Source organism: Streptomyces sp. NPDC053474, assembly GCF_044544845.1.
In the GTDB taxonomy this organism is placed as follows: domain Bacteria; phylum Actinomycetota; class Actinomycetes; order Streptomycetales; family Streptomycetaceae; genus Streptomyces.
Genome location: NZ_JBITXV010000020.1, coordinates 1 through 56660 on the forward strand (window position 1 = coordinate 1; position 56660 = coordinate 56660).

The window sequence follows — 56660 nt, forward strand, 5'->3', positions numbered from 1 at the left end:
TTCCTCGCGCCCCCGCCCCCCCCCCCCCCCCCCCCCACACCAACATCCACCCCCACGTCCTTTACTTTTTCCATCTGTGGCCCGGGGGGGGGGGGGGGGCCGCCGCCCCCCCCCCCCCCCCCCCCCCCCCCCCCCCAACTCCCGTTTAAGCCATCAGGGTTGTTCCCACACTCACCGTTTCGAGTGGTTTCCGGCGCGGGCCGGTGGTGCGCCGTAGGGCTCCTACCGGCGCTTACGTGCGCCGGTGCACCTCTCGGGGGGACTCGTCGCGCTTGCTCGTAGTTGTCGCGTAATGCGAGAAATGGGCGGCGCAGGCGTGACGAGGGGAGCACCAGGTGGGCGGGACGACGCTGGCGATGAGCGCGGAGCACGACGAACGGGCGGCCACCGGGGCCCCGGCGGCCGACGCGGCCGAGGAACCCCCACCCCCGGAGGGCCGGGGGCCGACGCCGCGGGAGTTGAGCCCCGGCCGGGTGCGCATGGTGTTCTTCGCCCTCATGCTGGCCCTGCTGCTCGCCGCCCTGGAACAGATGATCGTGGCCACCGCGCTGCCGAAGATCGTCGGCGAACTGCACGGCCTGGACCGGATGTCGTGGGCGATCACCGCGTATCTGCTCACCTCCACCGTGGGCCTGCCCATCTACGGCAAGCTCGGCGACCTCTTCGGGCGCAAGGGCGTCTTCCAGTTCGCGATCGTCGTCTTCGTGCTCGGCTCCGCGCTCGCGGGCTGGTCGCGGACCATGGACCAGCTCATCGCCTTCCGCGCCCTCCAGGGCGTCGGCGCGGGCGGCCTGATGATCGGCGTCCAGGCGATCATGGCGGACATCGTGCCCCCACGCGCGCGGGGCCGCTACATGGGCGTGATCGGGGCCGCGTTCGGCCTCGCGTCCGTAGCCGGTCCGCTGCTCGGCGGGTTCTTCACCGACCACGTCTCCTGGCGCTGGTGCTTCTACTTCAACGTGCCGTTCGGCCTGGTCACCCTGGCCGTCGTCACGCTCGTACTCAAGCTGCCCAAGCCCGCAGCCCGGGGGCGCCTCGACGTGCTCGGCGCGCTGCTGCTCACGGCGGCCTCCACCTGCCTGGTGCTCCTGACGAGTTGGGGCGGCACCGAGTACGCGTGGGGCTCGCGCGTCATCCTGGGGCTCGCGGCCGGTGCGGTCGTGGCGAGCGTGCTCTTCCTGGTCGTCGAACGGTACGCGGCAGAACCGATCATCCCGCTGAGCCTGTTCCGTGATTCCGTCTTCAACATCACGGGTCTAGTAGGGCTCGTCGTGGGAATCGCCCTCTTCGGAGCGGCCAGTTACCTGCCCACGTACCTTCAGATGGTCGACGGCGCGAGCGCCACGGAATCCGGCCTCCTCATGCTGCCGATGATGGGCGGCCTCGTCGGCGCCTCGGTCGTCGCGGGCCAGCTCATCAGCCACACCGGGCACTACCGGATCTACCCCATCCTCGGCGGCGCCCTGTCGGTGATCGGCATGTATCTGCTCTCGCGCCTGGAGGCCGACACGCCCCGGCTGCACTACAGCGTCTGGATGGCCGTCCTCGGGGCCGGTGTCGGCCTCGTCATGCCCGTCCTGGTGCTCGCCGTGCAGAACGCCGTGCCGCCCGCCGACCTCGGCACGGCCACCAGCGCCAACAACTACTTCCGGCAGATCGGCGGCAGCGTCGGCGCCGCCGTGTTCGGCACGCTCTTCGCGAACCGGCTCACCGACGCGCTGGCCGCCCGGCTGCCCGACACCGCCGGCCTGCCGGATCCCGAATCGATCACCCCGCAGGTCGTCCACGTGATGCCCGCCCACCTGCGCGAGGGCTACATCCAGGCGTACGCCGACGCGATGCCCCGGATCTTCCTCTACCTGGTGCCGGTGCTCGTCCTCGGCCTGCTGTTCGCCTTCTTCCTCAAGGAGACACCCCTGTTGTCCAGTGCCGCGTCCACCCACGCCTCCCTCGCCGAGCCTCCGGTCATCCCCGAGGCCCGCTCCCCGTACGTCGCCGGTGTGCCCGTCTGCGGCACCGTGCAGCACCCCGACGGCACCGTCGTGCCCCGCGCCGCCCTGACGCTCATCGACGTCGCGGGCCAGCAGATCGGCCGGGGCGCGAGCGGCGACGACGGGCGGTACGCGCTCGCCACCCCCGGGGCCGGATCGTTCGTGCTGATCGCGGCGGCGGGCGGACACCAGCCGCAGGCCGTCACCGTCACCGTCGGCGAGCGCCCCGTAGAGCTCGACGTCGTGCTCGGCGGCGCCGGGCGGCTCGCCGGGACCGTGCGCACCGCCGACGGCACGCCCGTACGGGACGCCGCCGTGACCCTCACCGACGTCCGCGGCGACGTCGTCGCCACGGCCCGCAGCGGACGCGAGGGCGGCTACGTGATCACGGAGCTGGTGGCCGGTGAGTACACCCTCGCCGCGAGCGCCCCCGCGTTCCGCCCCGCGGCCCTGCCCGTCAGCGTGCAGGCCTCCCGGGAGACCCGCCAGGACATCGAGCTCGCCGGCGGCGCCGTGCTGCGCGGCACCGTGCGGGCCACCGGCGGGCGGCCCGTCGAGGATGCGCGCGTGACGCTCCTGGACGCCGCGGGCAACGTCGTCGACACGCTCACCACGGGCGTGGACGGCACGTTCCGCTTCGTCGACCTGTCGTCCGGCGAGTACACGGTGATCGCGGCGGGCTACCCGCCGGTCGCCACGGTCCTCCAGGTCGCCGGTGGCGGCCGGACGGAGCGCGACCTGCAACTGGGCCACGAGGACTGACCGGACCGCCCGGGCCCGGTGGACCCACCGGGAACGGGCGGTCCCGCGGACCGAAAGGACCGGACAGTATTGCTCCCCACGCGGCCAATTCGCGCAAGGCGGCGCGTGGCAACCCGTCCCGGCCGTACGGTGGTTGAGGGGCGGTGCAGATCTTGCCGTGCCGTGGGAAGGAGCCTTGGCCATGGAGCGTGGGACCCCGGACGACGGGCCCGTGGCGCACAGCGTCGCGTCCGGCCGCATCCCCTTGGCCGTTGTCGTCATCGACGGCGACGGCCTCGTCTCCCACTGGAGCGCCGGCGCGCGCCGTCTGTTCGGCTACGCCAGGGACGACGCGGTGGGCCATCCGGCGGGCGACCTGCTGCCCGTCTCCGGCGCGCTGCCGCCGCAGGACGGGACGCGCTACGGCACGTACGACGCCCTGGGGCCCGATCTGGGCAACTCCCTGGACGGGCACATCTCCTACCCGGCCGCGGGCCGGGCCCGGCTGACGCCGTCGGCGAGCGGCGGCGGGCACGGCGAGCGCGTCGACGTGCTGTGGTGGGCCTATCCGCTGGTCGGCCCCGGCCCGGAGCGGATGCTCGTGCTCGCCGCGGACGCGACCCGCCTGGCCCGGGGCGACGACGTGGACTCCGCCCATGTGGAGCGCATAGCCCCGGGGTTCGCGCTGCACACCGACTTCCCCGGGGCGGACGACCTCGCGGGGCGGCTCCCGGACATCCTGCCCAGCATGAGCGTGGCCGAGAGCGCCCGCATCGTGTCGCAGATCCTGGAACTGGGCTATCCGGTCCTTGAGTTCAGCCAGCACGACCGGGTGCCCGTCACACCAGACTGGGGCGTGCCGCGCCGGGCCGAGCGCCAGGCGCGCAGGCAGCGTGCGGCCGAGGCGGCCGCCGCCGGGCTCGCACCGGGCCCGCAGAGCGCCGAGGACGCCGACGACCTGGAGTACGCGGCGGTCCGCGAGCACCTGGAGTTCCTGAACGAGGTGAGCGCCCGCATCGGCTCCTCGCTCGACCTGGCCCGCACCATCCAGGAGGTCAGCAAGGCGGTCGTCCCGCGCTTCACCGACGTCGCGGGCACGTATCTGCGCGAGCAGGTCGTCGCGGGCGAGGGCTTCCCCGAAGGCGTACCGGACGAGACCACGCTGTGGCACCGCGTCGCCGTGGAGCACACCGACGAACCGGGCCGCTGGGACGACGTCGTCCCGGTGGGCGAGTCCATGCCGTTCCCCTCGCACACGCCGTTCTTCCAGTGCATGACGTCGGGCGAACCGGTCCTCGTGCCGCGCATCACCGAGGAGATGGGCAACGCCATCGCCTCGCAGTTCGAGAAGCGCGACATCCGCCCGCTCATCAACCACCGCTCGATGCTGGTCGTGCCCCTGAAGGCACGCAATGTGGTACTCGGCTTCATGATCCTGCTGCGCCACCGGGAGCGTCCCGTCTTCAACGACATGGACCGCGTGACCGGAGCCGAACTGGCGGCCCGCGCGGGCCTCGTACTGGACAACGCGCGCATGTATACGTACCAGGAGTCGGTCGCCGACACCCTCCAGGACAGCATGCTGCCGCACATAGAGTCCCGGATGTCCGGCTGCGACATCGCCACCCGCTATCTGCCGGGCACCCTGCTCGGCCGGGTCGGCGGCGACTGGTTCGACTCCGTGAAGCTGCCCGGCGCGAGAACGGCGCTCGTCGTCGGCGACGTCATGGGGCACGGCCTGAACTCGGCGGCCATGATGGGCCAGCTGCGCACCGCCGTGCAGACCATGGCCGCCCTCGACCTGCCGCCCGCCCAGCTCCTGCGGAACCTCGACGACCTGGCACAGCGGCTCGGCGAGCACTACCTGGCGACGTGCCTGTACGCGGTGTACGACCCCATCGCGGGCGATCTGCACCTGGCGAACGCGGGCCACATCCCGCCCGTCCTGGTCCGCGCCCGCTCCGGCCGCAGCGAGCTCCTCGACCTGCCGACCGGGGCGCCCATAGGGGTCGGCGGTGTGCCCTTCGAGTCCGTCCGGGTCCGGGTCGCGCCCGGCGACCGGCTGCTGATGTGCACCGACGGGCTCGTCGAGGTGCGCGGCGAGGACATCGGCGTCGGCCTCGCCACGCTCGTCGAGTCCGCGGCCCACCCCGCGGCGTCCATGGACGCGGCCTGCGACACGATCATCCGCGCGCTCAACACCCGGGGCGGGCGCAAGGACGACGTGGCCTTGCTGATGGCCCGGCTGAACGGCGTCGCCTCCGAGGACGTCGGACACTGGCGGCTCGCGGCGGACCCCTCCGAGGTCAGCAGGGCCCGCGAGCTCGTGCGCCGCCAACTGCGCGCCTGGGGCCTCGACGACCTGGAGGACACCGCGACCCTGCTGGTCAGCGAGCTCGTCACCAACTCCGTACGGCACACGCGCGCGGGCCGCGTCGGGCTGCGCCTGGTCCGCTCCGGCCGGATCCTGTGCGAGGTCGAGGACGAGGACCCGACGCTGCCGACGCTCCTGAACGCCGGGCCGGGCGACGAGTTCGGGCGCGGCCTGCGCATCGTGACGCGGCTCGCCAAGGAGTGGGGCACGAGCAGCGGCAGCAAGGGCAAGACGGTGTGGTTCGAACTGGAGTCGCCGCGCCGGTAGCTCCCTCCGGGGCGCGAGCCGCCTGCCGTGCCCCGTCACTCGCGCCGGTACGCGGGCACACGCCCGGGGAACACGTATCGAAAGCGCCGTGAAGGTGCGCGCGTGTGGCTTGTCGAGCGCCCCCCTGAGCGGTAGACCGATCTTGTCGCCGCATTCGGCGGCACCGGTCACACCGGTCACACCCTGGGGAGCTGGGCATGAGCGTCACGAGTCGGTACCGGGAGGCGTGGGAGGGCTTCTGGAGCGAGGCACCCGAGGACGAGGGTGCCGTCTTCTGGGACGCGGAACCGGCCCTGACCGTGGGCCTCCACCTGGCCCTGTTCGAGCCGCACGTGGCCGCGCCAGGACTGCCGTTCGTCGACGTCGGCTGCGGCAACGGCACCCAGACCCGCTTCCTCGCCGACCGCTTCCCGCGCGTCCTCGGCCTCGACCTGTCGGCCGCCGCGATCGCACACGCCCGGCGCGCGGACCCCGCGGGACAGGCCGAGTACCGCCAGCTCGACGCGGCGGAGAAGAGCACGGCCGAGCAACTGCACGCGGAACTCGGCGACGTGAACGTGTACGTGCGCGGCGTCCTTCACCAGTGCGAGCCCGCCGACCGCGGGCCCCTGGTCGAGTCCCTCGCGACACTCATCGGCGAGCGCGGCCGTGCCTTCCTCGTCGAACTGGCCGAGGCCGCGGGGCCGGTGCTGGCCGGCCTGGCCCGGAGCGCGGACGGCCCGCCGCCCAAGCTGGCGCCGATCTTCGCCCATGGGCTCACCCCCGCGGAGGTCGCCGACGCGGAACTCCTCGACCACGTCCACGCGGCGGGCCTGACCATCCTCGCCAGCGGGGAAATCCCCCTGACCACGACCGAGTTCACCGCCGACGGCACCCGCATCGAGCTGCCATCCACCTGGCTGGTGGTGGGCCGTGGCGACTTGTCCACAGGCGCCAGTGGTCTGAACCAGTGAGACTTATCCACAGGCCTGGCACGGGGTCGGCGCGACCGCGTACGGTTTCGAGGCATGAAGATCCTCATCAGCGCCGACATGGAGGGCGCCACAGGTGTGACCTGGCCGGCTGACGTGCTGCCGGGTACGCCGCAGTGGGAGCGGTGCCGGTCGATGTTCACCTCGGACGTGAACGCGGCGGTGCTCGGCTTCTTCGACGGTGGCGCCGACGAGGTGCTCGTCAACGAGGCGCACTGGACCATGCGCAACCTCCTGCTCGAAGAGCTGGACGAGCGCGTCCAGATGCTCACCGGCCGCCACAAGGCGCTCTCCATGGTCGAGGGCGTCCAGCACGGCGGCGACCAGGCCGTCGACGGCATCGCCTTCATCGGCTATCACGCGGGCGCCGGCATGGAGGGCGTCCTCGCGCACACCTATCTCGCCAACCAGATCACGGGCGTGTGGATCAACGGCGTCCGCGCCAGCGAGGGCCTGCTGAACGCGCACGTGGTGGCCGAGTTCGGCGTCCCCGTGGTCCTCGTCACCGGCGACGACCTGGCCTGCGAGGACGCGCTCGGGTATGCGCCCGGCGCGCTGAAGGTCGCCGTCAAGGACCACGTGTCGCGGTACGCGGCGGTGTGCCGCACCCCCGCCCGCACCGCCGCCGACATCCGCGCCGCCGCGAAGGAGGCCGCGGCGCTCGCCGTGCGGCACGAGCCGGTGGCGGGCGGCCCGTTCACCGTGGAGGTCGAGTTCGACGCCGAGCACCTGTCGATGGCCGCGACGGTGGTTCCCGGGGTCCGGCGCGTGGCGGAGCGGAAGGTCGCGTACACGAGCGAGACCATGTACGAAGGCATTCGCACGTTCAAGGCGGTCACCACGATCGCCTCCGCCGCGGTGGAGGAGCAGTATGGCTGAGCAGGTGGACGCATCGGCACTGGACGAGGTCGTCCGGTTCACCTCCGATCTCATCCGCATCGACACCACCAACAGCGGTGACGGCGAGTGCCGCGAGCGCCCCGCCGCCGAGTACGCCGCGGCGCTGCTGGCCGAGACCGGTCTGGAGCCCACGCTCCTGGAGCGCACCCCCGGCCGGACGAACGTGGTCGTCCGCGTCGAGGGCACGGACCCGGGCGCCGACGCCCTGCTGGTCCACGGCCATCTCGACGTCGTGCCCGCCGAGGCCGCCGACTGGAGCGTGCCCCCGTTCTCCGGCGAGATCCGCGACGGCGTCGTATGGGGCCGTGGCGCCATCGACATGAAGAACATGGACGCGATGATCCTGGCCGTGGTGCGCGGCTGGGCGCGCGCCGGAGTGCGCCCCCGGCGCGACATCGTGATCGCGTTCACCGCCGACGAGGAGGCCAGCGCCCGCGACGGCTCCGGGTTCCTCGCCGACGAGCACCCCGGGCTCTTCGAGGGCTGCACCGAGGGGATCAGCGAGTCCGGCGCGTTCACCTTCCACGACGGCCGGGGCAACCAGCTGTATCCGATCGCCGCGGGGGAGCGCGGGACCGGCTGGCTCAAGCTCACCGCGCGCGGCACCGCGGGCCACGGCTCCAAGGTCAACAAGGAGAACGCGGTCAGCAGGCTCGCCGCCGCCATCCACCGCATCGGGGAGTACCGCTGGCCGGTGCGGCTGACCCCCACCGTGCGGGCGGCCCTGGTGGAGCTGGCCGGGATCTACGGCCTGGAGGCCGACCCGGACGCCCCCGGCTTCGACGTCGACGGCTTCATGGAGAAGCTCGGCCCGACCGCGGCCCTGGTCGAGCCCACGGTCCGCAACAGCGCCAACCCCACGATGCTCCGCTCCGGTTACAAGGTGAACGTGGTCCCCGGCGAGGCCACCGCCTATGTGGACGGCAGATTCGTGCCCGGCGGCGAGGAAGAGTTCCGCACCACCCTTGACCGGCTCACGGGACCGGACGTCGACTGGGAGTTCCATCACCGGGAGGTGGCGTTGCAGGCGCCGGTGGACACGCCCACGTTCGCCAAGCTGCGCGCGGCCGTGGCCGAGTTCGCCCCCGAGGGCCGCGTGATGCCGTACTGCATGTCGGGCGGCACGGACGCCAAGCAGTTCTCGCGGCTCGGCATCCGGGGCTACGGCTTCTCGCCCCTGCGGACACCGGAAGGCTTCGACTACCAGGCGCTCTTCCACGGAGTGGACGAACGGGTGCCGGTCGAGGCACTGCACTTCGGCACGCGGGTACTGGACCGGTATCTGCGGACGGCCTGACCGGCCGCCGGGCCGCTGAGGGGCCGATGGGGCAACGGACCAGGTGACGGACCAATGGGGGAACGGACTATGGGGGAGATGATCGACATGGCGCAGACCAAGCCGTACGGCTCGTGGCTGTCCCCGATCGACGCCGGGCTGGCCGCCGCGCACGACGGCCGCCCCGCTTTCGCGGGCTTCGTCGGCGGCGAGGCGTGGTGGACGGAGCCGCGCCCGCTGGAGGGCGGTCGGCGCGCGCTGCTGCGCCGCCGCCCCGACGGCCACGAGGAGTCGGTGCTGCCCGCCCCGTGGAACGTCCGCAGCCGGGTCATGGAGTACGGCGGCCTGCCCTGGGCCGGCGCCGAGCGCCCCGGAGACCCGCGCGGCCCGCTCATCGTGTTCGCGCACTTCGCCGACCAGCGCCTGTACGCCTACGAGCCGGACGCCCCCGGCGCGGAACCGAGACCCCTGACCCCGGTGTCGGACGTGGGCGGCGGGCTGCGCTGGGCGGACCCGCGGATCCACCTCGACCGGGGTGAGGTGTGGTGCGTCCTGGAGGAGTTCACCGGCGAGGGGCAGACCGACGTGCGGCGCGTGCTCGCCGCCGTGCCCCTCGACGGCTCGGCCGCGGGGGACCGGGCCGCGGTGCGGGAGCTGTCCGACGGACGCCACCGGTTCGTCACCGGGCCGCGCCTGGCACCGGACGGCGCGCACGTCGCCTGGCTCGCCTGGGACCACCCCCGGATGCCCTGGGACGGCACGGAGCTGATGGTCGCCGAGGTCGGCGCGGACGGCACCTTCGCCGCCGCGCGCCGGTTCGCGGGCGGACCGCGGGAGTCGATCGCGCAGGCCGAGTGGGCGCCGGACGGACGGCTGCTGTTCGCGAGCGACCGCTCGGGCTGGTGGAATCTGTACCGCGCCCCGCTCGACGGCGCCCCCGTCGCGCTGTGCCCGCGCGAGGAGGAGTTCGGCGGACCGCTGTGGCAGCTCGGCCTCAGCTGGTTCGCGCCGCTGGACAGCGGCCTGATCGCGGTCGTGCACGGCACGGGCGCGACCGCCCTCGGCGTGCTCGACCCGGAGACTGGCGAGGTCGTCGACGCGGCCGGGCCCTGGACGGAGTGGTCGGCCTCCGTCGCCGTCAGCGGCACCCGCGTCATCGGCGTCGCCGCGAGCCCGCGCAGCGCGTACGAGGTGGTGGAGCTGGACAACCGCACCGGCCGCGCCCGTGTCATCGGCGCGCCGCACGACGACCCGGTGGACCCCACGTACTACCCCGAGCCGCAGATCCGCACCTTCCTCGGGCCCGACGGCCGGGAGATCCACGCGCACGTGTACCCGCCGCACCACCCGGGCCATCTCGCGCCCGACGACGAACTGCCGCCGTACGTGGTGTGGGCGCACGGGGGGCCCACCTCGCGCGCGCCGCTCGTCCTCGACCTGGTGATCGCGTACTTCACCTCGCGCGGCTTCGGCGTCGCCGAGGTCAACTACGGCGGTTCCACGGGCTACGGCCGGGAGTACCGCGACCGCCTGCGCGAGCAGTGGGGCGTCGTCGACGTCGAGGACTGCGCCGCCGTCGCGCTCGCGCTCGCCGAGGAGGGCACCGCCGACCGGGCGCGCCTCGCGATCCGCGGCGGCAGCGCGGGCGGCTGGACCACGGCGAGCTCCCTGACGACGACGGACGTGTACGCCTGCGGCACGATCATCTACCCCGTCCTCGACCTCACCTCCTGGAACGACGGGGAGACCCACGACTTCGAGTCGCGCTATCTGGACACGCTCATCGGCCCGCCCGACGAGGTGCCCGGCCGGTACGAGGAGCGCTCGCCCACGCGCCACGCCGACCGGATCACCGCGCCGTTCCTGCTGCTCCAGGGCCTGGACGACGTGATCTGTCCGCCCGCGCAGTGCGAGCGGTTCCTGGCGCGGATGGAGGGCCGCGGAGTGCCGCACGCGTACCTCGCCTTCGAGGGCGAGGGGCACGGCTTCCGGCGGGCCGAGACCATGGTCCGGGCCCTGGAGGCCGAGCTGTCGCTGTACGCCCAGGTGTTCCGGATCGACCCGGCGGGCGGCCTGCCGACGCTGGAGCTGTCCAAGTGAGCGCGGCGGTCCGGCCGTTGACGCGACCCGCGCGGCTCGCCCCCGGCGCCCGGGTCGCGGTCGTCGCGCCCAGCGGGCCCGTCCCCGAGGACCTGCTCGCGGCGGGCCTGGACGTCCTGCGCGGCTGGGACCTGGACCCCGTGGCGGCCCCCCACGCCCGGGACACGCACCCGCGGTTCGACTACCTCGCGGGCACGGACGAGGACCGCGCGCGGGACCTCCAGAGCGCCTGGTGCGATCCGTCGGTGGCGGCGGTGCTCTGCGCGCGCGGCGGGTACGGGGCGGCGCGGATGGTCGACCTCCTCGACTGGGACGCGATGCGGGCGGCGGGGCCCAAGGTGTTCCTCGGGTTCAGCGACATCACCACGCTGCACGAGGCGTTCGCGAGCCGCCTGGGGCTCGTGACGCTGCACGGCCCGATGGTGGCGGACGCCGACTTCCTGAAGAGCGCGCGGGCGCAGGAGCACCTGCGGGCCACGCTCTTCGACCCGGAGTCCGTGCGGGAGATCGCCTCCGCGGGCCGACCGCTGCTGGGCGGGCGGGCCCGGGGGGTGACGCTCGGCGGGTGTCTGTCGCTGCTCGCGGCGGACGTGGGCGCGGCGGGGGCCCGGACCGGAGCGCGCGGCGGGCTGCTCTTCCTCGAGGACACCGGCGAGGAGGCGTACCACATCGACCGCTATCTGACGCAGCTGACGCGGGCGGGCTGGCTCGACGGCGTGGCCGGGGTGGCGCTCGGGTCGTGGGCGGAGTGCGAGCCCTATGAGCGGCTGCGGCCGCTGCTCGCCGAGCGGCTCGAGGGGCTGGGGGTGCCGGTCGTGGAGGAGTTCGGGTTCGGGCACTGTGACGGGGCGCTGACGGTGCCGTTCGGGATACCGGCGCACCTGGACGCGGACGCGGGGACGCTGACGTTGGACATACCCGCGCTCGCATAGGGCCTGTCCGGTGGGTCGGCGTGGAGCAAGGAGCGGCGCCCGACATGTGCGCTCGCAAGGCGCCGGGATGCCCTCGTAGCCAAGCTACTAGGGGATCTCGGCAACGCGGCGAGCAAGGGCGCCTCCCCTGCGCGAACGCAGCCGAGAGCGTGGGGAAGTGCCAGGCGTCGCGACGCCGCGCCGACCCATCGGACAAGCCCCAGGGCGCGTGTGCTGTCGCGTGTGGCGTACGGCCCGTCCGCTGAAACTCCGTCAAGAACCCAGTGCCATGGGCGTTGCCTCCCCCCCCGCATGACGCGTGCCTCAGCAGGAGCGCGGACCGGTGTCTGCCGGGCGGTGGTCGCCACGCTCACACCGTGGAGGCCCTCTTGTTCCGCCTGTTCCCTCAGTTCCGCCCTGCCGCATCGCCGTCCCGCACGGCCCCGCCGCGTTCCGGCGTCGCACCCGCCGGGGGCGGTGACCGGGCGCGAGCCAGGGCGCCGCTCGCGCTGGTCGCCGCCGCCGCGCTCGCCGCGCCCCTGCTCGCCGCCGCCCCCGCGCCCGCGTCCGGCGCGGGGGAGCGGGGCGGCCGGTTCACCGTCACACCGCTCACCTTCACGGTGCGGGCGGGGGAGCGGCACTGCACCGTCGACGCCGATCTGTACCGCCCGCGCGGGGCGGACCGGGCGCACCCCGCGCCCGCCGTGCTCGCCACCCACGGCTTCGGCGGCAGCAAGGCCGACGGCGCCACGGCCGCCATCGGCAAGGCCATGGCCGAGCGCGGATACGTCGGCCTCGTCTACTCCGGGCTCGGCTTCGGCAAGTCCGGCTGTCTGATCTCGCTCGACGACCCCGGGATCGACGGCCGGGCCGCCTCGGGGCTCCTGGACTTCCTCGCCGGTGAGCGGGCCGCCGACGACGGCACCAGGGCCGACTACGTCGTCGCGGACGCCCCGGGCGACCCGCGCGTCGGCATGGTCGGCGCGTCGTACGGCGGCGCGATCCAGCTCGCCACGGCGGCCGACGACCACCGCGTGGACGCCCTCGTCCCGCTCATCACCTGGCACGACCTCGGCTACTCCCTCAATCCGAACAACGCCGTCGAGCGGACGGCCGCGGGCCGCGAGGTGCCCGGCACCGCCAAGTGGCAGTGGATGAACGGCTTCTACCTCAGGGGTGAGGGCCAGCCCCTCGTCGCGCCGAACCTCGACCCGTCCCGGATCAACTCCCTGGACTGCCTGCACTTCGTCACCCGGGCCTGCGAGCTCATCCGCACGCTCAACTCCGGCCGCTACCCGGAAGGCAGGACGCGGCGGCTCCTGGCGTACGCCCGCAGCGTGTCACCGGCGTCGTATCTGCACCGGGTCGAGGCGCCGACGCTGCTCGTGCAGGGCCAGGCCGACACGCTGTTCAACCTGAACGAGGCGGAGTCGACGTACCGCGCGCTCAAGGAGCGCGGCACCCCGGCGAAGATGATCTGGCAGTCCTGGGGGCACAGCGGCGGCACGAGCGGCCCCGCCCCGGGCGAGCTCGACCTGGCCAAGGGCGACCTGGAGTCGACGTACGTGGGCCGTCGCGTCCTGGCGTGGTTCGACCGCCACCTGCGCCACGACGAGAGCGCCGACACCGGGCCCGACTTCGCCTACTACCGCGACTGGATCAAGGACCCCAGCCGTACCTACGCGACCGCGTCGCACGTGCCCGCGCCCGGGCGGGAGCTGTACCTCTCCGGCGACGGCAGGCTCGTCGGCGACCGCGCGCGGGTGAGCCCGGGCAGCCGGACGTACCGCAACCGGCCGCTGCCCACGAGCCACTCGGAGAGCCCGGCCGCCGGGATGGCCGGCCTGCCCGACCCGGCGCCGTACGACACCAAGGGCACCCATCTCGGCTGGACCACCGCGCCCCTGCGGCGCTCCCTCGACGTGGTGGGGGCGCCGGAGGCGACGCTGAGGGTGGACTCGCCCCGCGCCGAGCGGACGCAGGGCTCCGCCGACGCCGCCGACAAGCTGGTGCTGTTCGCGAAGCTGTACGACGTGGCGCCGGACGGCGGCCAGACGCTGGTGCACCGCCTGGTGGCGCCGGTGCGGGTGCCGGACGTGCGGGAGGCGTTCACGGTTCGCCTGCCGGGCATCGTGCACCGGTACGAGCGGGGGCACCGGCTGCGGTTCGTGATCGCCGCCAGCGACGGGGCGTACGGCGGGAACCGCGGGGTGAAGCCGGTGACGGTGACCAGCACGCCCGGCGACACGGGGGTGCTGCGGCTGCCCGTGGTGTAGCGGGCGTCACCTGTTCGGCCCACGGACCCACCCGGCCGCGTCACCCGCCGTGCGCCGTGCGCCGCCGCTGCCCATCCTGACGGGACGGGCAGCGGCCGGCGCTGCGACGGATCACGGAAGGGTCCCGCCATGAGCAGTTCCACGGGCGGCTCCAGGAGTCCCTCGAAGGGCGGCGTGGCCGGGCTGATGACGCCCGGCAGGATCACCGTCGCCGTCATCGCCCTGCTCACCCTCGTCTTCATCTTCGAGAACACCCGCAGCACCAAGATCCGGCTGCTGATCCCCGAAGTGACCATGCCGCTGTGGATGGCGCTGTTCGGCACGGCGGTGATCGGCGCCGTGTGCGGGGCCTACTTCGTCCGCCGCCGCAAGTGAGCCGGGTGTCCCGGTAACGTGGGGCGGATGCGCCAGCCGAACCCCCGCCACCTCGCCGAAGGCCCCCGCACGGGCATACGCCACTTCACCCCCGCGGACGGGGCCGAGTTCACGGCACGGGCGCGGGAGAGCCAGGAGCTGCACCGGCCCTGGCTGTTCCCGCCCACCACCGAGGAGACCTACGTGGCGTACGCGCGCACGCTCATCGAGGACCCGGCCAGGGCCGGGTTCCTCGTCTGCGAGCGGGAGTCGGGCGCGATCGCCGGGTTCATCAACATCAACAACATCGTCCAGGGCGGCTTCCGCTGCGGGGCGCTCGGCTACGGCGTGTTCGCGCACGCCGCCGGGCGCGGCCTGATGCGGGAGGCGCTCGGGCTCGTCGTGGACCGCGCGTTCGGCGAGCTGCGCCTGCACCGCCTGGAGATCAACGTACAGCCGGGCAACGCCGCCTCGATCGCGCTCGCCCGCCGTCTGGGCTTCCGCCTGGAGGGCTTCTCGCCGGACTTCCTGTTCATCGACGGGGCGTGGCGCGACCACCAGCGGTGGGCCCTGACCACCGAGATGCGGGCCGCGGCGCGCGGCGGCCGCGCGGCCGCCGCCGGGCCCCGCGAGGCGTGACGGCGGCCACGGACGCGGCCATTGAAGGCGGTGGCCCGCGTCCCGGAGGATGGACCGCATGCGGAACATCGTGGTCATCGACGCCCCCTCCAACCTGGGCCTGCGCCCGCCCGCGCCGGGCACCGTGCCCGGCTGCTACAAACTCGCCGGGGCGCTGCGCGAGCGCGGCATCCTGCGGCGGCTCGACGCCGTCGAGGGCGGCGTCGTCATACCGCCGCGCTACGACCGGGGCGACTGGCGGGAGGGCGACGGCGTGTTCAACGCGGCGGCCATCGCCGCGTACACGCCCCGGCTCGCCGATCGCATCGAGCACCACGTGCGCGCCGGTGACCTGCCCGTCGTCCTCGGCGGCGACTGCTCCATCCAGCTCGGCGCCTCGCTCGCGCTGCGCCGCGTCGGGCGCTACGGCCTCGCGGCGATCGACGCCTCCGCGGACTTCCGGCACCCGGGCAACTCCGACCGGATCGGCGCTGCGGGCGGCGAGGAGCTGGCGCTCGGCACCGGGCGCGGCCAGGAGGACCTGACCGACCTGGAAGGCCTGCGGCCCTATCTGCGGGACGAGGACGTACGGCTCTTCGGCCTGCGGGACTACGACGAGGACCGCGCGGAGCTGGGCGCGCTGAAGATCCCCACGGTGACCGTCGGCGAACTGCGGCAGTGGGGCGCCGCCGACGTGGCCCGCTCGGCCGTCGTCGCCCTGGAGCACGAGGCCCTGGACGGCTTCTGGGTGCACCTGGACGCCGACGTGCTCGACCCGTCCGTGATGCCCGCCGTCGACAGCCCCGACGAGGACGGCCTGCACCCGGACGAACTCCTCGCGCTGCTGCGCCCCTTGGTCCGCTCGCCGCGCTGCGCCGGGCTCAACGTCACCATCTACGACCCGGACCTGGACCCCGAGGGCACGGCGGGCGACGTGCTCACCGACGTCGTGGTGGCGGCCTTCACGGCGGCGTGATCGCTCTCGGCGTCATCGGAACCGGACCGGGCCCCTGGTGGGGGCGGCGTTCAGCGTGTTCCATGGTCAACGACCCGATGACCTGAGGAGACCGCCGTGGCGACGACCGTGCGACGCGACGTAACGACCCTGCCCGCGGCCGAGTTGGGGCCGGACAACCCGCTGCCGCCGCTGCGGCTGCCGCGCCGGCCGCACCGGGTCGACGACCGCGCGCGGCAGGGCCTGCCGCGCGACATGGCACGGCAACTCGCCTACGAGCCGCTGCGCTCGGTCCTTCCCACGCCGCTGCGCGACGGCTACGGCCGACGGCGCGCGCCCGCCTCCTTCGACGTCCTCGTCCTGGAGAACGAGCGGCTGCGCGCCACCGTCCTGCCCGGCCTCGGCGGCCGCGTGCACTCGCTCGTGCACAAGCCGACCGAGCGGGAACTGCTGTACCGGAACCCGGTGTTCCAGCCCGCGTGCTTCGCGCTGAACGGCGCCTGGTACGCGGGCGGCATCGAGTGGAACGTCGGCGCCACCGGGCACACCACGCTGTCCTGCGCGCCGCTGCACGCCGCCGTCGTGACCGCGCCCGACGGCGGTCCGATGCTGCGCCTGTGGGAGTGGGAGCGGCTGCGCGACGTGCCCTTCCAGGTGGACCTGTGGCTGCCGGAGGACTCCGACTTCCTGCACGTGGGCGTGCGGATCCGCAATCCGCACGAGAAGCCCGTGCCCGTCTACTGGTGGTCCAACACCGCCGTGCCCGAGGAGCGCCGGGTGCTCGCGCCCGCCGACGAGGCCTGGCGCTACGACTACACGCGCGCCCTCGCCCGGGTGCCGGTGCCCGAGCCCCACGGACCGTACGCCGCCGACTACTTCTACGACGTGCCGGACGGCGCGCGCCGCTGGATCGCGGCGCTCGACGCCGACGGGCACGGCCTCGTGCAGACGTCCACGGCCGCGCTGCGCGGGCGCAAGCTGTTCCGGTGGGGCGCGGGCAGCGGCGGGCGGCGCTGGCAGGAGTGGCTGACGGGCCCGGAAGGCGGCGCGTACGCGGAGATTCAGGCGGGGCTCGCGCGCACGCAGCTGGAGCACGTGCGGCTCGACGCGGAGAGCGAGGTCGCGTGGCTGGAGTCGTACGGTCCGCTGTCGCTCCCCGCGGCCGTGGCGCACGGGGACGACTGGGCGGCGGCCCGCGCGGCGGCCGAGGAGCGGCTCGCGGAGGCGCTGCCGCCGTCGGCGGTGGACGCGGCGTACGAGCGGTGGCGGCCGTACGCCGACGAGGAGCCGGGACAGACCCTCGCCGTCGGGTCCGGCTGGGGCGCGCTCGAAGTGCTGCGGGGCGAGTTCAAGCTGCCGGGCACGCCGTTCGCGGAGGCCACGCTCGGGCCTGAGCAGGAGCCGTGGCTCGAACTCCTGCGGTCCGGGGCGGTGCCGGAGCCGTCCGGGGCCGGGGCGCCCGGGCCCACGCTCGTCGCCCGGCACTGGCGGGACATGCTGGAGACGGCGCCCGCGCGGCCGCACGCCGAGTACCACCTCGGGGTCGCGCAGTGGCACGCCGGGGACCGGGCGCAGGCGGTGCGCAGCTGGGAGCGCGGCCTTGAGCGCGCCGCGGCCGCCGCGCGCTGGCCGCTGCTGCGGTGCCTGGCGGTGGCCGACCTGGAGGCGGGGCACGGGGAGCGGGCCGCGGACCGCTACGCGGAGGCCTTCGCCGGGCTCGCGGAGTCAGAGGCCCGGTCCGAGGCCTTGGGCGCGCTCGGCCGCGAGGCGATCGAGGCGCTCCTCGCCGTGGGGCGGGCGGAGGCCGCGCGCGGCGTCTGGGACCGGCTGAGCCCCGCCGTGCGGGGGCTCGGGCGCTTCCGGCTCCTGGAGGTCAGGCTGCTGCTCGCGGAGGGCGACCCGGCGGGGGCGCGGGCGGTGCTCGACGAGGAGTTCGAGGTGGCGGACCTGCGGGAGGGGGACGAGGGGTTGGGGGAGCTGTGGGCGACGGTGGCACCGGGGGTGCCGGTGCCACCGTGCTACGACTTCCGCATGACGCCCGCCGCAGAGCCTGGCGAAGCCTGAGGTGCCCGGTGCGGGGCGGCTGCGGGCTGTGCCCACCCGTCCCGCGCCCGGGGAGGATGGCCCACGGCCGCCCGACGGACTACGCGTTGCGGTCGACGTACTCGAAGACCGTGCCGTCCGGGTGCATCGCGATCAGGTTGCGGCCCGCGGGGGTGGGGACGGGGCCCGCGACGATGCGGGCGCCGGAGGCGGTGAGGGTGGCGTGGGCCTCGTCGACGTCCTTCACGGCGATCGTCGCCGTGACCTTGCGGAGAATCTCCAGCTCGTGCTCGGGCCCGCTCATCAGCAGGAAGCACCCGACCGACGCGACGGACACGCCGCCGCGTTCGAACCGCATCGCTGTGCTGCCCGTAAGGCGCTCGTAGAAGGAGACGGACGCCTCCAGGTCGTTCACACAGACACGCAGCACGGTACCCAGGATTTCCATACGAACGAGCCTAGTTGGCCCGGCGGGGGCAGGAGATCCATTCGGCCGACCTCGCGCGGGCACCCGGGGTACCCCGGGGCGGGGGCCGTTACGCGCCGCGGCCGCGGGGTACCCGGCGGCCATGACTGCATCCGACCATCCACAGCAACCTTTCGGCCGTTCTTCGACGAGCGCCCCGGGCCAGCGGGCCACGGGCCTCGCGTCCCCGGAGACGGCGCTGAGCGACGCGCTGTCGCAGGTCGTCCACGAGGCGGTACGTGCTTCCCTGCGGGAGGCGCTCCGCACGGAACTGCGGAGCGAACTCGCCGACGCGGCGCGGAAGCAGCGCCGCAGGGCCTCCCTGTACGCGGCGGCCGCAGTCGCCGCGCTGTACGCGGGCGCGGCCGCCGCGCTCACCCTCGGCCTGGCCGTCGCCGTCGGACTGCCCGGCTGGGCGGCGGGCCTGATCGTCACCGTGCTGCTCGCGGTCGTGGCCGTGGTCCTGCGCAACGCGGCGCGGCCCGGCCGCTCCCGGTCCGGCACGGGCACACCGGCCCGTACGGCCACGGAAGCCCCCGCGGCCGCCGTGCCCCCGACCCCTCGCGGGGCCCCGGGCACCGCCGACTTCCCCGCGGTCCCGTCGAGCCCGCCGCAGGCCACAGCGCGTCCCGACGCCCCCGAGTCGCCGAGCGTCAGCCCGAGTCCGCGGTCGCGGTGAGGCACGGCGAGCGGTCGCGGTGCGGCACGGCGACGGCGCGCGTACCGGGTGGGCGGCTCGGCCGCCGCCTCGCGAGGACCGCCTACGACGCGTCCTCGCCCACCGTCCCCGGCAGCCAGCCCGTCGCCCCTAGGACCGCCTGAGCCACCTCGCCCACCGTGCGGCCGTCCGTCGCCACCCGGTGGGTGCCGACGGGGACGTGCGCCTCCAAGTGCCGTGCCATGTGCGCGCTGCGGCGCAGCTGGCGGGCCAGTTCCGAGCCCTGCTCCCGTGCCGTCAGGCGCCGCGCGGCCGTCTCGTCCGTCGCCGTGAGCAGGACGCGGGTGAGCCGCGGGGACCCGAGGGCCTCGGTGAAGATCCACTCCTCGCTGCCGAGCACGGACGCCGTGTTCGTGTAGACGAGCCGACGGCAGCCCAGGGCCGCGTAGTTGGCCCACAGCGCCGCCAGGTTGCGGGTGGTCAGCCGCGCGAGGTCCGGGTCGTCCGGCGGCGCGGGGTGCACCGTGTCCAGGACGTCGCCCTCGATCAGGGCGTGACCGACGTCGGCGGCCCGCAGCCGCGCCGCCACCTCCAAGCCCACGGACGACTTGCCCGCCCCGGAGCGGCCGCCGATGAGCAGGACCTCCAGCGGTGCCTCCCGCCTCGACGGTCCTTCCTGTCCCGACTGTGCTTGCCTCAGCGCATCCATGACCGCGAGCGTCGCAACGCCGCCCGGCCGACGCCACCGGATATCCCGTTTCACCGCGGCGGCCACGGGCACCTGGGAGGTCCGTGCGGGAGCACACGCAACGGCGCCCGCACCGGTAGCCCAGAGGCATCCGTGCGGAAGGCACCGTACGGATGCCGTACCGCACTCCACCGGAGGCGCTACGTGAGCAGTGAATCCCACCGCCAGCACGTCGTGGTCGTCGGTGCCGGCTTCGCCGGGTTCCAGGCCGCGCGGACCCTCGCGCGCCTCGCCCGGCACCGGGTCGACATCACCCTGCTCAACCCCACCGACTACTTCCTCTATCTGCCCCTGCTGCCCCAGGTGGCCGCGGGCGTCCTCGAACCGCGCCGCGTCACCGTGTCGCTCTCGGGCGCCCTCAAGCACGTCCGGCTGGTCCTCGGCGAGGCCGACGGCATCGACCTGGAGCGCCGGGCCGTGGGCTACACCGGACCGGAGGGCGAGCGCGGCGAGCTGACCTACGACCGGCTCGTCCTGGCCGTCGGCAGCGTCAACAAGCTGCTGCCCGTCCCCGGCGTCGCCGAGCACGCGCACGGCTTCCGGGGCCTGCCGGAGGCGCTGTACCTGCGCGACCACGTGACCCGGCAGATCGAGCTCGCCGCCGCCGCGCCCGACGCCGCGACGTGCCGGGCGCGCTGCACCTTCGTCGTCGTCGGCGCGGGCTACACCGGCGTCGAGGTCGCCGCGCACGGGCAGCTGTTCACCCGGTCCCTGGTGCGCGGTCAGCCGCTGCGCGCCGGGATCGAACCCCGCTGGCTGCTCCTGGACATCGCGCCGCGCGTCCTGCCGGAGCTGGACCGGCGGCTCTCCACGACCGCCGACCGCGTCCTGCGCGGGCGCGGCGTGGAGGTCCGCACGGGCACCTCCGTGAAGGAGGCCACCCACCGGGGCGTGCTCCTCGACGACGGCGACACCATCGACACGCGCACCCTCGTGTGGTGCGTGGGCGTGCGCCCCGACCCGCTCGTCGCCGGGATCGGCACGCCGCTGGAGCGCGGGCGGCTCGTCGTGGACCCGTTCCTGACCGTGCCGGGCCGCCCCGAGGTGTTCGCCTGCGGCGACGCGGCGGCCGTGCCCGACCTCGCCGAGCCGGGGCGGTTCACGGCCATGACCGCCCAGCACGCCTGGCGGCAGGGCAAGACCGCGGGCCGCAACGTGGCCGCCTCGCTCGGCATCGGCCGCCGCGCCCCCTACCGCCACCACGACCTCGGCTTCACCGTCGACCTCGGCGGCGTCAAGGGCGCCGCCAACCCGCTCGGCGTCCCGCTGTCCGGGCCGCTCGCCGGGGCCGTCACCCGCGGCTACCACCTGGCCGCGATGCCCGGCAACCGCGTGCGCGTCGCCGCCGACTGGCTCCTCGACGCGGTGCTGCCCCGCCAGGGCGTGCAGCTCGGCCTCGTCCGGTCGTGGTCGGTGCCGCTCGACACGTCGTCGCCGGAGCTGGCCCGGGTGCCCGGCGGGCCCGGCGGGCGCACCCCCGACCGGGAGACCGAGCCCGAGTCCAAGCCCGAGGAGTGAGCGAACCATGACCGAGACCACCCCGCGCGTCGACCACGGGCCGGACCACCTCCGCGAGCTCGCGCGGCAGTTGCGCGTCGACTCCGTGCGCGCCGCGGCCGCCGCCGGATCCGGGCACCCCACCTCGTCCCTGTCCGCGGCCGACCTGATGGCGGTGCTCCTCGCCCACCACCTCCAGTACGACTTCGAGCGCCCCGACCACCCCGGCAACGACCGGTTCATCCTCTCCAAGGGGCACGCCTCGCCGCTCCTGTACGCCGCGTACAAGGCGGCGGGCGCGCTCGGCGACGAGGAACTGCTCACCTTCCGCACCCAGGGCAGCCGCCTCGAAGGCCACCCGACGCCCCGCCGCCTGCCGTGGGTCGAGGTCGCCACCGGCTCGCTGGGGCAGGGGCTCGCCGTCGGCGTCGGCATGGCCCTGTCCGGCAAGCGGCTCGACCGCGTCCCCTACCGGGTCTGGGTGCTGTGCGGCGACAGCGAACTGGCCGAGGGCTCCGTGTGGGAGGCCGCGGAGCACGCCGCGTACGAGCACCTGGACAACCTCACCGCGCTCGTCGACGTGAACCGGCTCGGCCAGCGCGGGCCCACCCGGCACGCCTGGGACCTCGACGCGTACGCGCGCCGCTGGAAGGCCTTCGGCTGGCACGTCGTCGCGATCGACGGGCACGACATCGAGGCGGTCGACCGGGCCCTGCACGAGGCGCGCTCCACCTCGGGCCAGCCCACCGTCGTCCTCGCCCGCACCGTCAAGGGCAAGGGCGTCGCGTCCGCGGAGGACCGCGAGGGCCTGCACGGCAAGCCGCTGCCCGACGCCGAGGCCGCGGTCGCGGAGCTCGGCGGCCCCGGGCAGCTGCGCGTCGACGTCCGGCGCCCCCCGGCGGCCCGCGTGCCGCGCGCCACCCGCAGCGGCCACCTGGAGCTGCCCCGGTACGAGCAGGGGGACGAGGTCGCGACCCGGGACGCCTTCGGCCGGGCGCTCACGGCGCTCGGCACGGCACGCGGCGACGTCGTCGCCCTCGACGGCGAGGTCGGCGACTCCACCCGCGCGGAAGACTTCGCCAAGGAGCACCCCGAGCGGTACTTCGAGTGCTACATCGCCGAGCAGCAGCTCGTCGCCGCCGCCGTGGGCCTCGCCCGGCGCGGCTGGGTGCCGTACGCGTCCACGTTCGCGGCGTTCCTGACCCGCGCCCACGACTTCGTGCGCATGGCGGCCGTCAGCGGCGCCGACCTCAACCTGGTGGGCTCGCACGCGGGCGTCGCCATCGGCGAGGACGGCCCGTCCCAGATGGGCCTGGAGGACCTGGCGATGTTCCGGGCCGTGCCCGGCTCCACCGTCCTGTACCCGTGCGACGCCCCGCAGACGGCGCGCCTGGTCGCCGCCATGGCCGACCTCGACGGCGTGCGCTACCTGCGCACCACGCGCGGTGCGACGCCCGTCCTCTACGGCCCCGGCGAGGAGTTCCCCGTCGGCGGGTCCAAGGTGCTGCGGTGGAGCGACGCCGACCGGCTCACGGTCGTCGCGGCCGGGGTGACCGTCCACGAGGCGCTCGCCGCCGCCGGTCTCCTCGACCGCGAGGGCATCCCGGTGCGCGTCGTCGACCTGTACTCCGTCAAGCCCGTGGGCCGGCGCACCCTGCGCGAGGCCGCCGAGCGGACGGGCTGTCTGCTGACCGTCGAGGACCACCGGCGGGAGGGCGGCATCGGCGACGCCGTCCTTGACGCGTTCAGCGACGGCAGCCCGGTGCCGCGCCTGGTGCGCCTCGCGGTGACCGGCGTGCCGGGGTCCGCCTCGCCCGCCGAGCAGCTGCGGGCCGCCGGGATCGACGCGGAGTCGATCGCGGCCGCCGTACGGCTGCTCGTGGAACACGCGGTGGTGCGGTGACGGGGGAGCGGACATGAGCGAGACGCGCACCGTACGGGCGGGCCGCCGCACCGTCGCCCTCCACCGGCCCCACAAGCCGTTCGTCCCCCAGGGCACCGGCTCTGCCCCGTACACGAAGGGGGACCTCTTCGACTACTACCGGTCCGTCGCCCCCTTCATCCTGCCGCATCTGCGCGGCCGCCCCCTGATGCTGGAGCGGCACCCGGACGGGGTCGAGGGGCCCCGCTTCATGCAGAAGGACACACCGGAGCACTACCCGGACTGGATCACCCGCGCCGAGGTGCCCAAGCAGGGCGGCACCGTCACGCACACCGTGTGCGACGACAGCGCCACGCTCCTCTACCTCGCCGACCAGGCCTGCGTCACCCTGCACCGCTGGCAGTCCCGCGTCGGCCGCCTCGACCGGCCCGACCGCATGGTGTTCGACCTGGACCCGGCCGGGGACGGCACGCCGCAGGACGTCTACGGCCCGGTGCGCGAGGCCGCCGGGCTGCTCGGCGAACTCCTCGACCAGGTGGGCCTGCCGTCCGCCGTGATGACGACCGGATCGCGCGGCCTGCACGTGGTCGTGCCGGTCAACGGCCGCCACCACGTCGACGACGTCCGCGCCTTCGCCAAGGAGCTCACCGAGGTCCTCGCCGCCGCGCACCCGGACCGGCTCACCACCGCCGTCCGCAAGAAGGACCGGGGCGGGCGGCTCTACCTCGACGTCCAGCGCAACGGATACGCGCAGACCGCCGTCGCGCCCTTCTCGGTACGGGCGCGGCCGGGCGCGCCGGTGGCCGTGCCGCTCGCCTGGGAGCAGCTCGACGCCCCCGGCACGCACGCGGCCCGCTGGACCCTCGCCGACGCCGTGGAGCAGGCCCGCTGCGACCCCTGGGCGGGCCTGCCGCGCTCGCCCCGCGCGCTCGGCCCGGCGCGCCGCAAGCTGCGGGCGCTGCGCGGCGCCTGAACGGCCCGGCGGAGGTTTGCCGCCACGGCACCAGGTCACTCGGTCCAGGAGGTGACCATGACGCACACGTCCCGCAAGCAGAACAACACGACAGCCGAGTCCGACGCCCTGCCCGGCCCCGTCCTGGTGCTGCGGCACGCGCGGGAGCAGCTCACGGAACTCACCGGCCTCGCCGCCGAGTCCGTCTCGTCGTTCGAACGCACCGACGACGGCTGGGAGCTGGAGGTCGAGGTCCTCGAACTCGCCCGCGTGCCGGACACCATGAGCCTGCTCGCGACCTACGCCGTGAGCCTGGACCCGGGCGGCGAGCTCACCGGCTACCGCAGGGTGCGCCGCTACGAGCGCGGCCGCGCGGACCCGCACCGCACGGGCCGCTGACCGGCGCACCCGGCACAGCCCCGACACATCCAGGGCGTCAGGCAACACCCAGCACACCCACGACGCCATCACCCAAGGCAAGGAGGACAGGTCGGCATGACCGTCGTCCCAGCACAACAGAGTGGCGGCGCAGGCGGCACCAGTGGCCTGTACGACGTCATCGAACTCATCCTCGACCGCGGGCTCGTGATCGACGCGTTCGTGCGCGTCTCGCTCGTCGGCATCGAGATCCTCAAGATCGACGTGCGTGTCGTCGTCGCCAGCGTCGACACCTATCTGCGCTTCGCCGAGGCCTGCAACCGCCTCGACCTGGAGGCCGGACCGCACAAGAGCCCCGGCCTGCCCGACATGGTCGGCGAGCTCACGGAGTCGGGTGCGCGCGGCAAGTCCAAGGGCGCGCTCAGCGGCGCCGCCCAGACCGTGTCGGACGCCTTCAAGCAGGCGCGCGAGGACGGCCGTTCCGGCGAGGAGGAGGCCGCCCGGCCGCGTCGGCGCGGCACGTCACGGTCCCGGAAGGAGGAGACGGAGTGACCACGTACATCTATGGGATCGCCGGCACCGGCCACCCGGCGCTGCCGGAGGGCATGGGCGGCATCGGCGAACCGGCCCGCCCGGTGCGGGTCCTCAGGCACGGCAAGCTCGCCGCGCTCGTCAGCGACAGCCCCGAAGACCTGCGCCCCAAGCGGCGCGATCTGCTCGCCCACCAGAACGTCCTGGACGAGGCGGGCGCGGGCGGCCCCGTCCTGCCGATGCGCTTCGGCAGCCTCGCGCAGGACGACTCGGCCGTGGTGGAGGTCCTCGACGAGCTGGCCGACCACTACGAGGAGCGGCTGCGCTCCCTGGAGGGCAGGGCCGAGTACAACGTGAAGGCCGCCCACGACGAGCAGGCCGTCCTGCACCAGGTGCTCGCCGAGAACCCGGAGCTGCGCGCCTTGGCCGAGGCCAACCGCAAGGCGGGCGGCGGCACCTACGAGCAGAAGCTGCGGCTCGGCGAGCAGCTGACCGCCGCCGTGCAGGGCCGCGAGGCCGACGACGGCATCCAGGTGCGCCGCGCGCTCGAACCGTGCGCGGAGGCCGTCAGCACGGGCCCGGAGGGCACGGGATGGCTGGCCAACTACTCGTTCCTGGTGCGCCGCGAGTCCGCCGAGGGCTTCGTGGCCGCCGTCGAGGAACTGCGCAAGACCCAGCCGCACCTGGACGTGCGCGTGAACGGCCCGCTGCCTCCCTACAGCTTCGTCGACCCCGGTGCCGCCCAGCCCGCGGACGACGCGGCCCGGGCACGGTGAGGCCCGGGCATGGGACTCGTCGGTGAACTGCTCGCGCTGCCCCTGGCCCCGGCCCGGGGCACCCTCTGGGTGATCCGCCAGGTGGTCGCGGAGGCGGAGCGGCAGTACTACGACCCCTCGGCGATCCGCGCCGAACTCGCCCGGCTCACCGAACGGGTGGAGGCGGGCGAGATCGACGCGGCCGAGTTCGACCGCCGTGAGGACGAGCTGCTGGCGCGGCTCGGCTACGGCGCCCGGCAGGAGGCGGCTCCGCAGACCGTTGCGCGGACCGCTCCGGAGGAGAACAGGACGGCGACACGATGAACCGTTTGGCAGTGGGCCTCGGCGTGGGCGCGGGGTACCTCCTGGGACGGACCAAGAAGGCCAAGCTGGCCTTCGCCGTCGGCACGATGGTCGCGGGCCGGAGGCTGAAGCTGAGCCCCGCGTCCCTGGCCCGCGCGGTGACCGAACAGCTGGAGAACAACCCGCAGTTCAAGGAGATAGGCGGCCAGCTCAAGGACGACCTGCGGGGCGTCGGCAAGGCCGCGACCGGCTCGCTGCTCGACCGGCGCCTGGAGTCCTTCGCGGACCGGCTGCACGACCGCACCCTGGACGTACGGGACCGGATGGCGGGGGCGGTGCCCGGGGCCGACGAGGAGCGGGACGAACGCGAGGGGTCCGATCGACCGGACGAACGCGACGGGCCCGAGGAGCACGACGGCCGCGACGAGCCCGAGGAGCGCGACGAGCCCCGCGGGAAGACCGGCGCGGCCACCAGAAAGGCGCGGTCCGCGACCAAGAAGGCCACCAGGCCCGCCAGCGGCAAGAGCGGCGGCGGCACGGGGTCCGGGCAGGCCCGGAAGAAGAGCCCGGCGCCCCGCAAGACAGCGTCCGCGCGCGGCACCCAGAGCCGGGACGGCGCGAAGCGGAGCACGGCCAAGCGGGCCCCGGCCAAGCGCGCCGCGGCGCCGAAGTCCGGCCGCGCGAAGGGAGGCGACGATGCCTGACACGCGCGAGCGGATCCGCGACGCCGCGGGCTCCGGCGACGGCGAGGGGTCCAAGGGCGCGCTGAGCGCCGCCCTGCACGGCCCCGGCGCCGACCGCCTGAAGGACGAGGCGCGGGCCTACCTCATGGCGCAGGCCGAGCGCGCCCTCGTCGGCGTCGGCCGCAAGCTCGGCGACGCCACCGTCAAGCTCAACGACGTGGCCGAGGGCCGCAGTCCGGGCTTCGCCCGCCTGGCTCTGGACGGCGGCCGCAAACTGGCCTCCGGCAAGGGCCCGGTGCGCAGCGCCGTGGAGCTCGGCGGGGGCCGCCTCAAGGACGCCGTGGCCGGTTCGCTCAAGGGCGCCCTGGACACCGCGCGCGGCAAGGGCGGCAAGAGCGGCAGCGGACAGAAGCCCACCGTCATCCTGGAGCACGTCGACGTCGGTGTGCCCGTGCGCGAGGCGTACGAGCAGTGGACGCGCTACGAGGAGTTCGCCACGTTCACCAAGGGCGTGCGGGACGCCACCGAGGTGAGCGACACCGAGTCCCACTGGAAGCTCAAGGTCTTCTGGTCCAGCAGGAGCTGGACGGCACGCCTCATCGACCAGGTGCCCGGGGAGCGCCTCGCCTGGACGTCGGAGGGCGCCAAGGGCACCACGAAGGGCGTGGTCACCTTCCATCCGCTCGGCGAGCGCCTGACCCGGGTGGTGCTGGTCATCGAGTACTACCCGAAGGGCCTGTTCGAGCGCACCGGCAACCTCTGGCGCGCCCAGGGCCGCAGGGCCCGTCTCGACCTGAAGCACTTCGCCCGCCATGTGTCGCTGCGCGCGGCCGCGCAGGACGCCGACGACGGCGACACCGACGCGGACGCCGAGGACGTGGAGCCCGAGGAGGACGCCGAGGACATGGCGTACCACGAGGACGACGACACGTACCCGGAGGAGACCGACGAGACCGACGAGGCGGATGAGCCCGACGAGGACGAGGCCGACGACGGCTACGAGGGCTACGCGGACGACGACGGCGCGTACGAGGAGGAGGACGTCGAGGACGAGGCCGACGAGGACGAACCCGTGGTGGCCGCCAGGAGCCGCCGATGACGACCGCGAGCCGCCTGCCCGATTCGTACGGCCAGGGCGGCGGCACCAACCTCGCCGACGTCCTGGAGCGCGTCCTGGACAAGGGCGTCGTCATCGCCGGGGACATCCGGATCAACCTGCTCGACATCGAGCTGCTCACCGTGAAGCTGCGGCTCGTCGTCGCCTCGGTGGAGCGCGCCAAGGAGATGGGCATCGACTGGTGGGAGGACGACCCGGCGCTGTCCAGCAAGGCGCGCAGGTCCGAACTCGCCCGGGAGAACGCCGAGTTGAAGCAGCGCCTGGAGCGGCTCGAACTGACGCGGGGCGAGGCCGCGTCCGAGAGCGGAAGTGAGCGTGAACGTGACCGCGGAAGTGAACCCGAACGCGGAAGTGAAGCCGAACGCGAGTGAGGACGTCATCGACGGCGTGAGCGACGAACTGCGCTACGTCTACGCGGTGTGCAGGCCCCTGTCCGGCCCGCTGCACGCCGACCTGACCGGGGTCGGCGGCGCGCCGCCCCGGCAGCTGGCCCACGCGGGCCTGGTCGCCGTGGTCGGCTCTGTCCCGGCCCGCGACTTCGGCCTGGAGCCGCTGCGCGCGCATCTGGAGGACCTGGACTGGCTCTCCGAGACGGCCCGCGCCCACCAGCACGTCATCGGCGCGCTCACCGCCGTGACCTGCCCGCTGCCGCTGCGGCTCGCGACGGTGTTCCGGGACGACAGCGGCGTGCGCGCCATGCTGGAGGACGAGAACGCGCGCCTGAGCCGGATCCTCGACCGCATCGACGGACACGTCGAGTGGGGGGTCAAGGTGTGGCTGCACCCGGACGCCGACGGCCGCGCCTCCGCCGGGTCGGCGCGGCCGCGCGGCGCTCCCGCCTCCGGGCGCGACTATCTGCGCCGACGCAAGGAGCAGCGCACGGCGAGCGAGGAGACCACCGCGCGGGCCGAGGTGTTCGCGCGGCGGCTGCACGCCGAGCTCGCGCGGTCCGCCGCCGCGTCCCGTCAGCACCCGCCGCAGAGCCCGGCGCTCGCCGCCGCGGGCTCGGGCCTGAACGTCCTCAACGCGGCCTATCTGGTGCCCCGTTCGTACGCGGAGGAGTTCCTGGAGCTGGTCGGCCGCACCGAGGCGGACCAGCCGGGCCTGCGCGTGGAGGTGACGGGCCCCTGGGCGGCGTACTCCTTCACGGATGACACGGACGACACGGACGACACGGACGACACGGACGACACGGGCGACCCCGGTGCCGACGCCGAGAAGAGCGAGAGGGGCGTCAAGAGCGGGACGGCCGACACGGCGAGGAAGGACACCGAGACCGGATGACGGCGATCGAGCCCCTGTACGGCCGGGAGATCGCGCTGGTCGACCTCCTGGACCGGCTGCTCGCGGGCGGTGTGGTCATCGCGGGTGACCTCACCCTGCGCATCGCGGACGTGGACCTCGTCCGCATCGACCTGAAGGCGCTGATCAGCACGGTCGGCGCGGCGGTGCCGTCGCCCTGGCCGGAGTGTCCGGAGCGCGGGGCCCTCGTCCGCGAGCCGAGCTGACCGGGAGCGCGCCGTGGACCTCGACCCCCAGACCGTGGAGCGCGACCTCGTCGCGCTCGTCCTCACCGTCGTGGAGCTGCTGCGCCAGCTCATGGAGCGCCAGGCGCTGCGCCGCTTCGACACCGGTGACTTGACGGAGGAGCAGGAGGAGCGCATCGGGCTCACGCTGATGCTCCTGGAGGAGCGGATGGGCGAGCTGCGCGAGCGCTACGGACTGCGGCCCGAGGACCTGAACCTGGACCTCGGACCGCTGGGGCCGCTGCTGCCGAGGGAGTGACGGGCCCTCAGCGGGCCGCTGCCGCCGGGCCGGTCACCACCGGTACCAGTGCGGCCGCGTCGCGGACGCGCCGGGGCCCGTGCCGCGCGGCAGGAAGGCGAGCAGCAGCACGAGCAGCAGGACCAGAAGCAGGAAAGCCATGGCGTGCACCTCCTGCCGCCCGGGTATCCCCGAAGGGCCCGGGCACACCCCCGGTCACCGGCGGCAGAGGACCTCCCCGTGCAGCACCGCGAACCAGCCGTCCGGCGCGCGCCCCCACTCCCGCCAGGCCTCGGCGACGGCCGAAAGCCGCTCGGCGTCGGCGTGCCCGCTCTCGACCGCCCGGTCCGCGTACGAGGACGCCACCGTCCGGTCCGCCCACAGCCCCGACCACCAGGCCCGCTCCTCGGGCGTGCTGTAGCACCAGGTGCCCGCCCCCGCGGTGACGTCGGTGAAACCGGCCGCGAGGGCCCAGGACTTCAGGGCGCGGCCCGCGTCCGGCTCCCCGCCATTGGCGCGGGCCACCCGCCGGTACAGGTCGAGCCAGTCGTCCAGGCCGGGGGTGCGCGGGTGCCACGTCATGGCCGCGTAGTCGCTGTCGCGGGCGGCGACGATCCCGCCGGGCGCGCACACGCGGCGCATCTCGCGCAGCGCGCGCACCGGGTCGCCCACGTGCTGGAGCACCTGATGGGCGTGGACGACGTCGAAGGAGCCGTCCGGATAGTCCAGGGCGTGGACGTCCCCGACGGCGAACTCCACGTTGGCCAGGCCCCGTTCGGCCGCCGTCGCCCGCGCCCGGTCCAGGATCTCCGGAGCCCGGTCGAGGCCCGTGACGTGCCCGTCCGGGACGAGGGCCGCGAGGTCGGCGGTGATGGTTCCCGGCCCGCAGCCGACGTCGAGCACCTTCATGTCCGCCCGGAGCGAGCCGACGAGGTACGCGGCGGAGTTGGCGGCGGTGCGCCAGGTGTGGGACCGCAGGACCGACTCGTGGTGGCCGTGCGTGTAGACGGCCGCGTCGCGTCGCGGCCCGTCCACCGAGGCGTGCTGGGGCAGGGGCTGTGTCATGTCCGAACCGTACGCCGCCGTACCAGATCATGAGACCCCTGTATCAGGATGTGGACCCACAGAGGTGGGGCCAAGGGGGCGCGGCCCGCCGGGAGCCCCGCTCACGCCAGCGGCGACGGGCGGTACACCGTCAGCGCCTCCGGCAGCTTCTCGACCAGCAACTCGCCCTCGACCGGCGTGATCTCGCCGTCGTACGCGACCACGGTGCCGGGCGCGAGACCCGCCACGCGCAGGGTCCGGCGGCGGATCGCGGTCTGCACGGGGGAGCGCTCCACCGGCGAGGTCAGGGCGGCCGCGAGCAGCCGGGCGCCGGGCCTGCGGCCGCCGTGCACGACGCGCACGTCCAGGAGCCCGTCGGCGAGGTCGAACCGGCGCGCGGGTGCGAGGCCCAGGCGGTTGTACACGCAGTTCCCGGCGAACAGCAGCCACAGCGCCCGCTCGGTGCCCTGGAACTCGGCCCGCAGCGGCTGCCGGTCCGCGCGCAGCACGTGGGCGGCCGCGAGGACCCCGGCGGGCCAGCCGCCGACCTTGGACGACCACCGCTCGCGCTCGCGCACGAGCTCGGGGTAGACGCCGAGGCTGAAGGTGTTCAGGAAGTAGCCGTCGCCCCGGCCCGCGCTGAACCGGCCCACGTCCACCGCGACCGCGTTCCCCGCCTCGATCGCGGCGGCCACCTCGCGCGGGTCCTCGGCGCCCAGGTCCCGCGCGAAGTGGTTGAGGGTGCCGCCCGGCACCACCACGAGCGGGACCTCGTGCCGCAGGGCGGCGGCCGCCGCCGAGTTGACGGTGCCGTCGCCGCCGCACACGCCGAGCACCCGGGCGCGCTCCGCCGCCTTGTCGAGCTCGGCGGCCACCTCGTCCGGGGAGCACCGGACGACCTCGGCGTGCGGCAGCGCGTCCAGCAGCGGACGCACCCGCTCGGGGGCCCGCGCGCCCTCGTTCACGACCACCACCAGGCCGCGCCCGCCGGGCAGGGCGGGGGCGTCCACGCGCGGGCGGCCCGGCGGCGGCAGCTGGGACCGGGTCGGCACCAGGCCGCGCACGGCGTAGGCCGCGCCCACCCCGAGGGCGGCGCCCGCGAGCACGTCGCTCGGGAAGTGCACCCCCGTGTACACCCGCGACAGGGCGACGGCACCGGCGAGCGGCGCGACGGCCGCGCCCAGGCCCCGCGACTCCAGGGCCACGCCCGTGGCGAAGGCGGCGGCGGACGCGGAGTGGCCCGAGGGGAACGACGTGGTGATGGGCTGGCGCTTGAGCCGCCGCATCAGGGGCACGCCGTCGAGGAGCGGCCGCGCCCGGCGTACGGAGCGCTTGCCGAGGGTGTTGATGGTCGCGGACGCGAGCGCGAGCGAGGCCACGCCGCGCACGGCGGCGCGCCGGGCCCGGGGGTGCCGCGTCGCCGCGAGCGCGGCGCCCGTGGCGAACCACAGCACGCCGTGGTTCGCCGCCCGGCTCAGCCGCGGCAGGACGTGGTCGGCCCCGGGCCAGTGCCGCTCGGCCACGGCGGCGAAGACCCGGCAGTCCAGGGAGGTGAGACGGGCCTTGGGCCCACGGGCGGGGGGCAGGGGGAGCTCGACGTCAGGACTCATGGAATCCCGGGTACCCGGAGAACGCCGCGGCCAACGGCCGAGTGATCGCCCCCTGCCCCTGGCCCTCTGAAGACCCCCGGCCCCCTGAAGAGCAGGCCGCCCCGCGTGCCCGCCCCGGGCCGGGCCGTAAACCGTTTGCCGCCCGCGAGCCCGCCCACGGACAATCGCCCCATGGGACATCTAGAGGCCGCGCACATCGAGTACTACCTCCCGGACGGCCGGGCGCTGCTCGGAGATGTCTCCTTCCGCGTCGCCGAGGGCACGTCGGCCGCGCTCGTCGGGCCGAACGGCGCGGGCAAGACCACCCTCCTCAAGCTCATCGCGGGCGAGCTGCGCCCGCACGGCGGCACGGTCACGGTCAGCGGCGGCCTCGGCGTCATGCCCCAGTTCGTCGGGTCCGTGCGGGACGACACGACGGTGCGCGACCTCCTCGTCTCGGTGGCGCACCCCCGCATCCGCGAGGCCGCCCGCGCCGTCGACGCCGCCGAGCACGCCCTGCTCACCGTCGACGACGAGGCGGCCCAGCTCCAGTACGCGCAGTCGCTCGCCGACTGGGCGGAGGCCCGCGGGTACGAGGCGGAGACGCTCTGGGACATCTGCACCACGGCCGCGCTCGGCGTGCCGTACGAGAAGGCGCAGTGGCGCGAGGTCCGCACGCTCTCCGGCGGTGAGCAGAAGCGCCTGGTCCTGGAGGCGCTGCTGCGTGGCACCGACGAGGTCCTGCTCCTCGACGAGCCGGACAACTACCTGGACGTCCCCGGCAAGCGCTGGCTGGAGGAGCGCCTGAAGGAGACCCGCAAGACCGTCCTGTTCGTCAGCCACGACCGCGAGCTGCTCGCCCGCGCCGCCGACCGGATCGTCAGCGTGGAGCCCAGCCCCGCGGGCTCGGACGTGTGGGTGCACGGCGGCGGCTTCGCCACGTACCACGACGCGCGCCAGGAGCGCTTCGCGCGCTTCGAGGAGCTGCGCCGCCGCTGGGACGAGAAGCACGCGCAGCTCAAGAAGCTCGTGCTCGACATGCAGCAGTACGCCTCGCGCAGCGACGAGATGGCCTCGCGCTACCAGGCGGCCAAGACGCGCCTGCGGAAGTTCGAGGAGGCCGGGCCGCCGCCCGAGCCGCCCCGCAAGCAGGACATCACCATGCGCCTGCACGGCGGCCGCACCGGCGTGCGCGCCGTGACCTGCAAGGACCTTGAGCTCACCGGCCTGATGCACCCCTTCGACCTGGAGGTGTTCTACGGCGAGCGCGTAGCCGTCCTCGGGTCGAACGGCTCGGGCAAGTCCCACTTCCTGCGCCTCCTGGCGGGCGACCCCGAAAGCCCCGTCGCGCACACGGGCCAGTGGCGGCTCGGCGCCCGCGTCGTGCCGGGCCACTTCGCGCAGACGCACGCCCACCCCGAGCTGGAGGGCCGCACCCTCCTCGACATCCTGTGGCGGGAGCACGCCAAGGACCGGGGCGCGGCCATGTCCCGCCTGCGCCGCTACGAGCTGACCGGGCAGGCCGAGCAGCGCTTCGAGAAGCTGTCCGGCGGCCAGCAGGCCCGCTTCCAGATCCTCCTCCTCGAACTCCAGGGCGCCACCGCCCTGCTGCTCGACGAGCCCACGGACAACCTGGACCTGGAGTCCGCCGAGGCCCTCCAGGAAGGCCTGGAGGCGTACGAGGGCACGGTGCTCGCGGTCACCCACGACCGCTGGTTCGCCCGCTCCTTCGACCGCTTCCTCGTCTTCGGCTCCGACGGCCGGGTCCGCGAGACCTCCGAGCCCGTCTGGGACGAGCGCAGGGTCGAGCGCGCGCGGTAGCGTGGCCGGCAGCGCAGGGCATCCGTCGTACGCTGCGCGGTTGGAGACACCGTGTCCGTGAGGACGTCCTTCAGGACGGGCGACGTCGACGAGGCAAGGCAGCTCATCGAGGCCACGTACTACAGCAACTTCATGGACGTGTGCGAAGGCTCGAAGCCCTTCAGCGCGCGGTACGACATCGGGGAGCTGGGGGCGCTCACCGTCGGCGACATGAGCTGCGGGGCCGACGTCCGCATGCGCTTCGGCGAGCTGGGCGCCTACCACGTCAACGTCCCGCTCAGCGGACACGTCTCCTGGCGGCAGGGGGCCGCGCCCGCCGCCGCGGCCGGCGCCGGCAGCGCGGGGGTCTACCAGCCGGTGGGCGACACCGTCCTGGACCGCTGGTCCGGCGACTGCCGCCTGCTCGCCGTGAAGGTGGACCGCACCGCCCTCGAAGGGCGCCTGGAGCGGCTCATCGGCAGACCGGTGCCCTCCCCGGTGACCTTCGGCCCGGTCTTCGACACGCGCCGGGGCGCCGGACGCGGCTGGGCGCGCCTCGTGCGGACCGTCGCGGCGGACCTGCGCGAGGACGACGGCGTCCTGACCCACCCCCTGGTCGCCGAGCCGCTCCAGGAGGCCCTCCTCAACGGCCTGCTGCTCGCCGCGGACCACCGCTACCGCGACCGGCTCGCCGACCCCGTGCACCAGCTGCGCCCCGCCCCCGTCAAGCGCGTGACGGACGCCGTCCAGGCGCGCCCCGAGCACCCGTTCACCACCGCGTCCCTCGCCGCCGAGGGCCGCGTCGGCGTGCGCTGGCTCCAGGAGGCCTTCCGCCGCTATGTGGGCATGTCCCCGATGGCGTACGTACGGGACGTGCGCCTCGGGCGGGTCCGTGAGGAGCTGCTCGCGTCCGGTCCCGGCGAGCGGTCCGTGAGCGAGGTCGCCCACCGCTGGGGCTTCACCCACCTCGGCCGGTTCGCCGAGCAGTACCGGGCGCGGTTCGGGGAGCTGCCCTCGCAGACGCTGCGGCGCTGAGCGGGGCGGCGACCGGCGCGTGCGCTATCCGGACGCGGTGCGCTATCCGGACAGGCCGTGCGCACAGCGGATCGTCGGTGCCGGGGCCCGCGCCTAACGTGGCTCTGTCGCCGGGAGGACCGGTCGCGTCGCGGGGGACCTAGCCTTCTCCCGGGGCGGACCGTGGACGGAACCCCGGCACCTCCGGCCCGGCTCTGGTGAGCGCCGGGCCGGTTCACGGACCGGCGGGCCCGGTCGTTCCCCCTGGCATTCCCCCGTGTGCCATCGGGCCCGCCACTCCGCATGCCGTCGGGGCCTTAGTGGCCCCCTCCCAGTGGTCCGCGCCGCCCGGCGCGGCCAGACTCGACACCGCACGGCACGCGCACCGACCGACGGGAGACGGCATGAGCACCGGCGACGACCAGCGGGTCCTGGAGCGGCACGGCCAGGCCGTCGAGCAGTTCACCGACCGGGTGCACGCGGTCGCGCGGGACCAGTGGGACGCCCCGACGCCCTGCGCGCGCTGGACGGTCCGCGACCTTGTGGGCCACCTCGTGTCCGAGCAGCTGTGGGTGGCTCCGCTCGTCCGCGACCGCGCCACCGTCGAGGAGGTCGGCGACGCCTTCGACGGCGATCTGCTCGGGCCCGACCCCGTCGCCTCCTGGGACACCGCGGCCGAGGCGTCCCGGGCCGCGCTCGGCGCGCCGGGCGCGCTCGCGGGCACCGTCCACCTCAGCTACGGCGACACCTCCGCGCGCGCCTACTGCGCCCAGCTGACCACCGACCTGGTGGTGCACACCTGGGACCTGGCCCGCGCCATCGGCGCCGACGAGCGCCTGCCCGACGCCCTGGTCGCCGCGGCCGCGCGCGAAGTCGCCCCGTACGCGGCCGACCTGGCGCACAGCGGCCTGTTCGCCCCGCCGGTGCAGCCGCCCCCGGGCGCCGACGCGCAGACCGCGCTCCTGTGTCTGCTCGGCCGCACCCCCTAAAACCCCTCCGCCGCGCCGCCGTCGGGCGTGGCACGGCTGATGTCGGCGAGCGCGGACGCCGGGTCCTGCTCGATCGCCAGGTCGCCGAGGCTCACCATGCCCACCGGGCGGCCGTCCTCCACGACCGGCAGCCTGCGCACCGCGTGGTCGCGCATCAGGCCGACCGCCGCCGCCACTTCGTCGTCGGGGCCCACCACCACCGGGTTCGGGGTGCACACGGCCTGCGCGCTGACCGTCAGCGGGTCGGCGCCCTCGGCCACGGCCCGCAGCGTGATGTCCCGGTCGGTGAGCACTCCGACCACCTGGTCGCCGTTGGCCACGACGACGTCGCCGATGTCCTGGGCGCGCATCAGCTGCGCCGCCTCGACCAGCGAGGCGTCGGGCCTGACCGCGACGACTCCCGGTGTCATGACCTGCCTCACGTACTCCGCCATGTCCGCAGAGACCTCCTTCGTCCGTCGGCGATGCGACCCCGCCCGCAGTACCCCTGTGCGGGCCACCCATGCCTCGCCCGGGGTGGCGCTATCCGCGCTTGCCGCCGCCCGGCAGGAAGTCCTGGACCTTCGCCTTCAGGCCCTGCTTCACCACCGCGCCCCGGTCGGCGTCGCCCTTGAGCAGGGCCGCCGCCGTCGACTCCAGCTGCTCCCAGGTGGCGTGCGGCGGGATCGGCGGCACCGCGGGGTCGGTCAGGAACTCCACGACGGCGGGGCCCTCCGCGTCGAGGGCCGCGCGCCAGCCCTCGGTCACGTCCTCGGGCTTCTCCACGCGGATCCCCGTGAGCCCGATCGAGCGCGCGAAGTCCGCGTACGGCACGTCCGGCAGGGACTGCGAGGGCTCGAACGGCGGGGCGCCGCCCATGGCCCGCAGCTCCCACGTCACCTGGTTGAGGTCGCGGTTGTTCCACACCCCGACGACGAGCCGCGGATCGTCCCAGCGGTGCCGGTACTTGGCCGCCGTGATCAGCTCGGCCATGCCGTTCATCTGCATCGCGCCGTCCCCGACGAGCGCGACGACCGGCCGGTTCGGGTGCGCGAACTTCGCGCCGATCGCGTACGGCACCCCGCAGCCCATCGTCGCGAGCGTGCCGGACAGCGAGGCCCGCATGTCGCCGCGCAGCGTCAGATGGCGTGCGAACCAGTTGGCCGTGGAGCCCGAGTCGGAGGTGATGATCGCGTCTGTGGGGAGTAGCGGGTCCAGGGCCCGCGCCACGTGCTCGGGGTTGACGGGGTCGGCGGCCAGCCCCGCGCGGCGGTCCATGACGCCGTGCCACCGCTCCACGTTCGCCCGCACCCGGCCGTGCCAGTCGCGCCCGGCCGCCGCGCGCTCCTTCGAGATCAGCGGGATCAGCTGCCGCAGGGTGGCGCGCGCGTCGCCCACCAGGTTCACCTCGTAGGGGTAGCGCATGCCGATCATGTGCGGGTCGATGTCGATCTGCACCGCGCGGACCTTGCCGTACTCCGGCAGGAACTGCGCGTACGGGAAGCTGGAGCCGATCGTCAGGAGCGTGTCGCAGTCGCGCATCAGCTCGTACGAGGGACGGGTGCCGAGCAGCCCGATCGCGCCCGTGACGTACGGCAGTTCGTCGCTCAGGGCGTCCTTGCCGAGCAGCGCCTTCGCGACGCCCGCGCCGAGCAGCTCCGCGAGCTCCTCGACCTCGGCCCGCGCGCCCGCCGCGCCCTGGCCGATCAGGACCGCCGCCCTGGTGCCGGAGTTCAGCACGTCCGCGGCCCGCTCCAGGGCGGTCGGCGAGGGCAGCGCCGTCCAGGCGCTGCGGTCCAGGCTGGAGGGCACCATCTTGAACGCGTGCGGGGGCGGGCTGTAGTCGAGCTCCTGGACGTCACCGGGGATGATCACGGCGGTGGGGCAGCGGCGCGCGTACGCGGTGCGGATGGCGCGGTCCAGGACGTTCGGGAGCTGCTCGGGCACCGTCACGGTCTCCACGAAGTCGGAGGCCACGTCCTTGAACAGCGTGTGCAGGTCGACCTCCTGCTGGTACGAGCCGCCCATCGCCGAGCGGTGCGTCTGGCCGACCAGGGCGAGCACCGGCACGTGGTCCAGCTTCGCGTCGTACAGGCCGTTGAGGAGGTGGATGGCGCCGGGCCCCGAGGTCGCCGCGCACACCCCGACCCGGCGGCCGAACTTGGCGTAGCCGACCGCTTCGAACGCGGACATCTCCTCGTGCCGGGACTGCAGGAAGCGCGGCCGGTCGTCGGCGCGGCCCCAGGCGGCGAGGAGGCCGTTGATGCCGTCCCCGGGGTAACCGAAGACGCAGTCGACGTCCCAGGCCCGCAGCCGCTGCAGAATGTGGTCGGCGACCTTCGTGCTCATGACGGTGTCCTCCCGGTGCTTGACGCGGAATGCGTCCCGGCCGGGTGTCCGCCGCGGCCCCGGGAAAACCCGCCCCGCCGACGTGGCGTTTGGTGCGCGGAGCGAGGGGCAGGCGGAAGACAGTGCTTCGGAACGGAGGCACGTCCGTGGGAGAGGCTTCACTCGCCCCGGGTGTGCCCTGCCGCGGCACGTGCCCGCACTCCCACGGTGACCGTGCGACCCAAAGCACCGGCAAGGGAGTTGTGAGCACTATGCCAACGGACGCAGCACGTCCCGAGGAAGCCGCGGCGGTCCCCGAGGAGACCACATCGGGCACGACCACGCGCCGCGAGCGCCCGCACCACGGCCGAGCCACCCCGCACACCCCGCACGCGCAGCGCGCGGCGGCACCGTCGCGCCAGTCCGGCAGGCAGTCCCCGCCGCGGCGGCAGCGCGCCACCCGGCACCCCCACGACGACGCCCCCGACACCGCCGCGGCCTTCGGCAAGCTGTGCGAACTCCCGCACGGGCCCGAGCGGGACGCCCTCAGGGAGGAGATCGTGCGGGCCTGGCTGCCGATGGCCGAGCGGCTCGCGGGCCGGTTCCGCAACCGCGGCGAGTCCCTCGAAGACCTGCGCCAGGTCGCGGCCCTCGGCCTGGTGAAGGCCGTCGACCGCTACGACCCCGAGCGCGGCAACGCCTTCGAGAGCTACGCCGTGCCCACCGTCACCGGCGAGATCAAACGCCACTTCCGCGACCACATGTGGACCCTGCACGTGCCCCGGCGCGTCCAGGACCTGCGCAACCGCGTGCGGTTCGCCTGCCAGGACCTCTCCCAGACCGTGTCCGGGCGCGCCCCGACCATCGCCGAGATCGCCGAGCGGGCCGGGATGAGCGAGGAGGAGGCGGCCACCGGCCTGGAGGCCCTCGACAGCTTCACCGCGCTGTCCCTGGACGCCGAGCTGCCCGGCAGCGACGACGGCTACGCGCTGCGCGACACGCTCGGCGGCCCCGACCCGGCGCTCGACGTCGTCGTGGACCGCGAGGCCGTCAAGCCGCGCCTCGCGGCGCTGCCCGAGCGCGAACGGGCCATCCTCTACATGCGGTTCTTCGGCGACATGACGCAGAGCCGCATCGCCGAGCACCTGGGGATCTCCCAGATGCACGTGTCCCGTCTGATCAGCCGCTGCTGCGGGCGGCTGCGGGACGAGATCACCCGTGATCTGGCACGGCACCCGGCCCGGTCGCACCCCGTCGCCTCCGGCGACGTCACCCGGGACGCCGCATAGCAAGGGCGATGTGACGGGACATCACATCCACGGCGCGCGCCTCGGCCATCGAGAAGGCCAGGCGCGCGCCGGTCCTGAACAGGCTGAGCACCCCCTCGGGCGGGCCGCCGGTGTCCGCGGTCAGCGCCACGCACAGCAGGGACGTCACCTGCGCCCGTACGAGCACCGGCACGCCGGACGCGTCCCGGCCGAAGCCGTCCTCGGGGTGCGGCCGCACCTGGAGGGCGGGCGCCCCGCAGCGCACCGTCTCCATGACCAGCGGGCACTCGGCCGGGTCGAGCGCGCGGACGTCCGCCACCGGCCCGCCCGGGGGCCCCAGGACCGTGATCCGGCGCGGCCGCGCCCCGCCCGCGTCGGTGATCACCCAGTCCGCGAACGTGCCGTGCAGCACCTCCGCGGCGCGCCGTAGCACCTCGGCCGGGTCGCCCGGCGGGGCCGTGAGCAGCGCCGCCGTCATCGCGTCCGACAGTTCGAGGAGCTCGGCGTGGCGGGTCGCCTCGGCCAGGTCGGGCACGTGGCCGCGGAGCGGGCCGAAGGAGCCGTGCCCGTCGGAGCGGGGCTCGTTCGCCCCCACGGGCTGCAGGACGGCGAGGACGACCGTACGGGGCTCCGTGCCGGGCCGCAGCGCGGTCAGCGTCGCCCGCAGCGGCTCCTCCGGACGCGGCTGGAGGCGCACCGTCAGGCTCCGGTCGCCCTCGCCGCGGGCGACCGCCGCGACCTGCGAGCGAAAGGCGATCCCGGCCGACGGCGTGAGGAACCCCGACAGCGGGCGCCCGGTCGCGTATCCGCCGCGCACCCCCGTCAGGGCCGTCGCCGCGACGTTCATGCGCCGCACCACGGTCTCGCCGTCCACGAGCACCACGGGTAGGGGGAAGCGCTGGAACACCGCGCGCAGCAGCCGCTGCTCGTCGCGGTCCGAGGAGACGGCCGCCGCGTGGCCGTCCACCGAGAGCCGCTCGAAGCCCGGCCACAACCGCTCGGCCGCGTGGTCCAGTTCGAACAGGGCCGCGTCGAGCATGGTGCCGAGGTCCCCGGACGGCACGGCACGGGACGCCTTCAACTCCGCGACGCGGCGCACGAAGTCCGCGAGCTCCTCACCGTACTCATCCGTCTGCCCCATGCGTCGAACGTAGCCGCTGCGCCCGTTTTCCGGAGGCTTCCGGGGGAAGCCGCACAGGTGGGAAGCAAGGAGGAGAGCGCCATGCCGATGCCGATCGGACCGGAAGGACCGGAATCCGCCCTGCCCCAGCGCAGGCTGTCCGAACTCGCCGAACAGGCCGTCCGGTGCACCGCCGCGTGCTGCGGCGCCGGTACCACGGTCACCGACGGAGGCGACGAGCTGCCCACCGCCGTCACCCACCCCGACCTCGCCGGGCTCGTCTCCGTCCAGCTGCGCTCCGGAGAGGGGCCCATCCCGGCCGCGCAGGAGCGCGGCGCGCCGGTGGACGCGGCCGACCTGCTGCGCGACGAGCGCTGGCCCGAATACCGTGCCCTCGCGCTGGACTCCGGCGTCCGCGCCAGCGTGACGCTGCCGTTCCGGCGCCCCGGCCTCACCCTCACCCTCACCCTGTTCAGCTTCCGGCCCCGCAGCCTCGACGACGTGAGCTGCGGCCCCGCGCAGGCGCTCGGCGACCTCGCGACGGCCGGCCTCGTCCGCGACCGCCACTACCGCGCGGCCCTCACCGAGCTGGACCACCTGGGCGAGGCGCTGCGCACCCGGCCCGTCGTCGACCAGGCACGCGGCATCATCATGCACGTCCTGAGCTGCGACGCGGACCAGGCCTTCGCCCTGCTGCGGCGCATCTCCCAGACCACGAACCGCAAGCTCTCCGAGGTGTCGGCCGCCCTCGTGGACTCCCGCGGCCGCGGCCTGGAACGGGAACTGAGCTCCCTGGCGCGCGAGACCCGCGCGAGCTGACGACACCTTCCCGGCGCATCGGGGGTTAGCCCGTCCGGCGCGGGAGGACGAGCGCGGAGCGCGGTCAGCGGCTCGAATGAGTCCATGCGCACTTCCGTCCCCCTGACCCTCGCCCTCCCGCTGGCCCTGTACTCCCTCCTCGCCGTCGTGCCGCCCGCCCACGCGGAGGGCGGCACGGCCGCCGAGGTCACCCCGGCCCGCGCCGCGCCCGGCGAGCAGGTCACCGTCTCCGTCGCCTGCCCGGCCACCGCCGCCGCGCCCCCGCAGACGATCGACGCCGCCTCCCGGGCCTTCGAGCAGGGCAGCGCCACGCTCCAGCGCGTACCCGACCACCAGAACCAGAGCCCCGGCGCCGTCGGCTACCAGGGCACCGCCCGCATCGCCCCCGCGGTCGGCTCCGAGGACGGCGGCCCGGAGGCCGCGGGCCCGGCGTCGGAGTGGTCCGTGGAGGGCGTGTGCCCCGACGACGGGCCGTGGCAGGCCACCTTCACCGTCACCCGGGCCGCACCGGGCCCCTCGCCCACCGCGCCCGCTCCCGCCGCGCCGCACGGCGTCCACGCGGGCGGGGGCGGCGCCTTCACCGACTCACCCGCGGCCCTCGCCGCCGGAGGCGTCCTGGTGGCGGGCGCGTGCGCCGCCGCCGTCCACCGCCTGCGCCGCGACCGCGCCGCCGCGCGCTGACCCCCGTACGGAGTAAACCTGACGGACCACCACCCACCCGACGATGGAGCGGCGCCGCCGTGGGTACGCACAGACCCGACGGCACGCGGACGGTCACCCGGGTGGCCAGGCGAGCGCACGGAGGTGCCCATGCGGCGGACGGACCACGCGGGGCACGGCCGCGTCCGGTGGGGCCCGCCCCTGCCGGAACCGGGCCTGCCGGTCCTGCCGGAGCTCGCCGCCGTCGTCGCGGCCGCGGCGGCCCACAGCCACGCGCCCCCGCCCGGCGGCGACCCGGCCCTGCGCGCGGCGGCGAGCGGCTACTGGGAGCGCCGCGGCCTGCCGACCGGCCCCGAGCACGTGGCCGCCGCGCCCGGCGCCGGGCCCCTGCTGCTCGCCGTCGCCGCGGCCCTCGGCGGCGACGTCCTGTTGCCCCGGCCGTGCGCCGCCTGGTGGGAGCCCCAGGTGCGGCTCCTCGGCCGCTCCGTCTACCACGTGCCGACACCGGCCGAGTGCGGCGGCGTCCCCGACGCGTACGCCCTCCTGGAGACCGTCCGCCGCGTCCGCGCCGAGGGCGGCGCGCCGCGGCTGCTCGTGCTCTCCGTCGCCGACGACCCCACCGCGACCGTGCCGCCGCCCGACGCCGTCCACGAGGCCGTCGAGGCCGCGGCGGGCGAGGGCCTGCACATCGTGAGCGACGAGACGTGGCGCGACACCCCGCACCACCCGCGCGACACCGTCCTGGTCGGCCCCGCCGCGATGGCCCCCGGCCGGGTCACCGTCGTCAGCGACCTCGCCGGGGCCTTCCTGCCGCCCGCGCTGCCCGCCGCCGTCGCCCGCTTCCCCGCGGACGGCGCGGGCGCCGCGCTGCGCGCCCGCGCCCTCGACGTCCTGACGGCCCTGGGCGCGACCCCGGCTGCGCCGGTCGCCGCCGCGGCGACGTACGCGCTCGGCGAGCCCGCCGAGGTCACCGCGCGCCTCGCCGCCGCGAACCGCCTGCACGCGCGCCTCGCCGCCGCCCTGCGCGAGACCGTCGTCGGCGCGGGCGCGCTCGCCCGGCCGCCCGCCGCGGGGCGGCACGTGTACGCCGACCTCGGCCCGCTGCGCGCCGCGCTCGCCGCCCGCGGCGTCACGGACGCGCAGGAGCTGGAGGACCACCTCCAGGAGCGGCTCGGCCTGCCCGCACCCGGCGGCCACCGCTTCGGCGACGACATCGACGCGCTGCGCGTACGCCTGTCCACCGGGCCGCTCCTGGGGCCGGACCCCGAGGGGCGCGGCCGTGCGCTCAGCGCCCCAGAGCCACTGGAATCGCCGTACGTGGAGCGGGAGTTGGCCAGGATCACCGCGGCCTTCGACGAGCTCCGCGAAGCACCACAGCGACGGGAGCCTCCTCGGTGACGCAGACACAGCAGCAGCCCCAGGGCACGCGGCGAGCACGACGGCCGGGCCCGGCGGACACGGCGACCGGACCGGAGGGGCCGGGCTCGTCGGGTGGTGCGGGCACGTCGGGTGGTGCGGGCTCGCTGGGTGGTGCGGTCTCGTCGGGCGGGCCGGGCACGTCGGGCGGGCCGAGCTCGCTGGGTGGTGCGGGCACGTCGGGCGGGCCGAGCTCGTTGGGCGGGTCGGGCTCGCTGGGTGGTGCGGGCACGTCGGGCGGGCCGAGCTCGCTGGGTGGTGCGGGCACGTCGGGCGGGCCGAGCTCGTTGGGCGGGTCGGGCTCGCCGGGCGGTGCGGGCACGCTGGGCGGCGCGAGCTCCCCGGGCGGTGCGGGCTCGTCGGGTGGTGCGGGCACGCTGGGTGGTGCGGGCTCACCGGGCGGGCCGGGCACGCCGGGCGGGCCGAGCTCGCCGGGCGGGTCGGGCTCACCGGGTGGGGCGGGCACGTCGGGCGGGCCGGGGGCGGTGGGTGCGTCCGGCTCCCGGCTCGGCACCGCCCGCGCGGCGGACGCACCCCCGCCCGCGCCCGCCTCAGCCCGCGCGGCGGACGCACCCCCGCCCGGATCCGCCCCGGCCCGCCTGTGCGACCTCGCCGAGGCCGGGCGTGCGCGGACCGGCCCCGGCGCCCCGGGCACGCGCGGCACCGTGACCGCCCGCCGCCCGCTCGCCCCGGTGTCCGTGCCCGGCTCGCCGCGCCTGTGGCCCAAGTCCTTCGCGGACCGGCTCACCGCGCCGCTGCCCGGCCTGCGCGCCTTCGCCCGGTTCGCCCGGGAGGGCGCGCTGCGGCCCGCCCCCGCGGGCCTCGCCGACATCCCCCGGCTGCCCTTCGCCCCGGGGCCGCTGCCCCGCGTCGACGCCCGTACCGTCGCGGTGACCTGGGCGGGCCACGCCAGCTGGGTCGTCAGGATCGGCGGCCTCACCGTCCTGACCGACCCCGTCTGGTCCCGGCGGATCCTCGGCACCCCCGCCCGGGTCACCCCCGTCGGCGTGGCCTGGAGTGCCCTGCCGCGCGTCGACGCCGTCGTCATCAGCCACAACCACTACGACCACCTGGACGCGCCCACCCTCAAGCGGCTGCCGCGCGACACCCCGCTGTTCGTCCCCGCGGGGCTCGGGCGGTGGTTCGCGCGGCGCCGCTTCACGCGCGTCACCGAGCTCGACTGGTGGGAGAGCGCCGAACTCGACGGCGTCCGCCTCGGCTTCGTGCCCGCGCACCACTGGTCCAAGCGCGGCCTGCGGGACACCTGCCGGAGCCTGTGGGGCGGGTGGGTGCTCACCGACGGCGCGGGACAGCGCGTGTACTTCGCCGGGGACACCGGCTACGGACACTGGTTCGCGCGCATCGCGGAGCGCTACCCCGGGATCGACCTCGCGCTGCTGCCCATCGGGGCGTACGAGCCGCGGTGGTGGCTGCGGGACGTGCACTGCGACCCGGAGGAGGCCGTGCGGGCCGCGCGTGACGTGGGGGCCCGGCGGATGGCCCCCATGCACTGGGGCACGTTCCTGCTCTCGGCCGAGCCCGTCCTCGAACCCGTGGAGCGGGTGCGGCGCGCCTGGGCGGCGGCGGGGCTGCCCGCGCGCGACCTCTGGGACCTGCCGGTGGGCGGCTCCCGGGTGCTGGACCCCGGCTGAGCCCTCCTCACGCGCCGGACGGGCTGGCACTCCGGCGCAGGCGGCGCCAGACCGCCGGGGCCGCGCTGATGACGACGGTGAGGCCCACCGCCAGGGCGACGCCCTGCCAGGGCTCCTTGAAGAGGGAGCCGCCGAGGATGCCGATGAGCTGGTAGGTGACAGCCCAGGCGAGGCACGCGGGGAGGTTGCCGCGGGCGAACCGGCGCAGCGGCATCCGGGCCAGGAGGCAGGCCAGCATGACCGGAAGGCGGCCCGCGGGCACGAGCCGGGACAGGACGAGGACCAGGACGCCGTGGTCCTGGAGCTTGTCCTGGGCGCGGGCGAGGCGCTCCTCGGGCGCGCGGTCGCGGATCGCCTCCAGCCAGCGCGACCCGTTCTTCGAGCGCATGCCGCGCTGCCCGAGCCAGTACAGGGCGATGTCACCGGTGAACGCCGCGAGCGAGGCCACGCCGAAGACGACGAGCAGCGCGAAGGGCGAGGTGTCGGTCTGGTGGAAGGCGACCACCGCGGCCGAGCTGACCAGCGCCCCCGTCGGCACCACCGGCACCAGCGCGCCGACCACCACCAGCAGGAAGAGCGACGGATAGCCGACCGCCTGCTGGGTGGAGTCCGGCGACACCTGGGCTGCGGCGGCCAGCATCATCGGGCGGCCTCGGGGCGGACGCTCTCGCCGTGCGCGAGGCGGTGCACCGCCACGTCCGGCGCCCGGCGCGCGGCCTGCCGCACGAACTCGTCGCCCGGCGTGTGGAACTCGTGCGGCCGCACCGCGTCCATGCCGATCGGCCAGTACGTGCCGTAGTGCACCGGCACCGCGCTGCGCGGCGCGATCCGGGCCAGGGCCTCGGCGGCGCGGGCCGGGTCGAGATGGCCGTGGCCCAGGTAGGGACCCCAGCCGCCGACCGGCAGGAGCGCCACGTCGACGGCGCCGACCTCGTCGGCCATCGCGTCGAACAGGCCGGTGTCCCCGGCGAAGTACGTACGGGCCGCGCCCTGGACGACGTACCCGAGGGCGGGGGAGCGGTGCGGGCCCACCGGCAGGCGGCGGCCGTCGTGCAGGGCGGGTACGACGCGTACGACGACGTCGCCGACCGGTACCTCGTCACCGGGGGCGACCTCCGTGAACCGGAGGTGGGACAGCCTGCGCAGGCCCGGTACGGAGCGGGCCGCGCCGCGCGGGACAAGGGCGCGGGTGCCGGGCGCGAGCCGGGCCAGGGAGGGCACGTGCAGATGGTCGGCGTGCAGATGGGAGAGCAGCACGACGTCGGCCACCGCCGCCGCGGGCGGCGGGAGGGCTCCCCGGCGGCGGCGCAAGTGCGCGAGCCTGCGCACGAAGAGAGGATCGGTCAGGACCCGCGTCCCGGAATCCTCGACCGTGCAGGTGGCATGGCCCCACCAAGTGACCGTGACGTCCGGCCGCACCCGTTCCTCCTTCGTGTGACTGTCTCCGAGCCTACGGCCAGGAGTAGTGTCGTCGGCTGACGCCAGAGGTGAGGGGCATGCCATGGGAAACACCTGCGGGGGGCCGGCCCGCGCGGTGCGGGTCGCCGCCATCGCCAGCCTGACGCCTCTGGAGGAGCTGGACAGCGACCCGTTCCTCGTCGACTCCCGCAGCCAGCACGCGATGTGCGCGCGCTGGGCCGCCGCCCACGGCTATGTGGTGACCCGGGAGCTCGTCGTGCACGGCCTGCGCGCCGACCACGCCGTCTTCTGGAACGACGTGGACGCGGGCCTGGTCGACCTGTTCGTGGTCCCGTGCCGCCGGGTCCTCGAGCGGGCGCTGCGGTCCGCCGACGAGTTCACCGCCGAGTGCGCGCGGCGCGGCGTCCGCATCGAGACCGCGGGCTTCGAGGAGCCCTGCTACGACTCCCACATGAAGGCCCGCGTGCACCGCCGCCTCTCCATGCCGACGGCGGGCTACGACGGCTGCTGAGCCCCGCCCCGGGCGCCCTGCCGCCTGCGGGACCCCGCCCTGTGACAGGCTGAGGGCAAGGTCAGGACGTGAGGCAGGCGGAGCGCGGTGCGTGGTGGTCGGTGGCGGACGGTGGGGCGCGGCCTCGGGCGGGTGATCGTCGTCTGGGCGGTGAGCACGCTCACGATGCTGGTCCTCGCGGGCATCCTGCCGGACTTCAAGCTCCAGTCCGACGACGGCGACAGCGCCACCCGCATCGCCGTGACGGCGGCCCTCGGCGCGGGCGCCTTCGGGCTGCTCTCCGCCCTGGTGTGGCCGCTGCTCGTCCGGGCCCTGCTGCTCGTCCCCGCCCTGGTCATCGGCCTGCTCACCTTCTTCCTCAACGGGTCGCTGCTGCTGCTCGCGCTGCGGCTCATCCCCGACGGCCGCGGCGACGCGAACGCCGAGACCGCCGTGGTCGTCGCGGCCGTGATGTCGGCGGTGGCGTCCGCGACGGGCGGCGCGCTCGCCGTCCGCGACGACGACGCCTACCGGCGGCGCCTGTACCGCCTCGCGGACCGAAGACGCCGCCGGGCCGCGGACCCGCACCGCACCAGCACCCCGGGCACGGTCTTCCTCCAGCTCGACGGCGTCGGCCACGACGTCCTGTGCCGCGCGGCCCGCAAGGGCGTGACGCCCACGATCGCCCGCTGGCTCGGCGCCGACGAGGGGCCCGCCGCGCGCGCCACGCACCGGCTCACGCCGTGGCGCACCGACTGGTCCAGCCAGACCGGCGCGAGCCAGCTCGGCATCCTGCACGGCAGCAACCACGACGTGCCCGCCTTCCGCTGGTACGAGAAGGACACCGGCGAGGTCATGGTGTCCAACCGGCCCGCGTCCGCCGCGGAGCTCCAGCGGCGCGCCGTCGTCCGCACCGGCGACGGCGGACTGCTCTCCTACGACGGGGCCAGCCGCGGCAACCTCTTCAGCGGCGGCGCCGAGCAGCTCGCGCTCGTCCTCTCCATGGCCGCGCGGCGCGGCCGCGAGAACCGCTCCCGGGCCGGGTACTTCGCGTACTTCTCCGACCCGGCGAACGCCGTCCGCACCGCCCTGTCCTTCGTCGCCGAGGTCGGCCGCGAGATCGGCGAGTCGACCCGCGCCCGGATCCGCCGACGCCGCCCGCGAGTGAGCCGCGGCGGCCTGTACCCCTTCATCCGCGCCTTCGCCACCGTCGTGGAGCGCGACGTCGTGGTCGCCGCCGTCCTCGGGGACATGCTCGCCGGGCGGGCCGCCGTGTACGCCGACCTCGTGGCGTACGACGAGGTCGCGCACCACTCCGGGCCCACGAGCGGCGACGCCGAGCGGGTCCTCAGGCGCCTCGACCGGTCCCTCGCGCTGCTCGCCCAGGTCGCCGAGCACGCGCCCCGGCCGTACCGCATCGTGCTCCTCTCCGACCACGGCCAGAGCCCCGGCGAGACCTTCCGCGCCCGCTACGGCCTCACCCTCGGCGACCTGGTGCGCGCGGGCTGCGGCCTGCCCGTGCCACGCCGGGCGCGCCGCACCCTTCCCCAAGCTCTCGGCTGCGCTCGAGCAGGAGATGCCCCACCCGGTGCCGAGGCCCGCTCGGCCGTCCGTGCCGCCCTGCGCAGGCCCGTCGAGGAGGGCACCGGCGAGCACCGGCCGCGCCGCCTCGCCGAGCCCATCGTGCTCGCCTCGGGGAACCTGGGGCTCGTCTCCTTCCCCGACGTGCCCCACCGCATGACGCGCGAGGAGATCGACCGGCGCCACCCGGCGCTCCTGCCGACGCTCGCCAACCACCCCGGCATCGGCTTCCTGCTGGTGCGCAGCGAGGACCGCGGGCCCCTCGTCCTGGGCGCGCGCGGCGCCGAGGTGTATCTGGACGAGCTGCCCGCCGACGCCGGGCCCGGCGCCCTCGGGCCGCTCGCCGACTTCGGGCCCGGCGCCGCCGACGCCGTGCGGCGCACCGACGGCTTCCCGCACACCGCCGACATCATGGTCAACTCCGCGTACGACCCGCTGGACGGCGAAGTCCTCGCGTTCGAGGAGCAGATCGGCTCGCACGGCGGGCTCGGCGGCGCCCAGTCCCGGCCGTTCCTGCTGTCCCCGCTGGTGCTGTCGCCGCCCGTGGCCGAGGGCGTCGAACTCGTCGGCGCGGAGGCCGTGCACCGGGTCCTGCGGCGCTGGCTGCGCGAGGCGCACGGGCCGGAAGTGCCCCGCGTCACACCTGCGGATGATCGCCTTCCGGACCCGGTGGCCCCGACAGCATTTCCCGCCGCCGACCACGTCGTACAGGACAAAACGCAGTGATTTTGCGGCGTGCCCCCGGTGCCCGACCATGGGCCCGCGCCCGGTGATCCCGGGCGGCAGGCACGACGAGAGGCGCACCACCCCATGCACGACACCGGAACCGCACCGCCGTCGGCTCCGGCCCCGCAGCAGGACGCGGCGAGCGCCGCGCCGCACGACGACGGCAAGCACGCGCGCCGCTTCGGACTCCCCACCGCCATCTGCCTGGTCATGGGCAACATCATCGGCGGCGGCATCTTCCTGCTCCCGGCCTCCGTCGCGCCCTTCGGCACGATCAGCCTCGTCGCCTTCGCCGTCCTGACCGCCGGGGCCATCGCGCTCGCCCTGGTCTTCGGCCGCCTCGCCGCACGGGACCCGCGCACCGGCGGCCCCTACGTCTACGCGCGAGAGGCGTTCGGCGACTTCGCGGGCTTCCTCGCGGCCTGGTCGTACTGGATCACCACCTGGGTGTCGAACGCGGCGCTCGCCGTCGCCGCCGTCGGCTACCTCGACGTCCTGATGCCCGTGGCCGACCACAAGTGGACCGCCTGCCTGGCCGCGCTCGGCCTTCAGCTGCTGCCCGCGCTCGCCAACCTCGCCGGGACCCGGTACGTCGGCGCCGTGCAGCTCGTCGCCACCGTGCTCAAGTTCCTGCCGCTGCTCCTCGTCGCCTTCGGCGGGCTCTTCTTCTTCGACCCGGCGAACCTCGGGCCGTTTCGCGCGAGCGACGACGGCGCGCTCGGCGCGGTCTCCGCCTCCGCCGCCATCCTGCTCTTCTCCTACCTGGGCGTGGAGTCCGCCGCCGTCAGCGCGGGCGAGGTGCGCGACCCGCGGCGCAACGTCGGCCGCGCCACCGTCCTCGGCACGCTCGGCGCCGCCCTCGTCTATCTGCTCGGCACCCTCGCCGTCTTCGGCACCGTCGCGCACGACAAGCTCGTCGGCTCCACCGCGCCGTTCACCGACGCCGTGAACGCGATGTTCGGCGGCTCCTGGGGCGGCACCGCCGTCGCGGTCGCCGCGCTCGTGTCCATGGTCGGCGCGCTCAACGGCTGGACGCTCCTGAGCGCCCAGACGCCGTACGCCGCCGCGAAGGACGGCCTGTTCCCGAGCGCCTTCGCCACCAAGCGGCGCGGCGTGCCCACCGTCGGCGTCCTCGTGACCGTGGTCCTCGCCTCGCTCCTGACCGTCTACAACTACACGGCGGGGCCTTCCGGGGTCTTCGAGGTCCTCGTGCTCGTCACGACGTTCACGGCCACCGTGCCCTATCTCCTCGCCACCGCCGCGCAGCTCTACTTCCTGGCCTCGGGGCAGCGCGAGCGGGTGCGCCCCGGGCGCCTGGTGCGCGACGCCGTGCTCGCCTCGGCCGCGTTCGGCTTCTCGATGTGGCTGGTCGCGGGCGCCGGGTACACGGCCGTCTACCAGGGCGTCCTGTTCCTCTTCGCGGGCGTCCCCGTGTACGCGTGGATGGCGGCCCGCAAGAAGCGGGCCGCCCTCCCCTCTCCCTCCTAGCGGGTCCTGCCCCGACGCGTCACCGCGCCAGCGGAGCCGTCACCCAGCGCCGGGTCCTGAAGCCGTCCTCGGGGCCGATCTCGATGAGCTTGCGGGCGGCGGGGTACGCCTCGTTGCCCTCGATCTCGTAGCCGACCTGGCGCGTGCCCGGCACGTCCCTGACCTCGGGCTGCCGCTCCGACGCCAGGGCCGCGGGGTAGTCGGCGCCGTCCTCCGCGCCCCGCACGGCGAGCTCGGCGAGGAGGCGCTGCCGCGCCGCGGCGAGCGCCTCGTCCGGGTCCGCGAGCGGCGGGGCCCCGGCGCCCCGCGCGCCCTCGGCCGCGGGCGGCGCGACCTGGCTGCTCGGCTCTCGCCGGGCGCCCGTGGCCTGCCGCGTGGACAGCTGCGCCCGCACGACCGTGCCGTCGTTGTCGAGGCCGACCCGGATGACGCCGCGGTCCGGCGTGATGACCGGCACTCCGTCGAAGGTCTGCCGGAACGTGACGTACGTGGCCAGGGTGGTGGGGGCGCCGATCTCCGAGCCGTCCTTCGTGCCGGAGTTCTGCATCAGGTCGTGCACGCCGTCGAGGGTCAGTTCGGCGCCGTCGGCGTGTTCTTCGGCGAAGGCCCGCGCCAGCTCGACGGCCCGCTCGGTGGGCAGCGCCGTGGTGTTGCGCTGGTTGGGCTCGGCCAGGCGCGCCCAGCGCACCGCCTTGGGCCCTGTCGAGACCGTGCGGTCGCCGGAACTGGCGCTCAGCACGCCCTGGTGGTCGACCTGCACCTCTTCGAGAGCGGCGGCCGGGAAGGAGGCCATGCGGCCCGCCGCGGCCAGCTCGACGCTCGGCTCGCGCGGCGCGAGCTGCACCGTCTGCGCGCCCTGCGGCAGCGCGACCGGCTCCCCGGCGAGCGCGGCGCGGGCGTAGTACCAGCGCCAGGCGTACCAGGCGTCCGACACGGCGGGCCGGTAGAGGTAGCGTTCGGTGTTGAGCCGGTCCACGGCCTCGGCCTGCGTGGCGCCGACCGCGCACACCGACGGGGCCTGGTGCACGGAGATGTCCCAGCTCGCGTTCAGCCAGGCCTCGGCGAACGTCTGCCCGGACTGCCACTTCGCCCAGAACTTGCTGCCGTAGTCCGGGTTGTCCACGCTCGTCGTCTCGAAGCCGAAGAGCATGCGGAAGCCGAGGTTGGGCCCGCCCCAGGTGCGGATCGGCGAGTGCCCGCCGAGGACCCGCAGCGAGAAGCACGTGGACCAGAAGACATACCGTGCCTTCTCGTTGCCGAGCGCCATCCGGTTGGAGTACGCGCGGGTGCGGCCCTCCCAGGCCGCGCCGAGCGGTGCCATGAAGACGCCGTCGCCGTCCATGGTGCCGTGGCCCGAGTGGTACACCGCGCAGACCGCGTCCATGCCGTAGCGGTCCTGCCAGTTGTCGAATGCCTCCTCGTACGCCCATACCTGGACGCCCGCGTCGGCGAACCAGAAGTTGCGGTCGGCGGACCTCTGCAGGAAGTCCAGCCAGCCGCGGGCGTCCTCGTGCGTGTAGTACAGCGGTGAGGCGTCGGCGAACTTCTCGACGCTGAACGCCCCCCACAGGCCGAGCGTCGAGTCCCGCTCCCCGGCCGCGCCGGGCTTCTCCGGTTCGAGAGGTGACGGACCGCGGTCCGTGTAGATCATGCGCATGGCCTTACCCCCTGGGTTCTCCCCGTCGCGTGGCTGAGACGCACGCGGTCGAGGGGGCCTAAAAGTGTCACTGCCGGAGGGCCTTGCCCAGGTGACATTCCGGCCATAGGGAACGCGCCACGGGGGTGCCGCGCCGCCCCTGCAGCCCCGCTGGCCAGGGCATTCGCCGCTGCCCTTTTCGGACAGGCCCCGCGCACCAGCGCGGCCCCCTCGAACACGGTGAGGGGGTCGCGCGGTTGGCGGAAAACGGAGGCTGTCTACTTGCCGTCTACCGGCCGAGGCAGGCGTCGAGAACCCCTCGGCCGTGCCACCGGTGACGAGGGTGAGCCGGTGCGCGGCGGGCCCCGCGGCCGCCGCTGTCGCGACGGTGGCCGCGCCCGCTCTCGTGTGACGGCTTCCGCGTCGACTTCCCGGGCGGCTTCCGTGCTCGTTTCGGTGAGGGCTTACTTTCCCCCCATCGAGTGCAACTTTGGTACGTAGGTGATCAGTTGATGCGTCAGGCTCGGTGCGCGCCGGTGGTGTGCGCCCGCCGGGCCCCTCCCGGGTGATCCTTCTTACGGCTCCGTACCGACCCCGTACGCCGCGATTTCCTCCGGAGTGTGATCGGATGGAGGCCACGGAACTCCACCGAAGGGATTTGGCATCGTGGCTACCACGCGCTCCGCACACACGGTCTGGGAAGGCAGCCTGACCGAGGGCTCCGGCACGGTGACCTTCGACTCCTCGGGCATCGGGCAGCAGGCCGTGTCCTGGCCGTCCCGCGCCGAGGAGGCGAACGGCAAGACGAGCCCCGAGGAGCTCATCGCCGCCGCGCACTCCAGCTGCTTCTCGATGGCGCTGTCCCACGGCCTGACCGGTGCGGGCACCCCGCCCACCAAGCTCTTCACGTCCGCCGACGTGACCTTCCAGCCGGGCACCGGCATCACCGGCATCCACCTCACCGTCGAGGGCGAGGTGCCGGGCCTCGACGAGGCGGCCTTCACCGCCGCCGCCGAGAACGCCAAGGCCAACTGCCCGGTCAGCCAGGCGCTCACGGGCACGACCATCACGCTGTCGGCGAAGCTGGCCTGACCCGCCGCCCGCACCGCGGTTGAAGCCGCCGACCCCGCGCGCCGGGGCGGCGGCTTCGTCGTGTCCGAAGCCCCCGCCGGGCCCTCCCGGGCACGGCCCCGTACGCGGCATTGACAAGAGCCCGCTCAAGTTTTGTGCTGGAGGGCGGAGTGTCACCGCGTCGGAAGGGGTTGTTGGACATGGCACGTGCGGTCGGCATCGATCTCGGCACGACCAACTCCGTGGTCGCCGTCCTGGAGGGCGGCGAGCCCACCGTCATCGCGAACGCGGAGGGCGCCCGCACCACCCCCTCGGTCGTCGCCTTCGCCAAGAGCGGCGACGTGCTCGTCGGGGAGGTCGCCAAGCGCCAGGCGGTGACGAACGTGGAGCGCACCGCGCGCTCCGTCAAGCGCCACATGGGCGACCCGGCCTGGGGCTTCCCGGAGAGCGGCGCGGTGGACGGCCACCGGTACACCGCGCAGGAGCTGTCCGCGCGCGTGCTGCAGAAGCTCAAGCGGGACGCCGAGGCCTACCTCGGCGAGGACGTCACCGACGCCGTGGTCACCGTGCCCGCGTACTTCGACGACGCCCAGCGCCAGGCCACCAAGGAGGCGGGCGGGATCGCGGGCCTCAACGTCCTGCGGATCGTCAACGAGCCGACGGCGGCCGCGCTCGCCTACGGCCTCGACAAGGGCGACGACCAGACCGTCCTGGTCTTCGACCTCGGCGGCGGCACCTTCGACGTGTCGCTCCTGGAGATGGGCGAGGGCGTCATCGAGGTCAAGGCCACCAACGGCGACACGCGGCTCGGCGGCGACGACTGGGACCAGCGCATCGTCGAACACCTCGTCAGGCAGTTCAAGAACGCGTACGGCATCGACCTCGCCCGGGACAAGATGGCGCTGCAACGCCTGCGCGAGGGCGCGGAGAAGGCGAAGATCGAGCTCTCCTCGGCCGGTGAGACCGACATCAACCTGCCCTACATCACGGCCTCCGCGGACGGGCCGCTGCACCTCGTCGAGAAGCTCACCCGGGTCCAGCTGCAGGAGCTCACCGCGGATCTGCTCGACCGCTGCAAGGGCCCCTTCCACCAAGCGGTCAAGGACGCGGGCGTCCAGCTCTCCGCGATCGACCACGTCATCCTCGTGGGCGGCTCCACCCGCATGCCCGCGGTCACGGACCTGGTCAAGGAGCTGACCGGCAAGGACCCGCACAAGGGCGTCAATCCCGACGAGGTCGTCGCCCTCGGCGCGGCGCTCCAGGCGGGCGTGATCCGCGGTGACGTCAAGGACGTCCTGCTGCTCGACGTGACCCCGCTGTCGCTCGGCATCGAGACCAAGGGCGGCATCATGACCAAGCTCATCGAGCGCAACACGACCATCCCCACGCGCCGTTCGGAGACCTTCTCCACCGCCGAGGACAACCAGCCCTCGGTCGGCATCCAGGTCTTCCAGGGGGAGCGCGAGATCGCCGCGTACAACAAGAAGCTCGGCGTCTTCGACCTGACCGGACTTCCGCCCGCGCCGCGCGGGGTGCCCAAGATCGAGGTCACCTTCGACATCGACGCCGACGGGATCATGCACGTCTCGGCGAAGGACGAGGCCACCGGGCGCGAGCAGCGCATGACGGTCACGGGCGGCTCCGCGCTGCCCAAGGACGACATCGACCGGATGGTCCGCGAGGCCGAGCAGTACGCCGAGGAGGACCGCAAGCGGCGCGAGGCCGCCGAGACCCGCAACCAGGCCGAGCAGCTCGTCTACCAGACCGAGCGGTTCCTGAGCGAGAACGGCGAGCGGATCCCCGCCGACACCAAGGCCGAAGTGGAGGCGGCCGCCGCCGAGTTGAAGAGCACCCTCGACGGCGGCGACACCCACGCCGTCCGCGCGGGTGCCGAGAAGCTCGCCGCGGTCAGCCAGCGGATGGGGCAGGCCATGTACGCGGCCGCGGGCGCCGCCGGGAGCACGGCGGCGCCCCAGGACTCGGGCGCCCGGGACCCCGCCGACGAGGGCGTGGTCGAGGCGGAGATCGTCGACGACGAGGAGGCCGGGAAGGGCGGCGACAGCGGGACGAAGGGCGGTCCTGGCGCCTCCTGAGCGGGCCCGGCTACCCCCGGTCCTGGAGGTACTTGACCGTCGCCGGGTCGGCGGGCAGCAGGGTCTCGACGGCCAGCTCGGCGACGGTCACGTCCATCGGCGTGTTGAACGTCGAGATCGAGGAGATGAAGGACAGCACCCGGCCCTCGTGCTCGATCCTGAGCGGCAGCGCGAAGTGCGGCACCTGCCCGTCCGCCGCCGTGTCCTCGCCCGGGTCGAGGACCGGGTAGGCCGCCACCTCCTCGTACAGGGCGCGCAGCGCGCCCGAGCGCTGGAGCGCGATCTGCCGCTCCATCTGGTGCAGCAGATGCCCGCGCCACTCCCGCAGGTTGCGGATTCTCGGGGCGAGCCCCTCGGGGTGCAGCACGAGCCGCATCGCGTTCAGGGGCGGCGCGAGCAGGTGCTCGGGCAGGCCGTCGAGGAGCGAGGCGATGCCGCGGTTCGCGGCGACCACGTCGTACGTCGCGTCGACGACCAAAGCCGGATACGGTTCGTAGCCCTGGAGCAGCCGCTCAAGGCCCGCGCGCAGCGCGCCCATCGACGGGTCGTCGAGCGGGGTCTGCCGGAAGCGGGGCGCGTACCCGGCCGCGAGCAGCAGCGCGTTGCGCTCGCGCACGGGCACGTCCAGGTGCTCGGCGAGCTTCAGGACGAACTCCTCGCTCGGCTTGGAGCGGCCCGTCTCCACGAAGCTGATGTGCCGCGCCGAGGAATCCGCGCGCAGCGCCAGCTCCAGCTGGCTGACGCGCCGCTCCTGGCGCCAGCCGCGCAGCAGCGCGCCCACCTCGGAGGCCGTGCCCGCCCCGGAGGCCGTGCCCGCCTCGGAGGCCGTGCCCGCGCGCGGGGCACCGCCTTTGCCGTTCCGCCTGTCGGGAGCCAGAGTTGTCATACCCCTGACGGTAATCGAGGAGCCCCGCATGGCGAACGCGAAGAAGAGTGGTGCATGACCGGCGTGAACAACCCGTGGGAC

52 protein-coding genes (1 of these 52 running past the window's edge) are annotated in these 56660 nt (G+C 74.8%); 40 read left to right on the forward strand and 12 right to left on the reverse strand.

The genetic code is table 11. The annotated features are described in order from the left end of the window. The first annotated feature begins 335 nt into the window (after positions 1-335). The 12 genes from ACIG3E_RS35100 (at position 336) to ACIG3E_RS35155 (ending at position 17798) form a co-directional block, all read left to right on the forward strand. Positions 336-2753, forward strand: a complete 2418-nt coding sequence (locus ACIG3E_RS35100) for an MFS transporter (RefSeq protein ID WP_399624033.1) — start codon at positions 336-338, stop codon at positions 2751-2753. Between the two features lie 181 nt (positions 2754-2934). Further along, positions 2935-5373, forward strand: a complete 2439-nt coding sequence (locus ACIG3E_RS35105; RefSeq protein WP_399624036.1) for a SpoIIE family protein phosphatase — start codon at positions 2935-2937, stop codon at positions 5371-5373. Positions 5374-5570: 197 nt separating this feature from the next. Next, positions 5571-6326 carry a methyltransferase domain-containing protein gene (locus tag ACIG3E_RS35110; RefSeq protein WP_399624038.1) on the forward strand — a complete coding sequence of 252 codons (756 nt, stop codon included), beginning with the start codon at positions 5571-5573 and terminating at the stop codon, positions 6324-6326. A gap of 54 nt (positions 6327-6380) precedes the next feature. Next, positions 6381-7223, forward strand: coding sequence for a M55 family metallopeptidase (locus ACIG3E_RS35115; protein WP_399624040.1), 843 nt, complete (start codon positions 6381-6383; stop codon positions 7221-7223). Beyond that, entirely contained in the window at positions 7216-8541 is a 1326-nt protein-coding gene (locus ACIG3E_RS35120; RefSeq protein ID WP_399624042.1) for a M20/M25/M40 family metallo-hydrolase, read from the forward strand. The genes ACIG3E_RS35115 and ACIG3E_RS35120 overlap by 8 nt, the downstream gene beginning before the upstream one ends. Before the next feature lie 78 nt (positions 8542-8619). Then, positions 8620-10620: a prolyl oligopeptidase family serine peptidase gene (locus tag ACIG3E_RS35125; RefSeq protein WP_399624284.1), complete on the forward strand. Its 2001-nt coding sequence runs from the start codon at positions 8620-8622 to the stop codon at positions 10618-10620. Continuing rightward, positions 10617-11552, forward strand: a complete 936-nt coding sequence (locus ACIG3E_RS35130) for an LD-carboxypeptidase (protein ID WP_399624044.1) — start codon at positions 10617-10619, stop codon at positions 11550-11552. Before ACIG3E_RS35125 ends, ACIG3E_RS35130 begins: the two co-directional genes overlap by 4 nt. Before the next feature lie 488 nt (positions 11553-12040). After that, positions 12041-13807 (forward strand): CocE/NonD family hydrolase, encoded by a 1767-nt coding sequence (locus ACIG3E_RS35135; protein WP_399624286.1) that lies wholly within the window; start codon positions 12041-12043, stop codon positions 13805-13807. 129 nt (positions 13808-13936) lie between these two features. Beyond that, positions 13937-14182, forward strand: a complete 246-nt coding sequence (locus tag ACIG3E_RS35140; RefSeq protein WP_399624046.1) for a hypothetical protein — start codon at positions 13937-13939, stop codon at positions 14180-14182. A 27-nt stretch (positions 14183-14209) separates the two neighbouring features. Continuing rightward, positions 14210-14800: a GNAT family N-acetyltransferase gene (locus ACIG3E_RS35145; RefSeq protein WP_399624048.1), complete on the forward strand. Its 591-nt coding sequence runs from the start codon at positions 14210-14212 to the stop codon at positions 14798-14800. Positions 14801-14858: 58 nt separating this feature from the next. Next, positions 14859-15755: an arginase family protein gene (locus tag ACIG3E_RS35150; protein ID WP_399624049.1), complete on the forward strand. Its 897-nt coding sequence runs from the start codon at positions 14859-14861 to the stop codon at positions 15753-15755. 96 nt (positions 15756-15851) lie between these two features. Continuing rightward, a complete protein-coding gene (locus ACIG3E_RS35155; protein WP_399624051.1) occupies positions 15852-17798 on the forward strand; it encodes a DUF5107 domain-containing protein in 1947 nt (648 codons plus the stop codon). 79 nt (positions 17799-17877) lie between these two features. Here the strand turns inward: ACIG3E_RS35155 and ACIG3E_RS35160 are convergent, their stop codons facing one another. Next, positions 17878-18225 carry a VOC family protein gene (locus tag ACIG3E_RS35160; RefSeq protein ID WP_242725957.1) on the reverse strand — a complete coding sequence of 116 codons (348 nt, stop codon included), beginning with the start codon at positions 18223-18225 and terminating at the stop codon, positions 17878-17880. Positions 18226-18346: 121 nt separating this feature from the next. On the opposite strand from ACIG3E_RS35160, the gene ACIG3E_RS35165 reads away from it, so the two are divergent. Beyond that, the gene (locus ACIG3E_RS35165) at positions 18347-18922 is read left to right on the forward strand and encodes a phage holin family protein (RefSeq protein ID WP_399624053.1); all 576 of its coding nucleotides are present in this window, start codon (positions 18347-18349) and stop codon (positions 18920-18922) included. 82 nt (positions 18923-19004) lie between these two features. Here the strand turns inward: ACIG3E_RS35165 and ACIG3E_RS35170 are convergent, their stop codons facing one another. Beyond that, positions 19005-19610 carry a hypothetical protein gene (locus tag ACIG3E_RS35170; protein ID WP_399624055.1) on the reverse strand — a complete coding sequence of 202 codons (606 nt, stop codon included), beginning with the start codon at positions 19608-19610 and terminating at the stop codon, positions 19005-19007. Positions 19611-19793: 183 nt separating this feature from the next. Here ACIG3E_RS35170 and ACIG3E_RS35175 point away from each other — a divergent pair, with 183 nt between their 5' ends. From ACIG3E_RS35175 to ACIG3E_RS35235, 13 genes are all read left to right on the forward strand, one after another. Continuing rightward, positions 19794-21167, forward strand: a complete 1374-nt coding sequence (locus ACIG3E_RS35175) for an NAD(P)/FAD-dependent oxidoreductase (RefSeq protein WP_399624057.1) — start codon at positions 19794-19796, stop codon at positions 21165-21167. Between the two features lie 7 nt (positions 21168-21174). Then, positions 21175-23049 carry a transketolase gene (locus ACIG3E_RS35180; RefSeq protein ID WP_399624059.1) on the forward strand — a complete coding sequence of 625 codons (1875 nt, stop codon included), beginning with the start codon at positions 21175-21177 and terminating at the stop codon, positions 23047-23049. A 13-nt stretch (positions 23050-23062) separates the two neighbouring features. Continuing rightward, positions 23063-24001 carry a non-homologous end-joining DNA ligase gene (gene ligD / locus ACIG3E_RS35185; RefSeq protein ID WP_399624061.1) on the forward strand — a complete coding sequence of 313 codons (939 nt, stop codon included), beginning with the start codon at positions 23063-23065 and terminating at the stop codon, positions 23999-24001. A 57-nt stretch (positions 24002-24058) separates the two neighbouring features. Continuing rightward, positions 24059-24379 carry a gas vesicle protein gene (locus ACIG3E_RS35190; RefSeq protein ID WP_399624063.1) on the forward strand — a complete coding sequence of 107 codons (321 nt, stop codon included), beginning with the start codon at positions 24059-24061 and terminating at the stop codon, positions 24377-24379. Positions 24380-24475: 96 nt separating this feature from the next. Further along, positions 24476-24910 (forward strand): gas vesicle structural protein GvpA, encoded by a 435-nt coding sequence (locus ACIG3E_RS35195; RefSeq protein WP_399624066.1) that lies wholly within the window; start codon positions 24476-24478, stop codon positions 24908-24910. Next, complete coding sequence (locus ACIG3E_RS35200; protein WP_399624068.1) at positions 24907-25665, forward strand: GvpL/GvpF family gas vesicle protein; 759 nt, start codon at positions 24907-24909, stop codon at positions 25663-25665. Before ACIG3E_RS35195 ends, ACIG3E_RS35200 begins: the two co-directional genes overlap by 4 nt. 9 nt (positions 25666-25674) lie before the next feature. After that, positions 25675-25968 (forward strand): gas vesicle protein GvpG, encoded by a 294-nt coding sequence (locus tag ACIG3E_RS35205; RefSeq protein WP_399624070.1) that lies wholly within the window; start codon positions 25675-25677, stop codon positions 25966-25968. After that, the gene (locus ACIG3E_RS35210) at positions 25965-26651 is read left to right on the forward strand and encodes a DNA primase (protein ID WP_399624072.1); all 687 of its coding nucleotides are present in this window, start codon (positions 25965-25967) and stop codon (positions 26649-26651) included. The genes ACIG3E_RS35205 and ACIG3E_RS35210 overlap by 4 nt, the downstream gene beginning before the upstream one ends. Continuing rightward, on the forward strand, positions 26644-27729 hold the full coding sequence (locus tag ACIG3E_RS35215; RefSeq protein WP_399624074.1) for an SRPBCC family protein: 1086 nt from the start codon (positions 26644-26646) through the stop codon (positions 27727-27729). Before ACIG3E_RS35210 ends, ACIG3E_RS35215 begins: the two co-directional genes overlap by 8 nt. Continuing rightward, complete coding sequence (gene gvpJ / locus ACIG3E_RS35220) at positions 27726-28118, forward strand: gas vesicle protein GvpJ (RefSeq protein ID WP_399624075.1); 393 nt, start codon at positions 27726-27728, stop codon at positions 28116-28118. The genes ACIG3E_RS35215 and gvpJ overlap by 4 nt, the downstream gene beginning before the upstream one ends. 16 nt (positions 28119-28134) lie before the next feature. Next, positions 28135-29031 carry a GvpL/GvpF family gas vesicle protein gene (locus tag ACIG3E_RS35225; RefSeq protein ID WP_399624289.1) on the forward strand — a complete coding sequence of 299 codons (897 nt, stop codon included), beginning with the start codon at positions 28135-28137 and terminating at the stop codon, positions 29029-29031. Then, entirely contained in the window at positions 29028-29255 is a 228-nt protein-coding gene (locus ACIG3E_RS35230) for a gas vesicle protein (RefSeq protein ID WP_399624077.1), read from the forward strand. The genes ACIG3E_RS35225 and ACIG3E_RS35230 overlap by 4 nt, the downstream gene beginning before the upstream one ends. A 13-nt stretch (positions 29256-29268) precedes the next feature. Continuing rightward, positions 29269-29532: a gas vesicle protein K gene (locus tag ACIG3E_RS35235; protein ID WP_399624079.1), complete on the forward strand. Its 264-nt coding sequence runs from the start codon at positions 29269-29271 to the stop codon at positions 29530-29532. A gap of 195 nt (positions 29533-29727) precedes the next feature. On the opposite strand, the gene ACIG3E_RS35240 is transcribed toward ACIG3E_RS35235, so the two are convergent. Further along, complete coding sequence (locus ACIG3E_RS35240; RefSeq protein WP_399624081.1) at positions 29728-30576, reverse strand: class I SAM-dependent methyltransferase; 849 nt, start codon at positions 30574-30576, stop codon at positions 29728-29730. Positions 30577-30677: 101 nt separating this feature from the next. Next, entirely contained in the window at positions 30678-32165 is a 1488-nt protein-coding gene (locus ACIG3E_RS35245) for a bifunctional phosphatase PAP2/diacylglycerol kinase family protein (protein WP_399624083.1), read from the reverse strand. A 171-nt stretch (positions 32166-32336) separates the two neighbouring features. Here ACIG3E_RS35245 and ACIG3E_RS35250 point away from each other — a divergent pair, with 171 nt between their 5' ends. The 3 genes from ACIG3E_RS35250 to ACIG3E_RS35260 all read left to right on the forward strand — a co-directional run bounded on the left by ACIG3E_RS35250 (position 32337) and on the right by ACIG3E_RS35260 (position 35947). After that, positions 32337-33965, forward strand: a complete 1629-nt coding sequence (locus tag ACIG3E_RS35250) for an ABC-F family ATP-binding cassette domain-containing protein (protein ID WP_399624085.1) — start codon at positions 32337-32339, stop codon at positions 33963-33965. A gap of 51 nt (positions 33966-34016) precedes the next feature. After that, positions 34017-34979 carry an AraC family transcriptional regulator gene (locus ACIG3E_RS35255; RefSeq protein ID WP_399624088.1) on the forward strand — a complete coding sequence of 321 codons (963 nt, stop codon included), beginning with the start codon at positions 34017-34019 and terminating at the stop codon, positions 34977-34979. 383 nt (positions 34980-35362) lie between these two features. After that, complete coding sequence (locus tag ACIG3E_RS35260; protein ID WP_399624089.1) at positions 35363-35947, forward strand: TIGR03086 family metal-binding protein; 585 nt, start codon at positions 35363-35365, stop codon at positions 35945-35947. Here ACIG3E_RS35260 and ACIG3E_RS35265 read toward each other — a convergent pair. Continuing rightward, entirely contained in the window at positions 35944-36381 is a 438-nt protein-coding gene (locus ACIG3E_RS35265) for a CBS domain-containing protein (RefSeq protein ID WP_399624092.1), read from the reverse strand. The genes ACIG3E_RS35260 and ACIG3E_RS35265 overlap by 4 nt on opposite strands. A gap of 88 nt (positions 36382-36469) precedes the next feature. Then, on the reverse strand, positions 36470-38275 hold the full coding sequence (locus ACIG3E_RS35270) for a thiamine pyrophosphate-requiring protein (RefSeq protein WP_399624094.1): 1806 nt from the start codon (positions 38273-38275) through the stop codon (positions 36470-36472). Positions 38276-38526: 251 nt separating this feature from the next. On the opposite strand from ACIG3E_RS35270, the gene ACIG3E_RS35275 reads away from it, so the two are divergent. Beyond that, positions 38527-39543 (forward strand): SigB/SigF/SigG family RNA polymerase sigma factor, encoded by a 1017-nt coding sequence (locus ACIG3E_RS35275; protein WP_399624096.1) that lies wholly within the window; start codon positions 38527-38529, stop codon positions 39541-39543. Here the strand turns inward: ACIG3E_RS35275 and ACIG3E_RS35280 are convergent. Beyond that, a complete protein-coding gene (locus ACIG3E_RS35280) occupies positions 39524-40663 on the reverse strand; it encodes a PAS domain-containing protein (RefSeq protein WP_399624097.1) in 1140 nt (379 codons plus the stop codon). The two genes, ACIG3E_RS35275 and ACIG3E_RS35280, sit on opposite strands and share 20 nt — an antisense overlap. Before the next feature lie 81 nt (positions 40664-40744). Here ACIG3E_RS35280 and ACIG3E_RS35285 point away from each other — a divergent pair, with 81 nt between their 5' ends. From ACIG3E_RS35285 to ACIG3E_RS35295, 3 genes are all read left to right on the forward strand, one after another. Beyond that, positions 40745-41461 carry an ANTAR domain-containing response regulator gene (locus tag ACIG3E_RS35285; protein WP_399624099.1) on the forward strand — a complete coding sequence of 239 codons (717 nt, stop codon included), beginning with the start codon at positions 40745-40747 and terminating at the stop codon, positions 41459-41461. Between the two features lie 84 nt (positions 41462-41545). Then, positions 41546-42142: a hypothetical protein gene (locus ACIG3E_RS35290; RefSeq protein ID WP_399624101.1), complete on the forward strand. Its 597-nt coding sequence runs from the start codon at positions 41546-41548 to the stop codon at positions 42140-42142. A gap of 129 nt (positions 42143-42271) precedes the next feature. Further along, a complete protein-coding gene (locus ACIG3E_RS35295) occupies positions 42272-43519 on the forward strand; it encodes an aminotransferase class I/II-fold pyridoxal phosphate-dependent enzyme (protein ID WP_399624103.1) in 1248 nt (415 codons plus the stop codon). Here the strand turns inward: ACIG3E_RS35295 and ACIG3E_RS35300 are convergent. After that, positions 43461-44003, reverse strand: a complete 543-nt coding sequence (locus tag ACIG3E_RS35300; RefSeq protein WP_399624105.1) for a hypothetical protein — start codon at positions 44001-44003, stop codon at positions 43461-43463. The two genes, ACIG3E_RS35295 and ACIG3E_RS35300, sit on opposite strands and share 59 nt — an antisense overlap. Before the next feature lie 199 nt (positions 44004-44202). Between ACIG3E_RS35300 and ACIG3E_RS35305 the strand changes: the two genes are divergently transcribed. Then, positions 44203-45189 carry an MBL fold metallo-hydrolase gene (locus tag ACIG3E_RS35305; protein ID WP_399624291.1) on the forward strand — a complete coding sequence of 329 codons (987 nt, stop codon included), beginning with the start codon at positions 44203-44205 and terminating at the stop codon, positions 45187-45189. Between the two features lie 7 nt (positions 45190-45196). On the opposite strand, the gene ACIG3E_RS35310 is transcribed toward ACIG3E_RS35305, so the two are convergent. Continuing rightward, positions 45197-45829 carry a DedA family protein gene (locus ACIG3E_RS35310; protein WP_399624107.1) on the reverse strand — a complete coding sequence of 211 codons (633 nt, stop codon included), beginning with the start codon at positions 45827-45829 and terminating at the stop codon, positions 45197-45199. After that, complete coding sequence (locus ACIG3E_RS35315) at positions 45829-46608, reverse strand: MBL fold metallo-hydrolase (protein ID WP_399624108.1); 780 nt, start codon at positions 46606-46608, stop codon at positions 45829-45831. The genes ACIG3E_RS35310 and ACIG3E_RS35315 overlap by 1 nt, the downstream gene beginning before the upstream one ends. An 82-nt stretch (positions 46609-46690) precedes the next feature. Between ACIG3E_RS35315 and ACIG3E_RS35320 the strand changes: the two genes are divergently transcribed. From ACIG3E_RS35320 to ACIG3E_RS35330, 3 genes are all read left to right on the forward strand, one after another. Further along, complete coding sequence (locus tag ACIG3E_RS35320) at positions 46691-47119, forward strand: hypothetical protein (protein WP_172382678.1); 429 nt, start codon at positions 46691-46693, stop codon at positions 47117-47119. An 87-nt stretch (positions 47120-47206) separates the two neighbouring features. Beyond that, a complete protein-coding gene (locus tag ACIG3E_RS35325; RefSeq protein ID WP_399624111.1) occupies positions 47207-49405 on the forward strand; it encodes a phage holin family protein in 2199 nt (732 codons plus the stop codon). Between the two features lie 84 nt (positions 49406-49489). Beyond that, positions 49490-50893, forward strand: coding sequence for an amino acid permease (locus tag ACIG3E_RS35330; RefSeq protein ID WP_399624113.1), 1404 nt, complete (start codon positions 49490-49492; stop codon positions 50891-50893). Positions 50894-50912: 19 nt separating this feature from the next. Here ACIG3E_RS35330 and ACIG3E_RS35335 read toward each other — a convergent pair whose 3' ends face one another. Continuing rightward, positions 50913-52544: a DUF6345 domain-containing protein gene (locus ACIG3E_RS35335; RefSeq protein WP_399624115.1), complete on the reverse strand. Its 1632-nt coding sequence runs from the start codon at positions 52542-52544 to the stop codon at positions 50913-50915. Positions 52545-53195: 651 nt separating this feature from the next. Here ACIG3E_RS35335 and ACIG3E_RS35340 point away from each other — a divergent pair. Together ACIG3E_RS35340 and dnaK are read left to right on the forward strand one after the other, a co-directional pair. Then, positions 53196-53621 carry an OsmC family peroxiredoxin gene (locus ACIG3E_RS35340; protein WP_399624117.1) on the forward strand — a complete coding sequence of 142 codons (426 nt, stop codon included), beginning with the start codon at positions 53196-53198 and terminating at the stop codon, positions 53619-53621. A gap of 179 nt (positions 53622-53800) precedes the next feature. Continuing rightward, the gene (gene dnaK / locus ACIG3E_RS35345) at positions 53801-55693 is read left to right on the forward strand and encodes a molecular chaperone DnaK (protein WP_399624119.1); all 1893 of its coding nucleotides are present in this window, start codon (positions 53801-53803) and stop codon (positions 55691-55693) included. 10 nt (positions 55694-55703) lie between these two features. Here dnaK and ACIG3E_RS35350 read toward each other — a convergent pair whose 3' ends face one another. After that, positions 55704-56579 carry a helix-turn-helix domain-containing protein gene (locus ACIG3E_RS35350; protein WP_399624121.1) on the reverse strand — a complete coding sequence of 292 codons (876 nt, stop codon included), beginning with the start codon at positions 56577-56579 and terminating at the stop codon, positions 55704-55706. A 54-nt stretch (positions 56580-56633) separates the two neighbouring features. Here ACIG3E_RS35350 and ACIG3E_RS35355 point away from each other — a divergent pair, with 54 nt between their 5' ends. Then, positions 56634-56660 carry the beginning of an ADP-ribosylglycohydrolase family protein gene (locus ACIG3E_RS35355; RefSeq protein ID WP_399624123.1) on the forward strand. The gene runs 1050 nt beyond the window's last position, so only the first 27 of its 1077 coding nucleotides appear in the window; it begins with the start codon at positions 56634-56636; its stop codon lies beyond the right edge, outside the window.

Coding starts and splice junctions, on each gene's coding strand:
- ACIG3E_RS35195 (WP_399624066.1), top strand. CDS start 24,476: ATGACCGTCGTCCCAGCACAACAGAGTGGCGGCGCAGGCGGCACCAGT.
- ACIG3E_RS35290 (WP_399624101.1), top strand. CDS start 41,546: ATGCGCACTTCCGTCCCCCTGACCCTCGCCCTCCCGCTGGCCCTGTAC.
- ACIG3E_RS35110 (WP_399624038.1), top strand. CDS start 5,571: ATGAGCGTCACGAGTCGGTACCGGGAGGCGTGGGAGGGCTTCTGGAGC.
- ACIG3E_RS35245 (WP_399624083.1), bottom strand. CDS start 32,165: ATGAGTCCTGACGTCGAGCTCCCCCTGCCCCCCGCCCGTGGGCCCAAG.
- ACIG3E_RS35170 (WP_399624055.1), bottom strand. CDS start 19,610: ATGGATGCGCTGAGGCAAGCACAGTCGGGACAGGAAGGACCGTCGAGG.
- ACIG3E_RS35165 (WP_399624053.1), top strand. CDS start 18,347: ATGACTGCATCCGACCATCCACAGCAACCTTTCGGCCGTTCTTCGACG.
- ACIG3E_RS35350 (WP_399624121.1), bottom strand. CDS start 56,579: ATGACAACTCTGGCTCCCGACAGGCGGAACGGCAAAGGCGGTGCCCCG.
- ACIG3E_RS35115 (WP_399624040.1), top strand. CDS start 6,381: ATGAAGATCCTCATCAGCGCCGACATGGAGGGCGCCACAGGTGTGACC.
- ACIG3E_RS35265 (WP_399624092.1), bottom strand. CDS start 36,381: ATGGCGGAGTACGTGAGGCAGGTCATGACACCGGGAGTCGTCGCGGTC.
- ACIG3E_RS35270 (WP_399624094.1), bottom strand. CDS start 38,275: ATGAGCACGAAGGTCGCCGACCACATTCTGCAGCGGCTGCGGGCCTGG.
- ACIG3E_RS35145 (WP_399624048.1), top strand. CDS start 14,210: ATGCGCCAGCCGAACCCCCGCCACCTCGCCGAAGGCCCCCGCACGGGC.
- ACIG3E_RS35260 (WP_399624089.1), top strand. CDS start 35,363: ATGAGCACCGGCGACGACCAGCGGGTCCTGGAGCGGCACGGCCAGGCC.
- ACIG3E_RS35120 (WP_399624042.1), top strand. CDS start 7,216: ATGGCTGAGCAGGTGGACGCATCGGCACTGGACGAGGTCGTCCGGTTC.
- ACIG3E_RS35105 (WP_399624036.1), top strand. CDS start 2,935: ATGGAGCGTGGGACCCCGGACGACGGGCCCGTGGCGCACAGCGTCGCG.
- ACIG3E_RS35180 (WP_399624059.1), top strand. CDS start 21,175: ATGACCGAGACCACCCCGCGCGTCGACCACGGGCCGGACCACCTCCGC.
- ACIG3E_RS35140 (WP_399624046.1), top strand. CDS start 13,937: ATGAGCAGTTCCACGGGCGGCTCCAGGAGTCCCTCGAAGGGCGGCGTG.
- ACIG3E_RS35150 (WP_399624049.1), top strand. CDS start 14,859: ATGCGGAACATCGTGGTCATCGACGCCCCCTCCAACCTGGGCCTGCGC.
- ACIG3E_RS35240 (WP_399624081.1), bottom strand. CDS start 30,576: ATGACACAGCCCCTGCCCCAGCACGCCTCGGTGGACGGGCCGCGACGC.
- ACIG3E_RS35125 (WP_399624284.1), top strand. CDS start 8,620: ATGATCGACATGGCGCAGACCAAGCCGTACGGCTCGTGGCTGTCCCCG.
- ACIG3E_RS35310 (WP_399624107.1), bottom strand. CDS start 45,829: ATGCTGGCCGCCGCAGCCCAGGTGTCGCCGGACTCCACCCAGCAGGCG.
- ACIG3E_RS35160 (WP_242725957.1), bottom strand. CDS start 18,225: ATGGAAATCCTGGGTACCGTGCTGCGTGTCTGTGTGAACGACCTGGAG.
- ACIG3E_RS35285 (WP_399624099.1), top strand. CDS start 40,745: ATGCCGATGCCGATCGGACCGGAAGGACCGGAATCCGCCCTGCCCCAG.
- ACIG3E_RS35190 (WP_399624063.1), top strand. CDS start 24,059: ATGACGCACACGTCCCGCAAGCAGAACAACACGACAGCCGAGTCCGAC.
- ACIG3E_RS35210 (WP_399624072.1), top strand. CDS start 25,965: ATGAACCGTTTGGCAGTGGGCCTCGGCGTGGGCGCGGGGTACCTCCTG.
- ACIG3E_RS35280 (WP_399624097.1), bottom strand. CDS start 40,663: ATGGGGCAGACGGATGAGTACGGTGAGGAGCTCGCGGACTTCGTGCGC.
- ACIG3E_RS35215 (WP_399624074.1), top strand. CDS start 26,644: ATGCCTGACACGCGCGAGCGGATCCGCGACGCCGCGGGCTCCGGCGAC.
- ACIG3E_RS35230 (WP_399624077.1), top strand. CDS start 29,028: ATGACGGCGATCGAGCCCCTGTACGGCCGGGAGATCGCGCTGGTCGAC.
- ACIG3E_RS35295 (WP_399624103.1), top strand. CDS start 42,272: ATGCGGCGGACGGACCACGCGGGGCACGGCCGCGTCCGGTGGGGCCCG.
- ligD (WP_399624061.1), top strand. CDS start 23,063: ATGAGCGAGACGCGCACCGTACGGGCGGGCCGCCGCACCGTCGCCCTC.
- ACIG3E_RS35335 (WP_399624115.1), bottom strand. CDS start 52,544: ATGATCTACACGGACCGCGGTCCGTCACCTCTCGAACCGGAGAAGCCC.
- dnaK (WP_399624119.1), top strand. CDS start 53,801: ATGGCACGTGCGGTCGGCATCGATCTCGGCACGACCAACTCCGTGGTC.
- ACIG3E_RS35205 (WP_399624070.1), top strand. CDS start 25,675: ATGGGACTCGTCGGTGAACTGCTCGCGCTGCCCCTGGCCCCGGCCCGG.
- ACIG3E_RS35275 (WP_399624096.1), top strand. CDS start 38,527: ATGCCAACGGACGCAGCACGTCCCGAGGAAGCCGCGGCGGTCCCCGAG.
- ACIG3E_RS35330 (WP_399624113.1), top strand. CDS start 49,490: ATGCACGACACCGGAACCGCACCGCCGTCGGCTCCGGCCCCGCAGCAG.
- gvpJ (WP_399624075.1), top strand. CDS start 27,726: ATGACGACCGCGAGCCGCCTGCCCGATTCGTACGGCCAGGGCGGCGGC.
- ACIG3E_RS35250 (WP_399624085.1), top strand. CDS start 32,337: ATGGGACATCTAGAGGCCGCGCACATCGAGTACTACCTCCCGGACGGC.
- ACIG3E_RS35320 (WP_172382678.1), top strand. CDS start 46,691: ATGGGAAACACCTGCGGGGGGCCGGCCCGCGCGGTGCGGGTCGCCGCC.